The sequence below is a fragment of the Streptomyces sp. PA03-3a genome, assembly GCF_033792735.1.
Classification (GTDB): Bacteria; Actinomycetota; Actinomycetes; order Streptomycetales; family Streptomycetaceae; genus Actinacidiphila.
This window is the reverse complement of record NZ_JARAVM010000011.1, coordinates 167759-225162: the sequence shown is the minus strand read 5'-3', so window position 1 is coordinate 225162 and position 57404 is coordinate 167759. Positions and strand designations below refer to the sequence as shown.

Annotated in this window: 48 protein-coding genes, 1 pseudogene and 2 riboswitches (1 of these 51 cut by a window edge); of the genes and pseudogenes, 31 read left to right on the top strand and 18 right to left on the bottom strand. The window is 73.7% G+C overall.

Translation table 11 applies throughout. The features are described 5' to 3' along the window. Positions 1–115 precede the first annotated feature (115 nt). The 4 genes from PV342_RS16340 to PV342_RS16325 all read left to right on the top strand — a co-directional run bounded on the left by PV342_RS16340 (position 116) and on the right by PV342_RS16325 (position 7494). Complete coding sequence (locus PV342_RS16340) at positions 116–1981, top strand: serine/threonine-protein kinase (RefSeq protein ID WP_500317598.1); 1866 nt, start codon at positions 116–118, stop codon at positions 1979–1981. 81 nt (positions 1982–2062) lie between these two features. Beyond that, positions 2063–3955 (top strand): serine/threonine protein kinase, encoded by a 1893-nt coding sequence (locus PV342_RS16335; RefSeq protein ID WP_400799171.1) that lies wholly within the window; start codon positions 2063–2065, stop codon positions 3953–3955. A 153-nt stretch (positions 3956–4108) separates the two neighbouring features. Then, complete coding sequence (locus PV342_RS16330; protein WP_500317595.1) at positions 4109–5710, top strand: succinic semialdehyde dehydrogenase; 1602 nt, start codon at positions 4109–4111, stop codon at positions 5708–5710. Next, complete coding sequence (locus PV342_RS16325; protein ID WP_400799165.1) at positions 5710–7494, top strand: GMC family oxidoreductase N-terminal domain-containing protein; 1785 nt, start codon at positions 5710–5712, stop codon at positions 7492–7494. Before PV342_RS16330 ends, PV342_RS16325 begins: the two co-directional genes overlap by 1 nt. Positions 7495–8028: 534 nt before the next feature. Here PV342_RS16325 and PV342_RS16320 read toward each other — a convergent pair. After that, entirely contained in the window at positions 8029–8307 is a 279-nt protein-coding gene (locus PV342_RS16320) for a chorismate mutase (protein ID WP_386991438.1), read from the bottom strand. 278 nt (positions 8308–8585) lie between these two features. On the opposite strand from PV342_RS16320, the gene guaA reads away from it, so the two are divergent. From guaA to PV342_RS16305, 3 genes are all read left to right on the top strand, one after another. After that, positions 8586–10169, top strand: a complete 1584-nt coding sequence (guaA, locus tag PV342_RS16315) for a glutamine-hydrolyzing GMP synthase (RefSeq protein ID WP_018561198.1) — start codon at positions 8586–8588, stop codon at positions 10167–10169. An 89-nt stretch (positions 10170–10258) separates the two neighbouring features. Then, entirely contained in the window at positions 10259–11050 is a 792-nt protein-coding gene (locus PV342_RS16310; RefSeq protein ID WP_018561199.1) for a class II aldolase/adducin family protein, read from the top strand. Positions 11051–11168: 118 nt separating this feature from the next. Beyond that, entirely contained in the window at positions 11169–11687 is a 519-nt protein-coding gene (locus PV342_RS16305) for a DoxX family protein (protein ID WP_400799160.1), read from the top strand. On the opposite strand, the gene PV342_RS16300 is transcribed toward PV342_RS16305, so the two are convergent. Next, positions 11625–11888: a hypothetical protein gene (locus tag PV342_RS16300; RefSeq protein WP_400799157.1), complete on the bottom strand. Its 264-nt coding sequence runs from the start codon at positions 11886–11888 to the stop codon at positions 11625–11627. The two genes, PV342_RS16305 and PV342_RS16300, sit on opposite strands and share 63 nt — an antisense overlap. After that, positions 11885–13138: a PspC domain-containing protein gene (locus tag PV342_RS16295; protein WP_386991444.1), complete on the bottom strand. Its 1254-nt coding sequence runs from the start codon at positions 13136–13138 to the stop codon at positions 11885–11887. Before PV342_RS16295 ends, PV342_RS16300 begins: the two co-directional genes overlap by 4 nt. Positions 13139–13247: 109 nt before the next feature. Between PV342_RS16295 and PV342_RS16290 the strand changes: the two genes are divergently transcribed. Then, complete coding sequence (locus tag PV342_RS16290; protein WP_018561202.1) at positions 13248–14549, top strand: ATP-binding protein; 1302 nt, start codon at positions 13248–13250, stop codon at positions 14547–14549. Further along, the gene (locus tag PV342_RS16285; RefSeq protein ID WP_018561203.1) at positions 14546–15217 is read left to right on the top strand and encodes a LuxR C-terminal-related transcriptional regulator; all 672 of its coding nucleotides are present in this window, start codon (positions 14546–14548) and stop codon (positions 15215–15217) included. Before PV342_RS16290 ends, PV342_RS16285 begins: the two co-directional genes overlap by 4 nt. Positions 15218–15235: 18 nt before the next feature. Here the strand turns inward: PV342_RS16285 and PV342_RS16280 are convergent, their stop codons facing one another. After that, complete coding sequence (locus PV342_RS16280) at positions 15236–16303, bottom strand: C40 family peptidase (protein ID WP_500317590.1); 1068 nt, start codon at positions 16301–16303, stop codon at positions 15236–15238. 339 nt (positions 16304–16642) lie between these two features. Between PV342_RS16280 and PV342_RS16275 the strand changes: the two genes are divergently transcribed. Beyond that, positions 16643–16996 carry a hypothetical protein gene (locus tag PV342_RS16275; protein WP_400799149.1) on the top strand — a complete coding sequence of 118 codons (354 nt, stop codon included), beginning with the start codon at positions 16643–16645 and terminating at the stop codon, positions 16994–16996. A gap of 28 nt (positions 16997–17024) precedes the next feature. On the opposite strand, the gene PV342_RS16270 is transcribed toward PV342_RS16275, so the two are convergent. Next, a complete protein-coding gene (locus PV342_RS16270) occupies positions 17025–18161 on the bottom strand; it encodes a C40 family peptidase (RefSeq protein ID WP_400799146.1) in 1137 nt (378 codons plus the stop codon). Between the two features lie 8 nt (positions 18162–18169). Next, positions 18170–18327, bottom strand: a riboswitch (cyclic di-AMP (ydaO/yuaA leader). A gap of 329 nt (positions 18328–18656) precedes the next feature. Here PV342_RS16270 and pcrA point away from each other — a divergent pair. Next, positions 18657–21092, top strand: a complete 2436-nt coding sequence (gene pcrA, locus PV342_RS16265; protein WP_500317587.1) for a DNA helicase PcrA — start codon at positions 18657–18659, stop codon at positions 21090–21092. Positions 21093–21160: 68 nt separating this feature from the next. On the opposite strand, the gene PV342_RS16260 is transcribed toward pcrA, so the two are convergent. Both PV342_RS16260 and PV342_RS16255 read right to left on the bottom strand, forming a co-directional pair. Then, entirely contained in the window at positions 21161–22477 is a 1317-nt protein-coding gene (locus tag PV342_RS16260) for a M23 family metallopeptidase (RefSeq protein WP_500317585.1), read from the bottom strand. 141 nt (positions 22478–22618) lie between these two features. After that, positions 22619–23437, bottom strand: coding sequence for an esterase/lipase family protein (locus tag PV342_RS16255; protein WP_500317584.1), 819 nt, complete (start codon positions 23435–23437; stop codon positions 22619–22621). A gap of 241 nt (positions 23438–23678) precedes the next feature. On the opposite strand from PV342_RS16255, the gene icmB reads away from it, so the two are divergent. Beyond that, positions 23679–24092 (top strand): coenzyme B12-dependent isobutyryl CoA mutase small subunit, encoded by a 414-nt coding sequence (icmB, locus tag PV342_RS16250; RefSeq protein WP_018561210.1) that lies wholly within the window; start codon positions 23679–23681, stop codon positions 24090–24092. An 84-nt stretch (positions 24093–24176) separates the two neighbouring features. On the opposite strand, the gene PV342_RS16245 is transcribed toward icmB, so the two are convergent. After that, positions 24177–25715: a DUF5691 domain-containing protein gene (locus PV342_RS16245; RefSeq protein ID WP_500317583.1), complete on the bottom strand. Its 1539-nt coding sequence runs from the start codon at positions 25713–25715 to the stop codon at positions 24177–24179. Positions 25716–25770: 55 nt separating this feature from the next. Then, on the bottom strand, positions 25771–27144 hold the full coding sequence (locus PV342_RS16240) for an SWIM zinc finger family protein (protein ID WP_500317581.1): 1374 nt from the start codon (positions 27142–27144) through the stop codon (positions 25771–25773). Between the two features lie 164 nt (positions 27145–27308). Between PV342_RS16240 and PV342_RS16235 the strand changes: the two genes are divergently transcribed. From PV342_RS16235 to sucD, 5 genes are all read left to right on the top strand, one after another. After that, entirely contained in the window at positions 27309–28397 is a 1089-nt protein-coding gene (locus PV342_RS16235) for an ATP-binding protein (RefSeq protein ID WP_018561213.1), read from the top strand. After that, the gene (locus PV342_RS16230; RefSeq protein WP_500317579.1) at positions 28394–30730 is read left to right on the top strand and encodes a DUF5682 family protein; all 2337 of its coding nucleotides are present in this window, start codon (positions 28394–28396) and stop codon (positions 30728–30730) included. Before PV342_RS16235 ends, PV342_RS16230 begins: the two co-directional genes overlap by 4 nt. A gap of 80 nt (positions 30731–30810) precedes the next feature. Then, positions 30811–31932, top strand: a complete 1122-nt coding sequence (locus tag PV342_RS16225) for a VWA domain-containing protein (protein ID WP_396347091.1) — start codon at positions 30811–30813, stop codon at positions 31930–31932. Between the two features lie 343 nt (positions 31933–32275). Further along, positions 32276–33451, top strand: a complete 1176-nt coding sequence (sucC, locus tag PV342_RS16220; RefSeq protein ID WP_018561216.1) for an ADP-forming succinate--CoA ligase subunit beta — start codon at positions 32276–32278, stop codon at positions 33449–33451. Positions 33452–33469: 18 nt separating this feature from the next. Then, a complete protein-coding gene (gene sucD / locus PV342_RS16215) occupies positions 33470–34354 on the top strand; it encodes a succinate--CoA ligase subunit alpha (RefSeq protein WP_018561217.1) in 885 nt (294 codons plus the stop codon). A gap of 118 nt (positions 34355–34472) precedes the next feature. Here the strand turns inward: sucD and PV342_RS16210 are convergent, their stop codons facing one another. Next, positions 34473–35417, bottom strand: coding sequence for an RNA polymerase sigma factor (locus tag PV342_RS16210; RefSeq protein ID WP_400799128.1), 945 nt, complete (start codon positions 35415–35417; stop codon positions 34473–34475). 112 nt (positions 35418–35529) lie between these two features. On the opposite strand from PV342_RS16210, the gene PV342_RS16205 reads away from it, so the two are divergent. Then, positions 35530–36903: a cell division protein PerM gene (locus PV342_RS16205; RefSeq protein ID WP_500317577.1), complete on the top strand. Its 1374-nt coding sequence runs from the start codon at positions 35530–35532 to the stop codon at positions 36901–36903. A gap of 29 nt (positions 36904–36932) precedes the next feature. Here PV342_RS16205 and PV342_RS16200 read toward each other — a convergent pair whose 3' ends face one another. Continuing rightward, complete coding sequence (locus tag PV342_RS16200; RefSeq protein WP_329186147.1) at positions 36933–37637, bottom strand: hypothetical protein; 705 nt, start codon at positions 37635–37637, stop codon at positions 36933–36935. Positions 37638–37865: 228 nt separating this feature from the next. Here PV342_RS16200 and purN point away from each other — a divergent pair, with 228 nt between their 5' ends. Then, positions 37866–38480: a phosphoribosylglycinamide formyltransferase gene (purN, locus tag PV342_RS16195; protein WP_386991467.1), complete on the top strand. Its 615-nt coding sequence runs from the start codon at positions 37866–37868 to the stop codon at positions 38478–38480. Further along, positions 38477–40030, top strand: a complete 1554-nt coding sequence (gene purH / locus PV342_RS16190; RefSeq protein ID WP_018561221.1) for a bifunctional phosphoribosylaminoimidazolecarboxamide formyltransferase/IMP cyclohydrolase — start codon at positions 38477–38479, stop codon at positions 40028–40030. Before purN ends, purH begins: the two co-directional genes overlap by 4 nt. A 68-nt stretch (positions 40031–40098) precedes the next feature. Here purH and PV342_RS16185 read toward each other — a convergent pair whose 3' ends face one another. After that, positions 40099–40704, bottom strand: a complete 606-nt coding sequence (locus PV342_RS16185; RefSeq protein ID WP_400799116.1) for a hypothetical protein — start codon at positions 40702–40704, stop codon at positions 40099–40101. Positions 40705–40760: 56 nt separating this feature from the next. Next, positions 40761–41441 (bottom strand): RDD family protein, encoded by a 681-nt coding sequence (locus PV342_RS16180; RefSeq protein ID WP_360998694.1) that lies wholly within the window; start codon positions 41439–41441, stop codon positions 40761–40763. A gap of 102 nt (positions 41442–41543) precedes the next feature. On the opposite strand from PV342_RS16180, the gene PV342_RS16175 reads away from it, so the two are divergent. The 8 genes from PV342_RS16175 to PV342_RS16140 all read left to right on the top strand — a co-directional run bounded on the left by PV342_RS16175 (position 41544) and on the right by PV342_RS16140 (position 49406). Next, positions 41544–42398 carry a bifunctional methylenetetrahydrofolate dehydrogenase/methenyltetrahydrofolate cyclohydrolase gene (locus PV342_RS16175; RefSeq protein ID WP_400799112.1) on the top strand — a complete coding sequence of 285 codons (855 nt, stop codon included), beginning with the start codon at positions 41544–41546 and terminating at the stop codon, positions 42396–42398. Beyond that, positions 42395–42838, top strand: a complete 444-nt coding sequence (locus PV342_RS16170) for a DUF3017 domain-containing protein (protein WP_018561225.1) — start codon at positions 42395–42397, stop codon at positions 42836–42838. Before PV342_RS16175 ends, PV342_RS16170 begins: the two co-directional genes overlap by 4 nt. An 84-nt stretch (positions 42839–42922) precedes the next feature. After that, positions 42923–44140 (top strand): NADP-dependent isocitrate dehydrogenase, encoded by a 1218-nt coding sequence (locus PV342_RS16165; protein ID WP_500317574.1) that lies wholly within the window; start codon positions 42923–42925, stop codon positions 44138–44140. Between the two features lie 240 nt (positions 44141–44380). Continuing rightward, on the top strand, positions 44381–45616 hold the full coding sequence (locus PV342_RS16160) for a sensor histidine kinase (RefSeq protein WP_500317572.1): 1236 nt from the start codon (positions 44381–44383) through the stop codon (positions 45614–45616). Further along, entirely contained in the window at positions 45613–46311 is a 699-nt protein-coding gene (locus PV342_RS16155) for a response regulator (RefSeq protein WP_400799106.1), read from the top strand. The genes PV342_RS16160 and PV342_RS16155 overlap by 4 nt, the downstream gene beginning before the upstream one ends. 94 nt (positions 46312–46405) lie before the next feature. Further along, positions 46406–47254, top strand: coding sequence for a helix-turn-helix domain-containing protein (locus PV342_RS16150; protein WP_500317570.1), 849 nt, complete (start codon positions 46406–46408; stop codon positions 47252–47254). A gap of 85 nt (positions 47255–47339) precedes the next feature. Further along, positions 47340–48230 (top strand): helix-turn-helix domain-containing protein, encoded by an 891-nt coding sequence (locus tag PV342_RS16145; protein WP_500317569.1) that lies wholly within the window; start codon positions 47340–47342, stop codon positions 48228–48230. A gap of 186 nt (positions 48231–48416) precedes the next feature. Beyond that, positions 48417–49406, top strand: coding sequence for a malate dehydrogenase (locus tag PV342_RS16140; RefSeq protein ID WP_360998683.1), 990 nt, complete (start codon positions 48417–48419; stop codon positions 49404–49406). Positions 49407–49484: 78 nt separating this feature from the next. Here PV342_RS16140 and pdxR read toward each other — a convergent pair whose 3' ends face one another. Next, positions 49485–50927: a MocR-like pyridoxine biosynthesis transcription factor PdxR gene (gene pdxR, locus PV342_RS16135; protein WP_500317567.1), complete on the bottom strand. Its 1443-nt coding sequence runs from the start codon at positions 50925–50927 to the stop codon at positions 49485–49487. A 117-nt stretch (positions 50928–51044) separates the two neighbouring features. On the opposite strand from pdxR, the pseudogene PV342_RS16130 reads away from it, so the two are divergent. Next, positions 51045–51224: pseudogene (locus PV342_RS16130) on the top strand (carboxymuconolactone decarboxylase family protein); the annotation flags it as partial. A 306-nt stretch (positions 51225–51530) separates the two neighbouring features. Here PV342_RS16130 and rocD read toward each other — a convergent pair. Continuing rightward, positions 51531–52736, bottom strand: a complete 1206-nt coding sequence (rocD, locus tag PV342_RS16125; RefSeq protein WP_018561233.1) for an ornithine--oxo-acid transaminase — start codon at positions 52734–52736, stop codon at positions 51531–51533. A 131-nt stretch (positions 52737–52867) separates the two neighbouring features. Continuing rightward, a riboswitch (ZMP/ZTP riboswitch) is annotated at positions 52868–52954 on the top strand. A gap of 30 nt (positions 52955–52984) precedes the next feature. Here rocD and PV342_RS16120 point away from each other — a divergent pair. After that, complete coding sequence (locus PV342_RS16120; protein ID WP_400799089.1) at positions 52985–54427, top strand: glycine hydroxymethyltransferase; 1443 nt, start codon at positions 52985–52987, stop codon at positions 54425–54427. A gap of 50 nt (positions 54428–54477) precedes the next feature. Here the strand turns inward: PV342_RS16120 and PV342_RS16115 are convergent, their stop codons facing one another. The 3 genes from PV342_RS16115 to PV342_RS16105 are packed head-to-tail and all read right to left on the bottom strand — an operon-like array spanning position 54478 to position 56577. Next, positions 54478–55197, bottom strand: coding sequence for a hypothetical protein (locus tag PV342_RS16115; RefSeq protein ID WP_392610659.1), 720 nt, complete (start codon positions 55195–55197; stop codon positions 54478–54480). Then, entirely contained in the window at positions 55184–56020 is an 837-nt protein-coding gene (locus tag PV342_RS16110; RefSeq protein WP_500317564.1) for a hypothetical protein, read from the bottom strand. Before PV342_RS16110 ends, PV342_RS16115 begins: the two co-directional genes overlap by 14 nt. Continuing rightward, positions 56017–56577: an RNA polymerase sigma factor gene (locus PV342_RS16105; RefSeq protein ID WP_386991491.1), complete on the bottom strand. Its 561-nt coding sequence runs from the start codon at positions 56575–56577 to the stop codon at positions 56017–56019. Before PV342_RS16105 ends, PV342_RS16110 begins: the two co-directional genes overlap by 4 nt. Before the next feature lie 145 nt (positions 56578–56722). On the opposite strand from PV342_RS16105, the gene trpS reads away from it, so the two are divergent. Next, a protein-coding gene (trpS, locus tag PV342_RS16100; RefSeq protein ID WP_391577436.1) for a tryptophan--tRNA ligase crosses the window boundary here: on the top strand, positions 56723–57404 show its 5' portion. Its footprint extends 332 nt past the window's final position; the window shows 682 of its 1014 coding nt (coding positions 1–682); its start codon is at positions 56723–56725; the stop codon falls past the right edge of the window.

Here is a 57404-nt window from a genome sequence, read left to right as displayed (position 1 = left end):
GCGGGGCCGGGGTGGGACCACGGCCCCGAGTCAGGGATGATGGAGGTCTCCATCCCGCGGTCGCCGCAAGCAGGCGATGAGGGAGCTTCATCTTCAGCGACTGCAGAGGGAATTCATGGGCCAGGCGCACGACACCGACCAGCGTCTCATCGCCGACCGGTACCGACTCGGCGCCGTCCTCGGCAAGGGCGGCATGGGCACCGTCTGGCGGGCCGTCGACGAGACGCTCGGCCGTACGGTCGCCGTGAAGGAGCTGCGCTTCCCGCACAACATCGACGAGGACGAGAAGCGCCGCCTGATCACCCGTACCCTGCGCGAGGCCAAGGCGACCGCCCGGATCCGCAACACCGGCGCGGTGACCGTCTTCGACGTCGTCGAGGAGGACGACCGGCCCTGGATCGTCATGGAACTGGTCGAGGGCCGCTCGCTGTCGGACGCGATCCGCGAGGACGGGCCGCTCTCGCCCAAGCGCGCCGCCGAGGTCGGGCTGACCGTGCTGGACGTCCTGCGGGCCGCCCACAAGGAGGGCATCCTCCACCGTGACGTGAAGCCGTCCAACGTCCTGATCGCCGACGACGGCCGCGTCGTGCTCAGCGACTTCGGCATCGCCCAGATCGACGGCGACCCGTCCGTCACCTCCACCGGCATGCTGGTCGGCGCTCCCTCCTACATCTCGCCGGAGCGGGCGCGCGGCCAGAAGCCGGGGCCGCCGGCCGACCTGTGGTCGCTGGGCGCGCTGCTGTACGCCTCGGTCGAGGGCCGGCCGCCGTACGACAAGGGCTCGGCCATCGCCACGCTCACCGCGGTCATGACCGAGTCTCTGCAGACCCCGCGCAACGCGGGTCCGCTGGCCGACGCGATCCACGGGCTGCTCAACAAGGACCCGGAGCTGAGGCTCGACGACGCCGGCGTGCGCCCGCTGCTCACGAGTGTCGCCCACGCGCCGGACGTCCCCGTGGCGGAGGCCACGCGGACCATGCCGCTGCCGCCCTCGGACCCGCAGCCGACGCCGACCGACGCGCCCCCGGCCACCCGGGCCGCCGCGGCCGACCAGGCGGCGCTGCGGGCCGCCAAGGCCAAGCCGGAGCCCGAGGCCGCCCCGGCGACCACCGCCACCCCGGCGACCGCGTCCGCGCCGGTCGCGCCGGTACCGGTCGCCGCCGCCCCGGCCGCCCTCCGGCTGCCGCTCCTGGCGTCGATGGACGGGCGCCGCCGCCGCGCGGTGCTCTTCGCGGCGATCGTGGTCGTCCTCGTGCTGCTCGGGACGGGCATCGGCATCTGGGCCGGCCAGGGCGACGACGACCCGGGCGCGCGCGGGCCCGCCGGCCCGTCCGCCCCGGCGAGCGCCAAGTCCGGTGACGAAGGCGTCCAGGACGGCAAGGGAGGCGACGACAAGGGCACGGGCGGCGAGGCCAGCGACGACAAGGGCGGCGACGACTCCGGCAAGGGGAAGGACGACGACTCCGGCAAGGGGTCGGGCGGTTCCTCCTCCGGGTCCGGCGACGGCTCCGGCAGCGGGAAGAACGGCACCGGCGCCGTCCCGGCCGGCTGGACGACCTACACCGACTCCGAGGGCTTCTCGATAGCGCTGCCCAGTGGCTGGGCCGCGAACAAGGAGCGGGCCGGCAACGGCTGGATCTTCAACGCCCGCCGCAGCCCCCGGGTGCAGGTCGACTGGACCCACACCCCGGGCAGGAGCGCGGCGGACGCCTGGCGCCAGAACGAGTCCGGCGCCGCGAGCAGGTTCCCCGGCTACCAGAAGGTGGACATAAAGGACGTGGACTACCGCGGCTACCGCACCGCGGCCGACTGGGAGTTCACCTACACCTCCGGCGGGACGAAGATGCGCGCCGTCAACCGCGGCTTCGTCGTGGACGACGGACACGGCTACGCCATCCTCTTCTTCGCGCCGGACGCCGAGTGGAAGAAGACCAGGGAGATGCGCGAGGCGCTCTACAACACCTTCAAACCGGCCAAGTGACGCCGCTCGAGCACGTATCGTGAGTCATTGCGGACTGTCCGCATCCACAACGGATCGGATCTGACGCTTTGGGGAGGCGTCGTGGACGACTACGCGGGACGCGTACTGGCCGACCGCTACCGCCTGCCGCGGCCGCCCGCCGACGAGTTCGAACTGGTGGAGACCCGGGCCTGGGACACGTTCAGCAACCAGGAGGTGCTGATACGCCAGGTCCTGCTGCCCGAGGTCGTCAGCGCCGAGCCCGGGCCGCACCCCGGGGACGGCGGGGACACCGCCCACCGGGCCCTGGAGGCGGCGCGGGCCGCGGCCGCGATACCCGACCACCCCCGGCTGGTGCAGGTCTTCGACATCTTCGTCGAGGACGGCAGCGTGTGGATAGTGAGCGAACTGGTCGCCGCCCGTCCGCTGGCCGCGGTCCTCGCCGACAAGCGGCTCAGCCCGTACCGTGCCGCCGAGGTGGCCTCCGACGTGCTGACCGCGCTGCGTGTGCTGCACGCGCACGGCTGGGTCCACCGCAACGTCACCGGCCGCACCGTGCTGGTCTGCGACGACGGCCGGGCGATGCTCTCCGGCCTGGCCGTGGGCGCCGCCCAGGAGGCGCTGTGCGGGTACAACCCGGTGCCGGTGCCCGCCATGGCCGGCGGCGGCGAGGCGCCCGGCGGCGGCTGGGAGGGCCCGCACTCCGCGCTGGAGCTGGAACGCGCCCGGCAGGCGCGGCTCACCGTGATCGGCCCGGTCACGGAGCGGTGGGCCCCGGAGCAGGCCACCGAGGTCCACGAGAACTGGCAGCTCGCCCCGCCCGTCGGTCCCGCCGCCGACCTGTGGGCGCTGGGGTCGCTGCTCTTCCGCAGCGTCCAGGGGCATCCGCCGTTCCCGGAGGAGAACACCGCGGAGCTGGTCCAGCTGGTCATAGCCGAACCGCCCGCGTACGCCGAGGAGTGCGGACCGCTGCGGCCCGTCGTGGAGTCCCTGCTCCGCCAGGACCCCGAGGAGCGGCCCGACGCGGAGGAACTGCGCGGCTGGCTGCGCTCGCTCGTCCGGTCCGCGCCGGAACCGGACCTGGGGCTGAGCACGGTGCCGGTGCCCGCCGACGATCCGCACAAACTGCCCGTCGTAAGGCGCCGGGGCGAACTGGTGCGGCGCCGCAAGGCCGCCGCCGACCCCGTGCCCGCGCCTTCCGCGCACGGGCGCCACAAGCGCACCAAGGAGCGCAGGCAGCGGTCGGCGCGCGGGCCGCGCAGCCTCGGGGTCACCCTGGTCGGCCTGGTGCTGCTGCTGATGGTCGCCGCCGTGCTCTACGCCGTGCTCTTCATGCCGCGCGGCGGGGCCGGGGACGACGAGGGCGCGGCGGGCGCCACGCGGACCCTGCCCGCGCAGGTGCCCGGCGGTGACGAACGGCCGCAGTCGACGAAGCCGCGGGCCGACGGGTCGACGGCCACCAAGACCCCGCGGAGTTCGCCCCGCGCCACGAGCGCCCCGCCGCCCACGCGGTCCACTCCAGCGGACGACGGCGCCGCCACCGGCCTCGGCGGCGACTTCCGGCTGCGCACCGATCCGGAGGGCTTCCGCCTCGCCGTCCCCAACGGCTGGCAGCGCACGGGAAAGAACGCCGACGGGCAGGTCCGCTACACCGGCGGCGACTACCAGCTGCTGGTCGTGCCGGGCCGGGACACCGTCGCGGACAAGGGCAGCGATCCCATCGTCTACCAGAACGACGAGCCGGAGCTGGCGGGCTTCCGTGCCTCCGGCTGGTCCTCGGCCTCCGGGCTGCGCCGCCTCGACATGGGCGGGATCTCGGCCGCGGAAGGCGAGTTCAGCTGGAGCGACGGATCCGGGCGGCAGCTGTTCGCGCGCAACCTGGCGATGATCCGCGACGGCAGGTACCACGTCGTCCTGGTCATCGGGCCGGACGGTGAACGCGCCGACGTCAAGCGCTACTTCGAGAAGGCCGCGGAGACCTACCGCACCACCTGAGCACGGCGCCGGCCGCAGCCGAGCGGCCCCGACGCCGCTCGGGCCGGGCCGGGCAGGGGTTCGCGGCGTTCCTGCCAGCTTTTGCTGGCGTAATTGTGAAAACCGGCTACTGACGGGTATGCACGCGGTGCCACCCCGTCGTACGCTCCCGCCATGACGGACTCTCCTACTGGCGGTAACGGCAATCCGGTCGCCCCCACCGGCACCAGGACCGCCGCGGACGTGGTGACCCCGGACCTCGTGGCGCGGCTGACGCGGGGCGTCGCCGGCAGCGGCAGGACCGTGAACCACACGCCGCTGACCGGCGAGAAGCTGGCGGAGCTCCCGGAGTCGACCCCGGAAGACGTGGCGGCGGCCTACGACAGGGCGCGGGAGGCGCAGAAGGCCTGGGCGGCCACGCCAGTGCGCAGGCGTGCCGCGGTGCTGCTCCGCTTCCACGACCTCGTGCTGGCCCGCCAGTCCGAGGTGCTGGACCTGATCCAGCTGGAGACCGGCAAGGCCCGGCTGCACGCGCACGAGGAGGTGCTGGCGGTCGCCGTCGCCGCCCGGCACTACGGCGTCAAGGCCCCGTCGTACCTGAGGCCCAAGCGGCACACCGGCGCCATCCCGACGCTCACCAAGGTGCGGGAGCTGCGGCACCCGCGCGGTGTCGTCGGCCAGATCGCGCCGTGGAACTACCCCCTCGAACTCTCCGTCGGCGACGCGCTTCCCGCCTTCGTCGCGGGCAACGCCGTGGTGATGAAGCCGGACACCGAGACCGCGCTGACCGCCCTGTGGGCGCGCGAGCAGCTGATCGAGGCCGGGCTGCCCGCCGACGTCTGGCAGGTCGTCATCGGCGAGGGCCCGGTCGTCGGCCCGGCGGTCGTCGAGCACGCCGACTACGTGTCCTTCACCGGCTCCACCCGCACCGGCCGCGACGTGGCCAGGCGTGCCGCGGCCCGCCTGATCGGCGCCTCCCTCGAACTCGGCGGCAAGAACGCCCTGCTGGTGCTGGAGGACGCCGACCTCGACAAGGCGGCCGAGGGCGCGGTCCGCGCCTGCTTCTCCTCGGCGGGCCAGCTGTGCATCTCCATCGAGCGGCTCTTCGTCCACGCGTCCGTCGCCGACGCCTTCCTGGAGCGCTTCACCGCGCGCACCCGGGCCCTCAAGCTGGGCACCGCCCTCGCCTACGGCGCCGGGATGGGGTCGCTGGCCGGCGAGCGCCAGATGGAGACCGTGACCCGGCACGTGGACGAGGCGGTCGCCAAGGGCGCCACCGTCCTCACCGGCGGCAGGGCCCGGCCCGACGTCGGCCCCTACTTCTTCGAGCCGACCGTCCTGGACGGTGTCGAGCCGCCGATGTCGGTGTGCGCGGAGGAGACCTTCGGACCGGTGGTGTCCGTGTACCGCTTCACCGACGAGGACGAGGCGGTCGAGCGCGCCAACGCGACGCCCTACGGCCTCAATTCCAGCGTCTGGACCAAGGACACCCGCCGAGGCGCCCGCGTCGCCGCGCGCCTGCGCAGCGGCACCGTCAACGTCAACGAGGGCTACGCGCCGGCGTACGGCAGCGTGCAGTCCCCGATGGGCGGCATGAAGGACTCCGGCCTCGGGCGCAGGCACGGCTCGGAGGGCATCCTCAAGTACACCGAGGCGCAGACCGTGGCGACGCAGCGGCTGCTGCCGATGGCCCCGTCGCTGGGCATGGACGACTCGGCGTACGCGGCCCTCATGAGCCGCAGCCTGCGCGTGATGAAGGCGCTGAGGCTGCGCTGATGGAGGGGGAGCGGATGTCCTACGACTACGACGTGATCGTGATCGGGTCCGGCTTCGGCGGATCCGTGTCCGCACTGCGCCTGACCGAGAAGGGCTACACGGTCGGCGTCCTGGAGGCCGGGCGCCGCTGGACCCGGGAGTCGCTGCCGAAGAACTCCTGGCACATCAGGGACTACCTGTGGGCCCCGGCGCTCGGCCTGTACGGGATCCAGCGCATCCACCTGCTCGACAACGTCATGATCCTGGCCGGCGCGGGGGTCGGGGGTGGTTCGCTGAACTACGCCAACACCCTCTACGTCCCGCCGAAGGCCTTCTTCGAGGACCGCCAGTGGGGCCACATCACCGACTGGCAGGAGGAGTTGGCCCCCTACTACGACCAGGCCAAGCGCATGCTCGGCGTGCGGCTCAACCCGACGATGACCCCCTCGGACGTCCACCTCAAGGCGACCGCCGAGCGGATGGGCGTCGGCGACTCCTTCCACATGGCCCCGGTCGGCGTCTTCTTCGGCGACGGACGGGACGCCGCGGGCGACGCCGAGGCCGCGCCCGGCGCCGAGGTCCCCGACCCGTACTTCGGCGGCGCCGGCCCGTCCCGGCGGGCCTGCACGGAGTGCGGGGAATGCATGACCGGCTGCCGTCACGGCGCCAAGAACACCCTCAACGAGAACTACCTCCACCTCGCCGAGAAGGCGGGCGCCGAGATCCACGCGATGACCACCGTCACCGCCGTGTCGGAGAACCCGGAGGGCGGCTACGACGTCGCCGTCGTCCCCACCGACGCCCGCCGCAAGGCGAAGCCGCGCGTGCTGCGCGCCGGGCACGTGGTCGTCGCCGCCGGGACGTACGGCACCCAGACGCTGCTGCACCGCATGCGCGACGCGGGCCTGCTGCCGGGGCTGTCCGCCCGGCTGGGGGAGCTGACCCGCACCAACTCCGAGGCGCTGGTGGGCGCTCAGACCGACAGTCGCCGCTACCGCAGGCGCACCGGCGAGCCGCGCGTGGACTTCACACGCGGCGTGGCGATCACGTCCTCGATCCATCCGGACGAGAACACCCACATCGAGCCGGTCCGCTACGGCAAGGGCTCCAACTCGATGGGCGGCCTGTCCATCCTGCAGGTCCCGCACGGCACCCGGCTGCCGCGCGGGCTGGCCTACCTGGCGCACTGCGCGCGCCACCCGGTGCTGCTGATGCGGTCGCTGTCCAACCGCCGCTGGTCCGAGCGCACCATCATCGGGCTGGTCATGCAGTCCCTGGACAACTCGCTGACGACCTACCGCAAGCCCAGGGGCCTGGGGAAGGGACTGCTCACCGCCCGGCAGGGGCACGGCGCGCCCAACCCCTCCTTCATCCCCGAGGGCGCCGAGGCCGCGCGCCTGCTCGCGGAGGAGATCAACGGCTTCGCGGGCAGCAACGTCGGCGAGTTGATGGGCACCCCGCTCACCGCCCACTTCCTGGGCGGCTGCGCGATCGGCGAGGACGCCGAGCACGGTGTGATCGACCCGTACCACCGGCTGTTCGGGCACCCGGGCATCCATGTGGTGGACGGCGCCGCGGTCTCCGCCAACCTGGGGGTCAACCCGTCGCTCACCATCACCGCGCAGGCCGAACGGGCCATGTCGCTGTGGCCCAACAAGGGTGACGCCGACCCGCGCCCGGCCCAGGGCGAGGCCTACCGCCGCGTCGCCGCGGTCGAGCCCAGGAGCCCGGTCGTCCCCGAGGACGCCTTCGGCGCGCTGCGGCTGCCCGTGATCCCCGTCCCGCCGGTGCCGCCCAAGGGCTGACGCCGCCGGACGCACGGACGCCGTGGGGGCCGCGCCCGCAGGGGACGCGGCCCTCCCGGCCGTGTTCCGGGCTGGTTCCGGGCGCGTTCCGACCGGGCGCCGGACCGCGCGGAGAGCGCCATGTGCGGCCCGACTCACTCGATCGAGGGTCGGATACCTGCTCAAGTGCCGCGAAATGAGTAGTGTGTTCCTCGCAGAGCGGCCGGTCCCGGGCGTCCCCGGAACCGACCGCCACTTTGAGTCGTGACCGGGCTGCTGTCCCCTGCCGTCCGGTCACTATCACCGGAGCGAGGTCCCACGGCGCGACCGCATTGCTTCCACTCGCGCGGCCGTGCCTCATCGCTCCGGTGGCACCCCGCCCAGCTGCGTCTGAGCGGTGTCCACGCGTGGTCTTCGACGTCCTTGCTTCCCTGGCCCAGGGTCACCGCGCCTGGCTGGCACGGACACCGGATTCAACGAAGCCGTCCGTAGGCGGTCACGTGCCGTACGGGTGATGCCCCCCGAACGGGTCATACGGCCGGTGCCGCGGGGGCTTCAGACCCGGCCGCGGCACAGCTCCAGCAGGGTCATGGCGAGTGCCGTGCCGGGCCTGCCCAACTGCTCGCTGTAGCGGCGCAGGATGTCCATCTCGCGGGAGAGGTGCACGCGGCGGCCGCCGGAATCGATGCGGGCGCGCTGGATGCCCGCCGAGACGGCCATCCGTTCCCGCACCAGCGCGATGATCCTCGCGTCGAGGTCGTCGATCCGCTCGCGGGCGTCCGCGATGACGGCGCCGGCGTCGGTGGTCCGCGGTGCCGCGGGGGTGCTGCTCATGGGGTTCCTCCTCGGGGGCCGGGCCCCCGGGCCGCCCGGGACGGGAAACGCCAGGCGCCCCGGGCCGTGTGGCCCGGGGCGCCTGGTGACGTCTGGATGCGTTTCCTCGCTCAGACAGCACGACCATGGCAGCCGGACCAGCCGGTGCCATAGGTAAACGCGAAGCGCGTGCGGTTGAGCATGCGGCACAGTGTGCGCCCCCGGGGCGGGGAAGTAAAGCCGCGGGCCCCGGTAGAATCGGCAGGGACCCCACGTTCGACACCGCCGGAAGGCCCACCGTGGCATCAGCGACCCCAGCCGCCCCCGACACCGTCCTCGTCGTTGACTTCGGGGCGCAGTACGCCCAGCTCATCGCCCGCCGCGTCCGTGAGGCCCGGGTCTACAGCGAGATCGTGCCGAGCACGATGCCGGTCGAGGAGATGCTGGCCAAGCGGCCCGCGGCGATCATCCTGTCGGGCGGCCCGTCGTCGGTCTACGCCGAGCACGCCCCGCGGCTGGACCGCGCCCTCTTCGAGGCGGGCGTCCCGGTCTTCGGCATGTGCTACGGCTTCCAGTTGATGGCGATCACCCTCGGCGGCACCGTCGACAACACCGGGGCGCGTGAGTACGGCCGCACCCCGCTGCACGTCGGCAAGACCGGCTCCACGCTCTTCGAGGGCACCCCGGCCGAGCAGTCGGTGTGGATGTCGCACGGCGACACCTGCACCGCCGCCCCGGAGGGCTTCACCGTCTCCGCGGCCACCGACCTGGTGCCGGTGGCCGCGTTCGAGAACGACGAGAAGAAGCTCTACGGCGTCCAGTACCACCCCGAGGTGCTGCACTCCGACCACGGCCAGCAGGTGCTGGAGCACTTCCTCTACCGCGGTGCCGGCATCGCCCCGGACTGGACCACGCACAACGTGGTCGAGGAGCAGGTGGCCGCGATCCGCGCGCAGGTCGGCGACAAGCGCGCCATCTGCGGCCTGTCCGGCGGAGTGGACTCCGCGGTCGCCGCGGCCCTGGTCAACAAGGCCATCGGCGAGAAGCTGACCTGCGTCTACGTGGACCACGGCCTGATGCGCAAGGGCGAGTCCGAGCAGGTCGAGAAGGACTTCGTGGCGGCCACCGGTGTGCAGCTGAAGGTCGTCGACGCGCAGGAGCGCTTCCTGACCGCGCTCGCCGGGGTGTCCGACCCCGAGGAGAAGCGCAAGATCATCGGCCGGGAGTTCATCCGGGTCTTCGAGCAGGCCGCGAGCGAGATCGTCGCCGAGGCAGGCGCCCACGGCGAGTCGGTGGAGTTCCTGGTGCAGGGCACCCTCTACCCGGACGTCGTGGAGTCCGGTGGCGGCACCGGCACCGCCAACATCAAGTCCCACCACAACGTGGGCGGCCTCCCCGAGGACCTGCAGTTCCAGCTCGTCGAGCCGCTGCGCAAGCTCTTCAAGGACGAGGTCCGCATGGTCGGCCAGGAGCTCGGCCTGCCCGAGGAGATCGTCCAGCGCCAGCCCTTCCCGGGCCCGGGCCTGGGCATCCGCATCGTCGGCGAGGTCACCAAGGAGCGCCTGGACCTGCTGCGCGAGGCCGACGCCATCGCCCGCGAGGAGCTGACGGCCGCCGGTCTCGACCGCGACATCTGGCAGTGCCCGGTGGTGCTGCTCGCCGACGTCCGCTCGGTGGGCGTGCAGGGCGACGGCCGCACCTACGGCCACCCCATCGTGCTGCGTCCGGTCTCCAGCGAGGATGCCATGACCGCGGACTGGTCGCGGCTGCCGTACGAGGTGCTGGCCCGGATCTCGACCCGGATCACCAACGAGGTCGCCGACGTCAACCGCGTCGTGCTGGACGTCACCAGCAAGCCCCCGGGCACCATCGAGTGGGAGTAGCCCCCTGAGTGGGGCAGGCTTGGGGCGATACCGGGGAAACCTGGTATCGCCCCTGTTCATCTGCGGTACCTCGGGGTAACTTCCGCGCCATGACCGACACCGCGCCGCAGCCCGTACCGCCCGATCGGCTCCATTTCGCCCTCCCGCCCACCTTCGAGGACCCCGCGGAGGAACGCCGTCACCGCAAGGAGCGGCTGGTGGTGGCGCTGCGGGCGTTCGCGGAGCTGGGGTTCGAGGACGGGGTGTCGGGTCACATCACCGTGCGCGATCCGGAGCTGCCGGACCATTTCTGGGTGAACCCCTTCGGGGTGCCGTTCCGGCACCTGACCGTGGGCGAGCTGATCCTGGCCAACCAGCACGGCGCCGTCGTCGAGGGCCGGCACCACGTCAACCAGGCGGCCTTCACCATCCACGCCCATGTGCACACCGCACGGCCCGACGTGACGGCCGTCGTGCACAGCCACTCGACCTACGGCCGGGCGCTGGCGGCGCTGGGGGAGCGGCTGGAACCGATCACCCAGGACGCCTGCGCCTTCTACGAGGACCACGCCCTCTTCGACGCCTACACCGGGGTCGTGGTGGACGAGGCGCAGGCTCGGCGCATCGCGGTGGTCCTGGGGGCGTACAAGGCGGTGGTACTGCGCAACCACGGACTCCTGACGGTCGGCGAGACCGTGGACGCGGCGGCCTGGTGGTTCATGACGATGGAGAAGTCCTGCCAGGTGCAGCTGAGCGCGAAGGCGGCGGGCAAGCCGGTGTGGATCACGCACGAGGACGCGCTCGCCACCCGTGAGCAATTGGGACACGATCTGGTCGCCTGGATCAACTACCAGCCCACATACGAGCGGATAGCTCGCGATAATGCAGGGCTTTTTGATTGAACGACGGCCGCTTCGCCTACGTATCTCCTAGGGCGCTCCTGGAGAATCGTCCGGGAGGGGGTCCACGACGGGTGCGTGCGAGAGGGCGGACGTCATGAGCGTGACGGGTATAACGGGCATGAGCGGAACGAGGGACACGGAGCGGTACCCCAGCCAGGGTCCGTGGCGGGACACGGCCCGGCGCTACGCGCTGCTGCCGCTGCGCATCTTCCTGGGCGTGACCTTCGTCTACGCCGGGTTCGACAAGCTGATGTCCGACACCTTCTTCAACGACAGCGCACCCGGCTCGCTGGTCGCCACCCTCAACGCGGTGCGCGGCTCCGCCGCGATCCCGGGCATGATCGACCTGGCCATGGAGAACCCGCACGGCTTCGGCTACGCCATCGCCGTCGGTGAGATCGCCGTCGGCGTCGGCACGCTCGTCGGCCTCCTCAGCCGGATCGCCGCCCTGGGCGGCGCGCTGATCTCACTGAGCCTGTGGCTGACGATGAGCTGGTCCACGCAGCCGTACTACTACGGAAACGACCTCGCCTACCTCATGGCCTGGCTGCCGCTGGTCCTCGCCGGCGCCCCGCTACTCTCCATCGACGCGATGATCGCCGGACGGCGCGGCCGGGGCCGGGGCGGTCTGGCCTGAGCGCCGGGCGGTCCGCCCCCGGAGCATCCGGGCGGCGGCCGAGCCGAGTGCCGCGAGCCCCAGACCCGCACAGGTCAGGGGCACCGCGGCCGTCGGGGTCAGCGACACCTCGCCCGCGGCGTCGAGCAGGAACACCGCGGCCAGTCCCAGCAGGACCAGCCCGGTCAACAGCGCCGAGGGCGCGAACGGATGCCGTCTCACGGGAACTGCACCACCTTCACCTGTCCGACGCCCACTTCCACGTCCAGCTCCACCGTGCCCTCGGACTTCCGTCCGTCCACCGGGCCCAGGGTCACCTTCCGGTCCAGCCCGGGCTGGACGTCGATGTCCTTCTCCTTCTCGCCCGGCAACTGCACGTCGCCCACGCCCACCTGGACGTGCATCCGCAGTGTGAGGTCGTCTGGGATCCTGACCACCAGCTGCCCCGCGCCGATCTGGGCCCGCGTCGCGACGGTGCGGCCGCCCGGCTGGAGCTTCGACAGGTCGAGCGTCGCCCGGCCGGTGCCCAGCTCGTACGCGTCCTGCACCGCCGAGAGCGTGGCGGGCGTCCATGTGCGCTGCTTCCAGTCGGTGCCGACCGACCGGGGCAGTGTCGTGGAGCCCACCAGCAGCGCGGCGGTCAGCAGCACCAGGAAGACGGTGCCGCCCCCGAGCCGCCCCCACCAGGTGCTCACCAGGAAGCCCAGACCGAAGACGGCCAGCGCGGAGCCGAGGCCGATCTGCACGCTGGTGGCCAGCGGCTCGGACGACCAGGACGCGGCGAGGCCGCCCGCGGCCGCGGCCGCCGCCAGGAAGAACACGAGCACTCCGAGCCAGGCGCCCTCGCGCCGTACCGCCCGGCGCCGGTCCCGCCACTCGCGGCGGTCGCGCTCCACGTCCGAGGGGCTGTCGTCCGGACCCCACAGGTAGCCGCCCGGCCCCGGAACCGGGGGCGCGTCCTCGACCGCGGTCTCCTTCCACCACGCCGCCGTGGCGGGCTGCGGCGGCGGCTGGGTCGGCGGCGGCGCGACCGGCTGCGCGGGCGCCTCGCTGGCCTGCCGGCGGTGCACCGACCAGTACACGGCGCCGGCGAAGGCCGCCAGCAGCCCCAGCGAGAAGGCCAGGTTCCCGCCGCTGCCCAGCATCGACAGGAACAGCCCGCAGCCGACCAGCGCGACGAGCACCGCCGTCAGCGCGGTCCCCTCGACCCGTCCCGACAGCAGCCGGTGCGCCTCGCTCTCGGTCTCCCCCTCCAGCGGGACGAGCAGCCACGCCAGGCCGTAGGCCACCAGCCCGAGGCCGCCGGTGAGTGCCAGCACACCGAGCACGATCCGGAAGACCACCGGGTCGATGTCGAAGTACCGTCCCGCGCCCTCGCAGACGCCGGCGATCACCTTCCGCTCGCGGCAGCGCGCCAACCGCCGGCCCGGCGGTGACCCGGCCGCCTCCGTCTGCGTGTACTGCTCCGTCATGGCTCCATGGTGGCGGTAGGGGAGGGGTGCCGGTATCCGGAACGACCCTGACCCCGCATGGGGGCCAACCCTGATACCCACCGTGCGCGAAACGTGTGACGATCGGGACATGCCAGCCGCCGGACCACCGACCAGCCCGCCCGACGGGGCGTCGTACTTCGCGCCGCCGGACCCGGCCGGATCCCCGGTCCGCAAGCTCTACCGCAGCTCCGAGGGCCGGATGATCGGCGGTGTCGCCCGCGGGCTGGCCGGGCACCTCGGACTGCCGGTGGCATGGGTGCGGGTGGTCTTCGTCGTCCTGGCCACCATCCAGGGCCTCGGCATCCTGCTGTACGCGGTCTTCTGGTTCGTGGTGCCGCTCGGCGTCGGCGGGGTCGTCGAGGCCAAGGAGCCGCGCGACGCCCGTTCCTGGCTCGCCGGACGCAGGCCCGACCGGGGCCAGATCGTCGCGCTCATCGCGCTCGCCATCGGCCTCGGCATCCTGCTGGACAACCTCAACCTCGGCAGAGCCAACGCCTATGTGTGGCCGCTGCTGCTGATCGGGCTCGGCGTCGCCCTGGTGTGGCGGCAGGCCGACAACGCCCGCCGGGCCCGCTGGGCCGAGCTGAGCCGCCGCAAGAGGCTGCTGCCCTTCGCGCGCGGCGCCGCCGGGGTGATCCTCGTCGGCGTGGGCGTGACGGGCTTCCTCGTCGTGCAGGGCTCGGTGAGCCACCTGGGCACCATCCTGCAGGCCGCGCTCGCCGTCCTGGTCGGGGTGGCCCTGATCGCCGGACCGTACCTCGTGCGCATGACCCAGGACCTGTCCGCCGAGAGGCTGGCCCGCATCCGCGCGCAGGAGCGGGCCGAGGTCGCCGCACACGTCCACGACTCCGTGCTGCACACCCTGACCCTCATCCAGCGGCACGCCGAGGACCCGCGCGAGGTCGCGCGGCTGGCCCGCGCGCAGGAACGGGAGCTGCGGGCCTGGCTCTACCGGCCCGAGGGCAACGGCAAGGAGGACGAGCCGGCCACCCTCGCCGAGGCGGTGCGCCGGGCGGCGGCCGAGGTGGAGGACGCGCACGGCGTCCCCGTCGAGGTGGTGTGCGTGGGCGACTGCCCGCTCGACGAACGCCTGGTGGCGCAGATGCAGGCGGCCCGCGAGGCCATGGTCAACGCCGCCAAGTACGGTGGGGACGAACCCGTGCAGGTGTACGCGGAGGTCGAGGAGAGCAGGGTCTTCGTATCGGTCCGCGACCGCGGCCCCGGATTCGACCTCGAGGACGTACCGTCGGACAGGATGGGCGTCCGGGAGTCGATCATCGGCCGGATGCGGCGCAACGGCGGCGAGGCGCGGCTGCGCTCCGCACCGGGCGGGGGGACGGAAGTGGAGCTGGAGATGGACAGGGCCCAGGGACCAGGGAGGTCGTCATGAGCACGGAACGACGCGTGAGGGTCGTCCTCGTCGACGACCACCGGATGTTCCGCACCGGGGTGCAGGCCGAGATCGGCGAGACCGAGCGGACCGGGGTCGACGTGGTCGGCGAGGCCGCCGACGTGGACCAGGCGGTCTCCGTCATCACCGCGACGCGGCCCGGCGTCGTCCTGCTCGACGTCCATCTGCCGGGCGGCGGCGGGGTGGAGGTCCTCAAGCGCTGCGCCGGGCTCATGGCCGACGCCGAACACCCCGTGCGCTTCCTGGCGTTGTCGGTCTCCGACGCCGCCGAGGACGTCATCGGGGTGATCCGCGGCGGTGCCCGCGGCTATGTCACCAAGACCATCACCGGCCCGGACCTGGTCAGTTCGGTGTTCCGGGTCGCCGACGGCGACGCCGTCTTCTCGCCCCGGCTGGCCGGCTTCGTCCTCGACGCCTTCGCCTCCACCGACGCCCCGCCGGTCGACGAGGACCTGGACCGGCTGACCCAGCGCGAGCGCGAGGTGCTGCGGCTGATCGCACGCGGCTACGCGTACAAGGAAGTCGCCAAGCAGCTCTACATCTCGGTGAAGACGGTCGAGTCGCACGTCTCGGCGGTGCTGCGCAAGCTGCAGCTCAGCAACCGGCACGAACTCACCCGCTGGGCGACCGCCCGCCGGCTGGTCTGAGGCCGCGCGGCGCGGGCGTCACGCCGGCCGTGCGGCGCCCGCGAAGGGCATCTGGTCGACCGGGGCGAGCTTGACGACGTCACCGGTGCGGGGGGCGTGGATCATCATGCCGTTGCCCACGTACAGGCCGACGTGGCTGATGCCCGAGTAGAAGAACACCAGGTCGCCGGGCTCCAGTTGGGAGCGGGAGACCCGGGTGCCCGCGTTGATCTGGGTGTACGTCGTGCGCGGCAGGGACACCCCGCCCGACCGCCACGCGGCCTGCGTGAAGCCCGAGCAGTCGTACGCCGAGGGCCCGGTGGCGCCCCAGACGTAGGGCAGACCGAGGGAGTCGTAGGCGAAGGAGACGGCGCGGGCGGCCCGCGCGTTGGGGGCGGCGGCCGGCGCCAGACCGGTACGGGATTCGGTGGCGGCGCGGCCGGCACGAGCCGGGTCGGCGGAGCCGTGGCCCCCGGAGGACAGCGCCTCGGCGCGCCCGTCGGCGGTGAGACGGCCGAGCAGCTGCCGTGCGGAGGCCAGGCGCCGCTCCACGGTGCGCTTGTGGCGGGCGAGTTCGGCGCGGGTGCGGCGCAGCTCCGCCAGTTCGCCCTCGGTCTCGGTGCGCAGCTGCTCGATGTCCCGTCGCTGGGCCGACAGCGCGCGCAGCGCGGCGTTCTGGCGGCTGCTCATCCGGTCCAGCATCCCGGCGCGCTCCAGGTAGTCGCCCGGGGAGGAGGCGAGGGCCAGCTGGACGGCGGGGTCGATGCCACCGCTGCGGTACTGGGCGGTGGCGAGGGAGCCGAGGCCGTCCCGGCTGCGGTTGAGGCGCTCGGTCCTGCGGGCGAGTTCGTCCTGGAGGCGCTCGATGCGCCCGGTGGCCGTGTCCGCCTTCTCCTTCGCGCCGTTGTACCGCTCGGTGGCCTGCTCGGCCTCCTCGTACAGCCGGTCCACCCGGGCCCTGGTCTCGTCCGCGGTCAGCCGCGGCTCGGCGTGCCCGGCCTCCCCGAACACCGTCATGGAGGCCGCGCCCGCCAGGGCGAGACCGGCGGCGGTGCGCGCGGTCGTGCCTGCCCGACCGCGATCCTTGGGCCTTCTGTGCGACGTCACGCGACGCCACTCCTTCCGGGCTGTCCGTACGTCCCCCGGCGGTCCGGCGGCGGGCGGACGGGGAGCCGTCCACCGCCGGACCTTCGGCGGGGGCGGCCGTGCCGGGGACGGGGTCCGCGCGGCAGTGGGGATCGGCCACCTGGGGCAGGACGCTAAACCTGGACGCCGCGAGGGGGCTCCGCACTGTGCGGGACTGGTCCGATTCGGCCGTGGACTGCCCACGGATGACCGCTGTTCGACGGGTGACCTGGTCACTTCCGGTCCGGCCGTGACCGATGTGACGGAAGAGTGCGACCTCGGTGCCGGGCGCTGATATGAGCCTGGCTAGGGTCCTGAGCCATGGACGTACTCATCAACCTGATCGTCGGCCTGCACATCATCGGCATCGCCGCGCTGCTGGGCGGCTTCCTCACCCAGATGAAGGCCATGGGCCGCGGCGAGGCCCGTTTCGTGCCGGGCATGCTGCACGGCGCCCTCACCATGCTGGTCACCGGCGCGCTGCTGGTCGGCCTCAACCAGGCCGACGACCAGCCGGTGAACCACATCAAGATCGGTGTGAAGCTCGCGGTCCTGGTGGTGGTCCTCGGCCTGGTCTACGTCAAGCGGGACGAGGAGAAGGTGCCGGCGGCGGCCTTCGGCACCGTGGGTGCGCTGACCGCCGCCAACATCTTCATCGCGGTGCTGTGGACCTGAGCCCGGCCATGGAGGGCCGGGCGGGGGCTCAGGCCATCCGGGCGTAGCCGTAGATCGGCATCTCCGTGATCGGGGCGATCTTCACCACGCTCCCGGTGTGGGGGGCGTGGATCATCTGGCCGCCGCCGATGTAGAGGCCGACGTGGGTGATGTCCGAGTAGAAGAAGACCAGGTCGCCGGGTTGCAGCTGGTCGGCGCTCACGCGGCTGCCGAAGTCGACCTGGTCGTAGGTGACACGGGGGATCGAGACGCCCGCCGCGCCCCAGGCGGCCTGGGTCAGGCCCGAGCAGTCGTAGGAGTTCGGGCCGGTGGCGCCGTACACGTACGGCTTGCCCAACTGGGCCCGCGCGAACTCGATCGCCTTGGCCGCCTTGGCGGCGTAGGTCCCGGACGCCGGGGCCGTCGAGCCCGAGGAGCCGGCGGACGAGCCCGACTCCCTCGCCGCCGCCTCCTGCGCGGCCTTCTCCTTGGCGGCGATCTCCGCGGCCTTCTCGGCGGCCTCCTCCTGGCGCTTCTTCTCCAGCGCCGCCAGCCGCGCCTTCTCCTGGGCGGTGAGGCTGTTCAGCAACTTCTGCGCCGCGGCGAGCTTCTGCTTGACCGCGGTCTTCTCCGCGTTCAGCCGCTGCTGCGCCTCGGTCAGCTTCTGCAGGCTCTCGACGGCCTCGGAGCGCTTGGCCGCCGTCTCGGCCTGCTCGGAGCGGAAGGTCTCCAGCGCGTGCTCCTGGCGGTCGGACAGGCGGTCCATCAGGTGCGCCTGGTCCAGGAACTGCTGCGGGTCGGAGGTGAGCAGGAAGGTCGTCGTCCCGTCCAGGCCGCCGCCGCGGTACTGCGCCGCGGCGTACTCGCCGATCGTGCGGCGGGCGGAGTTGAGCGTCTCGGTCTTGCGGGCCACCTGGTCGAGCAGCGCGTCGGCGCGCGTGCGCTGCCGCTCGGTCTGCTCCTTGGCGCCGTTGTAGCGCTCGGTGGCGGCCTCCGCCTGGTGGAAGAGCTTGTCGACCTGCGCCTTCACTTCGGTGATGGAGGGCTTGTCGGGTGAGGCGGGCGCCGCGCTCGCGCTCTCGCCGAAGAGGGTGACTGTCGCCAGTGCGGCGGTCGTGAGTCCCACCGCGGCCCGGGGGCCGGGGACGGTCAGCGCGCGCGGGCGCGGCTTGCGGTGCGTCGCCAAGTCAGGCGGCTCCTTCCGTGGACCGCCTACCGGGTTAGCTGTCGGGTTCGGGCTTCGGAAGGCCGCCCTACGGTCCGTGCGGGCGCGTCGCGCCCGTACCGACCGATTCACCCCAAGGTCGTGGGTCCCCGGCTCCGGCGGTCGCCGGACTCAGCGGAGGCGGTCCGTGACGGCACGGTCGCCGCCGCGTGGAGCGGACCGCCTGATCCGGCACGGTAGTCAACTGCGGGGGTCTGTGGGAACCCTGGTGTTCGAATTGTCCGCAATCATTTCGTGACCTTCACCATTCGGGGCCGTGAAGGGCCCTGTCCCGCCCGGTCGTGACGGGCAGGGGGCCGGACCGGGCGCGGTTCCGGCCGGACGGGCCGGACCGGGCGCGGGCCGACCGCGGCGCGCGCGGCGGCCGGCCCGGGACGGCGCCCGGGGCGTCCGGAGGGTACGGGCTCGGGCAAGCGGCGCAACGTTGTCCGTCCCACGGCCTAGACTCGGGAGGCGATGAGCAGCCTCTTTGACGACAGCTTCCTGGCCGGCCTCGAACCGAGGGAGGAGGAGCCCCCGCCGCCTCCCGAGGACGGGCCCGAGACGGTTCCCGACGACCTCTTCGAGGGGCGCTTCGACGCGCCCGTGGACCGGGACGCGTACTACCGCGACGGCGCCCCCCGCCCGGCGGTGGACCCGGCCGCGCTGCTCGAAGGCCTGAACGACGAGCAGCGCGCCGCCGTCGAGCACTCCGGCTCCCCGCTGCTCATCGTCGCCGGCGCCGGCTCCGGCAAGACCCGGGTCCTCACCCACCGCATCGCGTACCTGCTGGGCGCCCGCAAGGTGCACCCCGGCCAGATCCTGGCGATCACCTTCACCAACAAGGCCGCCGGGGAGATGAAGGAGCGCGTCGAGCAGCTGGTCGGCCCGCGCGCCAATGTGATGTGGGTCTCCACCTTCCACAGCGCGTGCGTCCGCATCCTGCGCCGGGAGTCCAAGAGGCTCGGCTTCACCTCCAGCTTCTCGATCTACGACGCGGCCGACTCCAAGCGCCTGATGGCGCTGGTCTGCCGTGACCTGGACCTGGACCCCAAGCAGTTCCCGCCGAAGTCCTTCAGCGCCAAGGTCTCCAACCTCAAGAACGAGCTCATCGACGAGGAGACCTTCGCCGACCAGGCCGAGAACCCCTTCGAGAAGAAGCTCGCCGAGGCCTACGCGATGTACCAGTCGCGGCTGCGCGAGGCCAACGCGCTCGACTTCGACGACATCATCATGACCACGGTCAACCTGCTGCAGGCCTTCCCGGACGTCGCCGAGCACTACCGGCGCCGCTTCCGGCACGTCCTGGTCGACGAGTACCAGGACACCAACCACGCCCAGTACACCCTGGTGCGCGAGCTGGTCGGCACGGCCGGGGACGCGGCCGAGGGCGAGGAGCCCGCCGAGCTGTGCGTGGTCGGTGACGCCGACCAGAGCATCTACGCCTTCCGCGGCGCCACGATCCGCAACATCCTCCAGTTCGAGGAGGACTACCCGCAGGCCCGCACCATCCTGCTGGAGCAGAACTACCGCTCCACCCAGAACATCCTGACCGCGGCCAACGCCGTCATCGAGCGCAACGCCTCGCGCCGGCCGAAGAACCTGTGGACCGAGGCCGGACAGGGCCCGGTCATCACCGGTTACGTCGCCGACCAGGAGCACGACGAGGCCCAGTTCATCGCCGACGAGATCGACCGGCTCACCGACGCCGGGGACGCCCGCCCCGGTGACGTGGCGGTCTTCTACCGGACCAACGCGCAGTCCCGTGTCTTCGAAGAGGTCTTCATCCGCGTCGGCCTGCCCTACAAGGTCGTCGGCGGGGTCCGCTTCTACGAGCGCAAGGAGGTCCGGGACGTCCTGGCCTACCTGCGCGTGCTCGCCAACCCCGAGGACACCGTCCCGCTGCGCCGCATCCTGAACGTGCCCAAGCGCGGCATCGGGGAGCGCGCCGAGGCGATGGTCGACGCCCTGGCCTCGCGCGAGCGGATCTCCTTCGCCGCCGCGCTGCGCCGGGTCGACGAGGCCTTCGGCATGGCCGCCCGCTCGCTCAACGCCGTCAAGCGCTTCAACGAGCTGCTGGAGGAGCTGCGCACCGTCGTCGACTCCGGCGCCGGGCCCGCCACCGTCCTGGAGGCCGTGCTGGAGCGCACGGGCTACCTGGCCGAGCTCCAGGCCTCCACCGACCCGCAGGACGAGACCCGCATCGAGAACCTCCAGGAACTCGCGGCGGTCGCCCTGGAGTTCGAGCAGGAGCGCACCGAGGAGGAGCCCGGCACGCTCGCCGAGTTCCTGGAGCGGGTCGCGCTGGTCGCCGACTCCGACCAGATCCCGGACGACGACGAGGGCGGCGGCGTCATAACGCTGATGACCCTGCACACCGCCAAGGGCCTGGAGTTCCCGGTGGTCTTCCTGACCGGCATGGAGGACGGGGTCTTCCCGCACATGCGCGCGCTCGGCCAGACCAAGGAACTGGAGGAGGAGCGGCGGCTCGCCTACGTCGGCATCACGCGGGCGCGGCAGCGGCTGTACGTGACGCGGTCCACCATGCGCAGCGCCTGGGGCCAGCCCTCGTACAACCCGGCCTCGCGCTTCCTGGAGGAGATCCCGGAGCCGCTCATCGAGTGGAGGCGCACGGGCGCCTCCGCGGCACCCTCCGCCTCGGTGTCGGCGGCGGCCTCGATGCTGTCGCGTTCCTCCTCCAAGAGCGGCCCCTCCGGTTTCGCGACGCGGCGCACCCAGGACCGCCCGGTCATCTCGCTGGCGGTGGGGGACCGGGTCACGCACGACACGTTCGGGCTGGGAACGGTCGTCGGGGTCGACGGCAGCGGGGACAAGGCCAAGGCGGTCATCGACTTCGGCGACGAGCGGCCGAAGGTGCTGCTGCTGCGGTACGCGCCGGTGGAGAAGCTCTAGCCGGGTCCGGGTCCGGGTCCGGAGCCGGGTTGGGGCCTCGGCCCGGCCCGGCCCGGGGAGCCGGGGGTTCAGCGCGGGTCGACCCCGTGGTTCAGCAGCCACTGCAGCGGGTCGACGGCTGAGCCGCCGGCGGGACGCACCTCGAAGTGGAGGTGCGGCCCGGTGGAGTTGCCCGAATTGCCGGAATAGGCGATGACGTCGCCGGCCTTGACCGAGCCCGAGCGGATCTTGGTGCTGCTCAGATGGCAGTACCAGGTCTCGGTGCCGTCGGGGGCGGTCACTATCGCCATGTTGCCGTAGGCGCTGTTCCACTGGGTGCGCACGACGCCGTCGGTCGCGGCCATCACCGGCGTGCCGTAGTTCACCGGGAAGTCGATGCCGGTGTGGACGGACATCCAGTTCACGCCCGCCTGGCCGAAGTAGGCGCTCAGGCCGTGGTTCTTGACCGGGAGCATGAACTTGGGGCGCAGCTGCTCCTTGAGGGCCGCCTGCGCCGCCTTCTTCGCGCGCTCCTGGGCCTGGCGCTCCTTGAGGTCGATGCGCTCCTGGCTGCGGCTGGCGCGGTCGGTGAAGTCGTCGACGTCCCGGTTGACCCCGGCGAGCTGCTGGTCGAGCTTCGTGGTCGGGGCATCGACCGCATCCGGGGCGCCGTCGGCCTGGGTGCGGCTGCTGTCGGCGGCGTCCTCGGTGTTGACGGTGACGGCGGCCGCGCAGGCGACGCCCATCACCGCCACGGAAGGGACGGCGACGGTGAGCAGGGCCGAGCGCCGGGCCGGGCGGCGCCTGCGGTTCCCGCCGCCGCTTCCGCCGCGCGGGCGCGGCAGGACGGCCGCGGGGGCGTCTTCCGCGGAGTCGTGCTCCGGTTCCGGCTCGGCGGCGTCCTCGGTGCCGTCGTAGGACCCGGGCTCGTAGTGCTCGTCCTCGTAGTGCTCGGCCTCGTGGTGCTCCGGGGCGTAGGCCTCGGTCCCGTACCGCTCCTGCTGCTCGTACGCGGCGGGCTCGGGCGCGTGGCCGTGGGCGGCCTCGGGCTCCCCGTAGGCGGCGTGGACGGCCGTGTGCGCGTACTGCGTGTAGTCGTAGGCCGCCGTCGGCTGCGGCTGCGAGGGGTCCAGGTACCAGGTGCCGGTGACCGTGCCGGTGTGGTCGCCGTAGTCGGCGGTCTGCCCCGAGGGCCAGTGGCCGGTCGCCGTGGTGCCGGCGGTGGTGTCGTACGAGACGGTGGCGTAGGAGCCCGTGTCGTAGGCCGGGTAACCCTGGCAGGAGCCGAAGAGGGGATCGTCATTCGCGTGAGCGGCGCCCGTGGGCGCGTACGAGGCGTCGGAGTGGCCCTCGTACCCATAGCCGCTGTACTCGGGGGCGTACCCCGCCGGATGACGGTCGTTCACCGCTTCTCTTTCGCCTCGGCAGCAGGAGAATTAGCGGCGACTGTATCCCCCAGCGGGCGACGCCCACAATCTTCGGCGGGATTCAGGGGTCCCCGATGCCTTGTGTTCGATTGCCTTTCGATGCTTATGGGGGCAAGGCCGTCAGGCGGCGTCCACGGCTCCCGCCGCCAGTTCCTCTCCCAGCAGCGCCTGCCGGATGCCCGCGGCGATGGCGGCGTGGACCGGCATGGTCAGATGCCCGACCCCCGCGACATGGACGTTGCGGGCGATGAGGTCCGGGTGGTCGAGCCGGGCGGCCTCGACGGGGCTCATGAGTTCGTCCAGATCGCTCCAGAACGCCACGAAGCGGGAGCGGCAGCCGGGCGCCGGCTTGGCCAGCTCCTCGATGAGGTCGGAGTTGGGCCGCATCTGGCGGACGATCGGGTGCGGGTTCAGCAGCGGCGCGGCCCGGGTCCCGGCGTGCGGGGTGCCCAGGGTGACCACGGTGCGTACCCGTGTGTCGCCGCCCAGGCGCTGGGCGTAGTAGCGCGCGATGAGTCCGCCGAGGCTGTGACCCACGATGTCCACCTGGTGGTGCCCCGTCTGCTCGCAGATCTGTTCGACGTGGCGTCCGAGGAGGGCCGCCGCCGTACGGATGTCGCAGGTCAGCGGCGAGTAGTTGAGCGCCTGCACATGCGGCCAGCCGTGCCGCCGCAGCGACCGGCGGAGCATCGCGAACACCGAACGGTTGTCCACGAAGCCGTGCAGCAGGAGCACCGGGGGGTGGCTCCGGCCCGCGGTGGGGAGCCGGGGCGGGTCCTCGGAGTCACCGGCCGCCGGCTGCGGCCCGCGTTCCTGGAAGATTCCGGTCGGGTAGAGGAAGACATGACCGGTCAGGATGGCGATCTCGATCGCCGCGGCTCGTACGTAGGCCGCCTGGCGTACCAAGCGGTCTCCGACACCGAAAGACAGGACGCCCATGGCCTACCTCCCGTGGGCACACGAAGACGGCCCTGTCCCCCGTGCGCCGAGAACGCGACGGCCCGCGTCGCCTGCTGAACGAAGGACGACCACGGGCCGAACGCGTTTCTAACGTGAACGTGTCCCATGTGTGATTTCCCCCTCGGGGCCCTTCGTGAAACTGTCCGCACGGGGGATGCTGGCGATAACGTTCGTTCACACAAGTGCCCGCTGAGCGCAGCAATCGTGTATGGAGGCAGTGATGGGAGTGTCCGGACCGATCCGTGTGGTGGTCGCCAAGCCGGGGCTGGACGGTCACGACCGCGGGGCCAAGGTCATCGCGCGGGCGCTGCGGGACGCCGGCATGGAGGTCATCTACACCGGCCTCCACCAGACGCCCGAGCAGATCGTGGACACCGCGATCCAGGAGGACGCCGACGCCATCGGCCTGTCGATCCTCTCCGGAGCCCACATGACGCTCTTCGCCAAGGTGATCGAGCTGCTCCGCGACCGTGAGGCCGAGGACATCAAGGTCTTCGGCGGCGGGATCATCCCGGAGGACGACATCGCCCCGCTGCGCGAACTGGGCGTGGCCGCGATCTTCACCCCGGGTACGCCGACCACCGACGTCATCACCTGGGTGAACGACAACATCCGCCATCCGGCCGAAGCCTGACCGTCGCGGACGGTGGTGCGGGCGTCCCCCGCACCGCCGCCGGCGGGCTTCACGGCGGCGGACGGCGGCGCGACGGCCGCCTGATCAGGCCAGCTCCGCGAGCATCGTGGCCCGCAGCCGCAGGGTGCCGACCAGTCGCTGGAAGGCCTCCGCCCAGTACGCTCCGGCGCCCGGCGAGGTGTCGGCGGACTCCGCGGGCACCGCGGCCAGCGGGGCCGCCCGGTCGGCCTCAGCCGGGTCCATGCAGCGCTCGGCCAGGCCCATCACCCCGCTGAAGCTCCACGGGTAGCTGCCCGCGTCACGCGCGATGTCCAGGGCGTCCACCACCGCCGCCCCCAGCGGCCCGGCCCAGGGCACGGCGCAGACCGCCAGCATCTGGAACGCCTCCGACAGTCCGTGCGCCGCGATGAACCGGGCCACCCACTCCGCCCGCTCCGGGGCCGGGAGGATCGACAGCAGCTTCGCCGGGTCCCCGACCGGGCTGACCGCCGTCGCGGGAGCCGGGGCGGGGCCCAGCAGGGCGCGCGCCCAGGCGGCGTCCCCCTGGCGCACGGCCGCCCGGCACCAGGCCGCGTGCAGATCCGCCTGCCAGTCGTCGGCGACGGGCAGCGCGATGACCTCCTCCGGGGTCCGGCCCCCGAAGCGCTCCCGCCAGGTGACGAGCGGCGCAGCATCCACCACCTGGCCGAACCACCACGCCCGCTCCCCGCGCCCGGCCGGGGGTATCGCCACCACACCGTCGCGTTCCATGGCCGCGTCGCACTCGTAGGGCGCCTCCACGCCGATACGTCCCACCGTCGGGTCCCACGCGACGCACGTCCTGGCCCGTGCGGCCATCCGGGCGGCGAGGGCGGAGCCGGGGAGGGCCGACAGCAGCTCCGCGGCGGTGGCCCGCACATTGCGACTGCGGTCGGTGAGGGCCTGCTCCAGGAACGGTTCGTCCTGCGGCGACAGGCCCTCGCGGAGCGAGTCCAGGAACATCAGCCGGTCCTCGGCGCGCTCGGCGGCCCATCCCGAGCGCAGCAGCTCCAGCGCCCGGCGCGGGTCGCGGGCCCGCAGCCGGCCCAGCAGCGCCACCCGTTCGGCGAAGAGCCCCTCCTCCCACAGCGTCCGCACGGCGCCCGGGTCGCCGGTGTCCGGGACGACACCGGGTGCCCCGGCGCGCAGCGCGAAACGCCAGTCCGCGTTCAGCTCCGCCAGCCACAGCCCGCGCGGTCCCGCCAGGGCCAGGGCGTCGGGCCGCAGGTCGGTGCGCGCGCGGGCGGCGTCCAGCAGCGCGGGCAGCAGTTCCGGCGGGGCGGACCAGCCGCGGGCAACGGCCTCGGCGAGCCACTGGGGCAGCAGCTCGGCGAGGTTGGGGGCGGCGCCGCGCCGGCTGCCGCCGCCGCCGGCCGAGCGGTCCGCCAGCAGCAGGGACAGGCGCCGTCGCGCCGCCTCGGGCAGCGGTGGCCGCGGGTCGTGGGGTGCCGTGGCCGGCCGCGCCCCCGCCGTGGCCGTCCGCACCCCGGCGCGGCGCCGCACGACGGCGAGCGCGGCGGCGTCCAGCAGCTCCTCGGGTGTGCCGCCCCTGCGGCCGGTGCCGAGGAGCGCGGTGCCGACCAGTTCGGCCCAGGTCGTCGTCATCGGTCCCCCTTCAGTCGTCATCTCCACGCGGCCGCCCGCGGGGATCCCGCCGGGATCACCCCGTCAGCGGCACCGGCACCGGCTCCGCGGCCGTGCCGGCCCAGGCCGTGCACGGACGGAAGCCCTGGTGCCCCAGCTCGCCGAACACCGTCACCGGGTGGCCGCCGGAGACCGCCGCGAGGCGCCACAGCCCCGCTCCGGCACCGGAGCCGCCCGCCGCGACCGGGACGGCGTCGCTCCCGTCCGCGTCCGCCACCTGCCAGCCCGCCCCGCCGGGTATCGGCACGACACCGGCGAGCACGACCGGCCAGGCGTCCAGCCATGGATCGCCGGCCGCGGCCTGCCCGTACGTGTCGAGCGCCGCCGCCACCGGTACGCCCGGCGGCACGCGGCCCGGCAGGGGCGCGCCGTGCCGCGGCCCGAGCACCGCCCGCAGTGGGTGGGCCGCCGGATGGAAGGCCAGCTCCGCGTCGAGGCCGAGGCCGACCGGCAGCGCGGGCTCCGGCGCCCTGCCCGCCGCCCCGAAGGACAGCAGCAGCGCGGCACGGCCGGTGGCCTCCCCGTACAGCCAGGTCCTGCGGGTGGTGAGACGGTCGTCGGCCGTGTCCTGCCGCGCCAGGACCAGCCATCGGTCGCGCACCGTGGGCCCGGCGAGGAGTTCCGCCGAGTCGACGGTGAAGCCGACCCGGGACCGGACGGTGGCCGCCAGCGGCGCGGGGAGAGCCTCCTGCCGCAGGCAGCCCCTGGCCAGCAGGTGCAGCAGCGCCGTCTCCTCCAGCAGCCGCGACGGCCAGTCGCCCCCCGCCCCCGCGAGCGCGCCCAGCTCGCGCACCCGCGTGGCGAGACCTGGGGCCTGGGCGTCGACCATGCGCGCCGCCGTCTCCTCCCACGGCCGGTACCCCTCGCGGTCCGCGCCCGCCAGGCCTCCCCGCAGCAGGTCCGCCAGCCGCCGCTCCAGCTCCGTCGCCCCGGCGGCCACCCGCTCCGCCCGGCGCTCGGCCCGCCTGCGCGCCGCCTCCCGGTCACCGCCGGACGGCCCGCGCCCGCCGCGCTCCGTCCGTTCCCCCCGCGCGCGGCGCGAGTCCAGCCATGCGGTGACCCAGTCGGGCCGGCCGCCCCCGTGCGCGGCCGGCCCCACCTCGCCCCCGGCCCACAGGAGAAGCAGCGCGAGCACGTGCGCGCACGGGGACGTGCGGCCGGGGCAGCTGCACCCGAAGGCGGGCCCCGCCGTGTCGGCCACCGCCCGGTACGGGGAGCTGCCGCCGCCCGCGCACGACCCCCACACAGCGGTGCCCGAACTCCCCGTCCCGGACCATCGGGCAGCCGTCGCCAGGCCCTTCCCGGCCTCGCGTGACGACGTGTCGGACGCGAGTGCCAGGACCTGGTCGGCCGTCCACCGCTCCGCCCGCCGTCCATCCGTCCCGTTCATGGCCACGACGCTACGGGCAGGCACTGACAAACCGCCCTGAGCTGCGGCTTCCTGACGCGCGAACGGGATTGTCAGTGGGGTGCGCGATGGTGGGAACGCGGACGCCCCGAGGGGGCTGACGGGGCGTCCGCGCCATCGGCTCCATGGGAGAACAGGGGAGAACCATGTCCGTGGACACCGCACTCCGGCCGCATGCCGAAGACGCGTTCGCCCATGAGCTCAAGGCTCTCGCGGCGGCCGACGACCGGCCGCGCCCGGCCCGGTGGAACCTGTCGCCGTGGGCGGTCGCCACGTACCTGCTCGGCGGCGAGCTGCCCGACGGCACGGTCGTCACCCCCAAGTACGTGGGTCCGCGGCGGATCGTGGAGGTCGCGGTCAGCACGCTCGCGACCGACCGGGCGCTGCTGCTGCTCGGCGTCCCGGGCACCGCCAAGACCTGGGTCTCCGAGCACCTCGCCGCCGCCGTCAGCGGTGACTCCACGCTGCTCGTGCAGGGCACCGCGGGCACCCCGGAGGAGGCCGTCCGCTACGGGTGGAACTACGCCCGGCTGCTCACCGGCGGCCCGAGCCGGGAGGCACTGGTCCCGAGCCCGGTCATGCGCGCGATGGCCGAGGGGCGCATCGCCCGCGTGGAGGAGCTGACCCGCATCCCCGCGGACGTCCAGGACACCCTCATCACCATCCTCTCCGAGAAGACCCTGCCGATACCGGAGCTGGGCACCGAGACCCAGGCGGTGCGCGGGTTCAACGTGATCGCGACGGCCAACGACCGCGACCGCGGCGTCAACGACCTGTCGAGCGCGCTGCGCCGGCGCTTCAACACGGTCGTGCTGCCGCTGCCCGCGACCGTGGAGGAGGAGGTCGACATCGTCAGCCGCCGTGTTCGCCAGCTGGGGCGCTCGCTGGAGCTGCCCGCCGCCCCGGAGGGCGCGGACGAGATCCGGCGGGTGGTCACCGTCTTCCGCGAACTGCGCGGCGGGGTCACCGCCGACGGGCGCACGAAGGTGAAGTCCCCCTCCGGCACCCTCTCCACAGCCGAGGCGATCTCCGTGGTGACGAACGGACTCGCCCTGGCGGCGCACTTCGGCGACGGTGTACTGCGCGCCGGGGACATCGCCGCGGGGATCCTCGGGGCGGTGGTGCGCGACCCGTCCGCCGACCGCGTGGTCTGGCAGGAGTACCTGGAGACGGTGGTCCGCGAGCGGGAGGGCTGGAAGGACTTCTACCGTGCCTGCCGTGAGGTGACGCCGTGACCGCCGCGGACGGGGTGGCACTGCTGGGGGTGCGGCACCACGGCCCGGGGTCGGCCCGCGCCGTGCGGGCCGCGCTCGACCGGCTGGAGCCGCGGATCGTGCTCGTCGAGGGCCCGCCGGAGGCCGACGCGGTGCTGGGGCTCGCCGCCGATCCCGGGATGCGGCCGCCCGTCGCGCTGCTCGCCCACGTGGTGGACGAGCCGTCCCGGGCCGGCTTCTGGCCGTTCGCCGAGTTCTCCCCCGAATGGGCGGCGATCCGCTGGGCGGCCGGACACGCGGTGCCGGTGCGGTTCATCGACCTTCCCGCCGCGCACTCGCTCCTGCTGCGCGACGAGAGTGAGGCTCCGCACGGACCAGGGGCACGAGGGGAAGGAGAGGAAGGAGAAGAAGGGGAGGGGGGAGAAGAGGAAGCCGGAGCGGCGGACGCGCGCATCGACCCGCTCGCCGTGCTGGCGCGGACGGCCGGCCACGACGATCCGGAGCGCTGGTGGGAGGACGCCGTCGAGCACCGCGGCGGGGACGGCGAGGGGGACGGCGACCCGCTGGCCGCGTTCGGGGCGCTCGCCGAGGCCATGGGTGTGCTGCGCGAGACCTACGGAGACGGGGGACACCGGGGGGACGCGGTGCGCGAGGCCCACATGCGGCTGCGGATACGGGAGGCGCGCCGCGCGCACGAGCGGGTGGCGGTGGTGTGCGGGGCCTGGCACGTGCCCGCCCTCGCCCGTACGGGCGGTGTCACAGCCGACCGGGCCCTGCTCAAGGGCCTGCCCAAGGCGAAGGTGGAGGTCACCTGGGTGCCCTGGACGCACCGCAGGCTCTCCCGGGCCGGTGGCTACGGGTCCGGCATCGACTCGCCCGGCTGGTACCGCCATCTGTTCACCTCGCCCGACCGGCCCGTCGCCCGGTGGATGACCAAGGTCGCCGGCCTGCTGCGCGAGGAGGACCTCCCGGTCTCCTCCGCGCACGTCATCGAGGCGGTACGGCTCGCCGACACCCTCGCGGGCCTGCGCGGCCGCCCGCTGCCCGGGCTCGGCGAGACCACGGACGCGGTACGGGCGGTGATGTGCGACGGATCGGACGTTCCGCTGGCGCTGATCCGGGACCGGCTGGTGGTGGGGGACGTGCTGGGCGAGGTCCCGCGGGGCGCGCCCGCGGTGCCCCTCGCCCGCGACCTGGCACGCGAGCAGCGCAGGCTGCGGATGAAGCCGGAGGCGGCGGAGAAGGAGGTGGACCTGGACCTGCGCAAGGACACCGACGCCGCACGCAGCCGGCTGCTGCACCGGCTGGGGATGCTCGGGATCGACTGGGGGCGGCCGAGCCGGTCCCGCACGGCCGCCACCGGTACCTTCCGGGAGAGCTGGCGGCTGCGCTGGGAGCCGGAACTCGCGGTGGCGGTCGCGGAGGCAGGGGTGTGGGGCACCACGGTGGAGTCCGCGGCGGGCGCCCGGGCCGAGGACGCGGCGGTGAACGCGCGGGCGCTCGCCGAGCTGACGGGCCTCGCGGAACGCTGCCTGCTCGCCGGGCTGCCGGACGCCCTGCCGACGGTGATGCGGGTGCTCGCCGACCGGGCGGCGCTCGACACGGACGTCGCGCACCTCGCGCAGGCACTGCCCGCGCTGGTGCGCTCGCTGCGCTACGGGGACGTTCGGGGCACGGACGCGGGGGCGCTGCGCGAGGTCGCCGGGGGACTCGCGGAGCGCGTCTGCGTCGGGCTCCCGCCCGCCTGTGCGGGGCTCGACGCGGACGGCGCCGCCGAGATGCGCGGTCATGTCGTGGAGGTGCAGCAGGCCCTGGTCCTGCTCGGCGACGACGCGCTGCGCGACCGCTGGGCCGGCGTGCTGCGGAAGGTGGCCGTGCGGGACCGCGGCATACCGGGGCTGCTGCGCGGCAGCGCCGCACGGCTGCTCCTCGACGACGCCCGCCTGGAACCCGGCGAGGTGGCCCGGCTGATGGGACTCGCACTGTCGTACGGTACGGCGCCCCAGGAGGCGGCCGCCTGGGTCGAGGGCTTCCTCGCCGGGGGCGGCATGCTGCTGGTCCACGACGAGCGGCTGTTCGCGCTGGTCGACGGCTGGCTGACCGCGGTGCCCGCGGCGGCCTTCGACGACGTGCTCCCGTTGCTGCGGCGCACCTTCGGCGGCTTCGACCCGGGGGTGCGGCGCACGGTGGGGGAGCTCGTGCGGCGCGGCCCGGGAGGCGGGGGCGCGGGTGGCGCCGCGGGGGAGGGCCTGCCGGGCTTCGCCCCGCGGCTCGACGAGGAGCGGGCGGAGGCGGCGCTGTCCACCGTGCGGCTGCTGCTGGGTCCCGGCGGAGCGGACGGGGGTCACGCGTGAAGGACACCGACGAGGGCACGGGTACGGGCGAGCGCCCGGGCAAGGGTGCGGACGCCGACGAGCGGCTGCGCCGCTGGCGGATGGTGCTCGGCGGCGGGCCCGCCGACGGCACAGGGCGGCGCCTCACGGGCCGGGACGCCGCGATGGACCAGTCGCTGGAGGCGGTGTACGGCGCCGCGCCGCGCGGCGACGGCGGGGCACCACCCCCGCGGAGCGGCGGCCTGGGCGGCTCGGCGCCGCAGGTCGCGCGCTGGCTGGGGGACATCCGCAGGTACTTCCCCGGCAGCGTCGTGCAGGTGATGCAGCGCGACGCCGTCGACCGGCTCGGGCTGTCCGCGCTGCTGCTGGAACCGGAGATGCTGGAGGCGGTGGAGCCCGACGTCCACCTGGTCGGCACGCTGCTCTCGCTGAACAAGGCGATGCCCGCGACGACGAAGGAGACGGCGCGTGCCGTCGTCCGCAAGGTCGTGGAGGACCTGGAGCGGCGTCTGGCGACCCGGACCCGGGCCGCCCTCACCGGCGCGCTGGACCGTTCGGCCCGGGTGGACCGCCCCCGGCACCGGGACATCGACTGGGACCGCACGATCCGTGCCAACCTCCGCCACTACCTGCCCGAGCACGGCACGGTCGTGCCCGAGCGGCTGATAGGCCACGGCCGCGCCTCGAAGGCGGTGCGGAAGGACGTCGTGCTCTGCATCGACCAGTCGGGCTCGATGGCGGCGTCCGTGGTCTACGCGTCCGTCTTCGGCGCCGTGCTCGCCTCCCTGCGCAGCCTCGACACCCGGCTCGTCGTCTTCGACACGGCGGTCGCCGACCTGACGGAACATCTGGACGACCCCGTCGACGTGCTGTTCGGCACCAGCCTCGGCGGCGGCACCGACATCAACCGGGCGCTGGCCTACTGCCAGTCGCTCGTCAGCCGGCCCGCCGAGACCGTCGTCGTCCTCGTCAGCGACCTGTACGAGGGCGGCATCCGCGACGAGATGCTCAAGCGGGTCGCCGCGATGAAGGCGTCCGGCGTGCAGTTCGTGGCGCTGCTGGCGCTGTCGGACGAGGGCGCGCCCTCCTACGACCGCGAGCACGCGGCGGCGCTCGCGGCACTGGGGGTGCCCGCGTTCGCCTGCACCCCGGACCTCTTCCCCGAGGTGATGGCGGCCGCCGTCGAGAAGCGGCCGCTGCCCGTGCCCGAGGCCGGCGGGTGACCCCGGGCCGGGCGGACGGCAGCGGCTCGGTCACGCTCGGTGAGCGTTCCCCTCCGGCCGGACGCCGCCGGGACGGCCGTCCGCAGGGCGCCGGCGGCGCTTGCGCTGTCAAGGGAAGCCCCCCGTTCGGCTGGTCTGTGACCGTTCTCACCGCTCCCGCGCCACCTCCGATTTACCCGTGCCGCCCGTGCGGCGATAACCTGCGAGACGGACATGCCGCGTGCTCGGCCGCCGTGTGCGCCCCCCGTACGACCGTTCGTAGGGTTCGTTACGAAGACGTCAGCGACGACCGCCCCCGGCACGCACGCAGACAACGAACCGCGATTACCAAGGACGGACGCGCGTGGACCTGTTCGAGTACCAGGCGAGGGACCTCTTCGCCAAGCACGGTGTACCGGTGCTGGCCGGTGAAGTCATCGACACGCCTGAGGCGGCGCGCGAGGTCGCGGAGCGACTCGGTGGCAAGGCTGTCGTCAAGGCCCAGGTGAAGACCGGCGGCCGCGGCAAGGCCGGCGGCGTGAAGGTGGCGTCGGACCCCGAGGACGCGGTCGCCAAGGCCGGTCAGATCCTCGGCATGGACATCAAGGGCCACACGGTCCACAAGGTGATGCTGGCCGAGCTGGCCCCGGAGATCGCCTCCGAGTACTACGTCTCCTTCCTCCTCGACCGCGCCAACCGGACCTTCCTGGCGATCGCGTCCGTCGAGGGCGGTATGGAGATCGAGGAGGTCGCGGCCACCAACCCCGCGGCCGTCGCCAAGATCCCGGTGGACGCCATCGAGGGCGTGACCCCGGCCAAGGCCCGCGAGATCGTCGAGGCGGCCGCCTTCCCGGCCGACGTCGCCGACCAGGTCACCGAGATCCTGCAGACCCTGTGGAAGACCTTCCTCTCCGAGGACGCGCTCCTGGTCGAGGTCAACCCGCTCGCCAAGGTCGCCGACGGCCGCGTCATCGCGCTCGACGGCAAGGTCTCCCTGGACGAGAACGCCGACTTCCGCCAGCCGGAGCACGAGGCGCTGGTCGACCACGCCGCCGCCAACCCGCTGGAGGCCGCGGCCAAGGCCAAGGGCCTCAACTACGTCAAGCTCGACGGCGAGGTCGGCATCATCGGCAACGGCGCGGGTCTCGTCATGAGCACCCTGGACGTCGTCGCCTACGCCGGTGAGGGCCACGGCAACGTCAAGCCCGCCAACTTCCTCGACATCGGTGGTGGCGCCTCCGCCGAGGTCATGGCCAACGGTCTCGAGATCATCCTGGGCGACGCGGACGTCAAGTCCGTCTTCGTCAACGTCTTCGGCGGCATCACCGCCTGCGACGCGGTCGCCAACGGCATCGTCCAGGCCCTGGAGCTGCTGAAGTCCAAGGGCGAAGAGGTCACCAAGCCGCTCGTCGTCCGCCTGGACGGCAACAACGCCGAGCTGGGCCGGCAGATCCTCACCGACGCCAACCACCCGCTGGTGGAGCAGGTCGACACCATGGACGGCGCCGCCGAGCGCGCCGCCGAGCTGGCTGCGAAGTAAGGGACAGGTCACCACATCATGGCTATCTTCCTGACCAAGGAGAGCAAGGTCATCGTCCAGGGGATGACCGGTTCCGAGGGCACCAAGCACACCCGGCGCATGCTCGCCTCGGGTACCAACATCGTCGGCGGCGTGAACCCGCGCAAGGCCGGCACCAGCGTGGACTTCGACGGCACCGAGGTGCCGGTGTTCGGCTCGGTCGCCGAGGCGATGGAGAAGACCGGTGCCGACGTCACCGTCATCTTCGTCCCGCCGAAGTTCGCGAAGGACGCGGTCATCGAGGCCATCGACGCCGGCATCGGCCTCGCGGTCGTGATCACCGAGGGCATCGCCGTCCACGACACCGCCGCCTTCTGGGCGTACGCGGGCAGCAAGGGCAACAAGACCCGGATCATCGGTCCCAACTGCCCCGGTCTGATCACCCCCGGACAGTCCAACGCGGGCATCATCCCGGCCGACATCACCACCTCCGGCCGCATCGGCCTGGTGTCGAAGTCCGGCACGCTGACCTACCAGATGATGTACGAGCTCAGCGACATCGGCTTCTCCTCCGCGGTCGGTATCGGTGGTGACCCGATCATCGGCACCACCCACATCGACGCGCTGAAGGCGTTCCAGGACGACCCCGACACCGACCTGATCGTCATGATCGGCGAGATCGGCGGCGACGCCGAGGAGCGTGCCGCGGCCTTCATCGCCGAGCACGTCACCAAGCCGGTCGTCGGCTACGTCGCGGGCTTCACCGCGCCCGAGGGCAAGACCATGGGCCACGCCGGCGCCATCGTCTCCGGCTCCTCCGGCACCGCCCAGGCGAAGAAGGAGGCCCTCGAGGCCGCAGGCGTCAAGGTGGGCAAGACCCCGTCGGAGACGGCCCGCCTCGCGCGCGCCATCCTCCAGGGCTGATCCCCGCCTCCGTACGGAGGCAGGCACGCGGGCCCGCTCCCCTCGGGGAGCGGGCCCGCGGGCGTGTGCGGGGACCGGCGGCCGGGCGGTGACGCACCCGGACGGGGCGCGGCACCGCTCAGGGAGCGGGGGCGGAGGTGCGCTGTCCGGCCGGGTGGCGGTCGGCCGCGACCCGGTCGGACAGCGGCCCGAAGACCAGCCCGACCGCGGTCACCAGCGCGATCAGCAGCGTCGCCCCCACGGCGCCCACCGTGCGGATGCGCAGCCACTGCTCGCTCAGCTCGCGCACCATGGCCGCCGGGAACTCGGGCTGCGGCTGCTCGTCCAGCAGGTCGCCGAGGCGGACCGCCGCCGCCTCGCCGAGGACCTCGCGTCCGCGGACGATGCGCCGCCTGGTCATGGAGGTGGTCGCCAGGCTCTCCGCCGCGGTGCGCCGCAGGCTCAGCCCCAGGCCGTCGTGGAGCAGCACGGCGTGCCGGGTGCCGCGCGGCAGCCGCTGGAACGGGCTGCGCTCCCGTGGCGGTGTGCGGAACCAGGGCAGCAGCTGCTGCCAGGGCGCGAGGGCGTGGTGGTGCGCCTCCGCGCGGATCCACCCGGCCGGGTCGGGGTCGACGGCGACCTCGGGCCACCGCTGCCAGGCCAGGTCGAAGGCGCGGTGCACGGCGTGCCGGGCCAGCGGCATGCTCCCGGTGAGCAGTTCGACCTGGCGGAGCAGGGCGGGGGCGTTGCGGGTGTACAGCCCGTCGAAGGCGGCCTGGGCGGCCTCGGCGATCCGTACGGCCTCGACCGCCGGGTCCTGCGCCGGCGCCTCCGGGAGTGCCTGCCCGCCGCGCGGGGCGGGCGCGGACCCGGACGCCGGGTCGGCCGGGCGGGAGCCGGGGCCGGGGTCGCGGGGGGCGCCGGCCACCGCGGGCTCCGGCCGCTCCGCGGGCGCGGCGGACTCCCCCCGACCGGCCGCTCGTGCGGCCCGGGGGTCCTGCGCGGCGTCGCCGTCCTTCGCGGACTGGTGGCGCCTTCGCTTCTTGACGGCCTTCGCGGCCTTCGTGGTGGGTGTGCGGCTCATGCGATCGACCACTCGGATCGAATGAAGAAACGCATAACGCCATATTCCGCGACACGACGGGCATTCGCATGCTGCCACGTCGAAAGGGGGTGTTCTTGGCAGCATGAGATCCGTGAGTGCCGCAAGCGCCCTGAGTCACGCCGTGCGCCGGATCCGGGCCGCCCACGCGACCCTGCGCACCTCCGAATCGGCCCCCGCCTTCACCGGCGGCGTGGTCGCTGCGGGCCTGGGCCTGGGCGGCTTCGCCATGCTCGTGCTCTTCCTGTGGGTCGTCTCCCCGTTCCCGGACAGCGGACTGGACGGCGCCCTGCACGTCGCCGCGGACTGCTGGCTGCTCGCCCACGGGGGCGACCTCGTGCGCACCGAGACCCTCTCCGGGGCCGCCGCCCCCATCGGCGTCACGCCGCTGCTGCTCATGGCGTTCCCGGTCTGGCTGCTGTACCGGGCCGGGGCGGACGCCGTCGTGCCCGCCTCGGACGGCAAGGTCGCGCGGTCCGCCGTCGCCTGGCTGATCGGCGGATACCTCGCGGTGGGCGCCGGGGTGGTCGTCTACACCTCGTACGGGCCGGTGCGCAGCGACGCCCTCGCCGCGGCGCTGCACCTGCCCGTCGTCGCCGCCCTCGCGGCGGGTGCCGGGGCCTGGGCGGAGCGGGGGCGGCCGCGGATCCCGCTGCCCGGCCGGCTGTCCCGGGTGACCGCGGCGGTGACGGTGCCGGTGCGCGAGGTCGTGGCCGTGCTGCGTTCGGCGGCGGCGGGCGTCTGCGTCCTCGTCGCGGGCGGCGCGGCGCTCACGGTGGTGACCCTGGCGCTGCATCCCGGCGCCGCGGGGGCGTCCTTCACACGGCTCAGCGAGGCGCTGTCCGGGCGCCTGGCGGTGCTGGCGGTGGCGGTCGCGCTGATCCCGAACGCCGCCGTGTGGGGAGCGGCCTATGCGCTGGGCCCCGGTTTCGCGCTCGGCACCGAGGCCGTGGTGCGTCCGGCCGGGGTGGTGGGGGAGCCGGTGCTGCCGGACTTCCCGCTGCTCGCGGCGCTGCCCCAGGCCGGCCCGGGGACGTCGCTGACCTGGGCGGCACTGGTCGTGCCGGTGCTCGCCGGGGTCGCGGTGGGGTGGCTCGCCGTCGATCGCCGGGAGCCGTGCGGCCTCGGGCGCACCGCGGCCCACGCGGCCCTGGGCGGGCTGGCGTGCGGGATCGCCATGGCACTGCTCACCGGGTTCGCGGCGGGGCCGTTGGGCACCGGGGCGCTGGAGGAATTCGGGCCGTCATGGTGGCTCGTCGGGGGCATGGCGGCCGGATGGACGGCGACCGCCGGCACGCCGACGGCCCTGCTGGTGCGCTGGGTGCGGGTCCGCCGCGCGTCCGCCGGGACGGAGAGCGGGCGGGCGGAGGCCCCTGAGGCGGAGAGCCCGAGGACCGAGACCCCGAAGGCGGAGGCCCCGGAGTCGGAGGGCCGCGCGACGGCCGACGCCGCCCCGTCGGAGGCCTGAGCCTCCGCCCGGGGCGGCGCGGCGATGCGTCAGGGCGTGTTCAGGACGTCGCGGAGCGGGGTCGGCAGCAGCTTCTCGCACGCGTCGCGCGACGAGGAGGTGAGCGCGTCACGGGTGCAGGCGTAGTAGTCCTTGTAGACCACCTGGGTCGTGAAGGTCACCGCCACGACGCAGAGGGCGAGCCCGCCCATGATCAGACCGCCGAGGGCGGCCGGGCGCTGCGGCTTGCTGCGGGGGTCGGTGGGCCGCGGCGGCGTCGGGGCGGCCCCGCCCTCGGCCAGCAGGGCGGCCGCCTCGGCGCGGGCCTTGGCCCGCTCCTCGGGCTTCATCCGCAGCGCGTTGACGCTCCAGTACAGCGCGAGTGCGCCGAGCAGCAGCCCCACGTACGTCCACCCGAGGAAGAGGGCGAAGAAGAGCCCCCACATGCCGCAGATCATGGCGTAGCGGGCACGCCGCTGGGCGGGGTCGGTGGGGTCGAAGCGGGGCCCGTCCGGGCGCCGCCCGCCGTAACCGCCACCGGGGCGGTCGCCGTAGCCACCGTCCTCCCGGCCCGGCTGCCGGTCGCTCCACTGGCCGCCCCACGCCGGGGGCGGCGGGGGCGGAGTGGGCGTGGGCGGCTCGTCCCCGGAGTCGGAGGGCTGCTCCGGCCGGCGTGGCTGCCAGGGCTGCTCGGGCGCGTTCTCCGGCGGCGGGGCGAACGGGTTGTCCTGCTCGTGGCCTCGGCCACCGCTCATGTTTGCCTGGGTCATCCCCTTGCCGTCGACTCCTCGTGTTGTCGGACGCGTGACTTCGCCGTTCTCACCCCAGACGCTACCGCCCGCGCGCTCCCCCGTCCCGTGGGGGCGGGTGGGTGTGCCGGTATCGTTGCTGACGGTCGACGGCCTCGTAGAGTTCCCCGGAATTCCGGCGATCTTCGAGTCGTACGATCCTCCAAAGCGCCGGATCCCGAGAGATGACCCGCAGTGGCCACAGTCTTTCCGCCCCTTTCCCGTCCCGCCCGACTCGTCGTGCTCGTCTCCGGTTCGGGTACGAACCTGCAGGCGCTGCTCGACGCGGGACTGCACGTCGTCGCCGTCGGCGCGGACCGGTCCGGCATCGCCGGACTGGAGCGCGCCGAGCGCGCCGGGGTGCCGACGTTCGTCTGCCGGGTCGGCGACCACGGCGACCGCGAGGCGTGGGACGCCGCACTGACCGCCGCGGTGGCCGGGTACGAGCCGGACCTGGTCGTCTCCGCGGGGTTCATGAAGATCGTGGGCAAGGAGTTCCTCGCCCGGTTCGGCGGCCGCTTCGTCAACACGCACCCGGCGCTGCTGCCGGGTTTCCCGGGCGCCCACGGGGTGCGCGACGCCCTCGCCTACGGCGTGAAGGTCACCGGCTGCACCGTCCACTTCGTCGACGACGGCGTCGACACCGGCCCGATCATCGCCCAGGGCGTGGTCGAGGTCCGGCAGGACGACACGGAGGAAGCGCTCCACGAGCGCATCAAGGAAGTCGAGCGCACGCTGCTCGTCGACGTCGTGGGGCGGTTGTCCCGCGACGGCTATCGCATTGAGGGACGAAAGGTTCTGTTGCCGTGAGTACCAAGCGGGAGATCCGTCGCGCACTGGTCAGCGTCTACGACAAGACCGGTCTGGAGGAGCTGGCCCGCGGCCTGCACGAGGCGGGCGTCCAGCTGGTCTCCACCGGCTCGACGGCCGGGCGGATCGCCGCCGCCGGAGTGCCGGTCACCAAGGTGGAGGAGCTGACCGGCTTCCCCGAGTGCCTGGACGGCCGGGTCAAGACCCTGCACCCGAAGGTGCACGCCGGCATCCTCGCCGACCTGCGGCTGGAGGACCACCGCCGGCAGCTGGAGGAGCTGGGCGTCGAGCCCTTCGACCTGGTCGTGGTCAACCTCTACCCCTTCCGCGAGACGGTCGCCTCCGGCGCCTCGGAGGACGAGTGTGTCGAGCAGATCGACATCGGCGGCCCCTCGATGGTCCGCGCCGCCGCCAAGAACCACCCGTCCGTGGCGGTCGTGACCAGCCCCGAGCGGTACGCGGACGTGCTCGCCGCCGTCCGTGAGGGCGGCTTCGACCTCGGCACCCGCAAGCGCCTGGCGGCTGAGGCGTTCCAGCACACCGCGGCGTACGACGTCGCGGTCGCGAGCTGGTTCGCGAGCTCGTACGCGCCCGCCGACGACAGCCCCTTCCCGGACTTCATGGGCGCCACCTACGAGCGCAAGAACGTGCTGCGCTATGGCGAGAACCCGCACCAGGCCGCCGCGCTGTACACCGACGGCGGGACGGGCCTGGCCAACGCCGAGCAGTTGCACGGCAAGGAGATGTCCTACAACAACTACGTGGACACCGAGGCCGCGCGCCGGGCGGCGTACGACCACGAGGAGCCCTGCGTCGCGATCATCAAGCACGCCAACCCGTGCGGCATCGCGGTGGGCGACGACGTCGCCGAGGCGCACCGCAAGGCGCACGCCTGTGACCCGCTGTCGGCCTTCGGCGGCGTGATCGCCGTCAACCGGCCGGTGACGGTGGCCATGGCCGAGCAGGTCGCCGAGATCTTCACCGAGGTCATCGTGGCGCCGGACTTCGAGGAGGGCGCGGTCGAGGTCCTCGCCCGCAAGAAGAACATCCGCGTGCTGCGCTGCCCCGAGGCGCCCGAGGCGCGGACGGAGTTCCGTCCCGTCGAAGGCGGGCTGCTGCTGCAGGAGAAGGACCGCCTCCAGGCCGCCGGCGACGACCCGGCCACCTGGACGCTGGCCACCGGCGAGCCGCTGACCGCCGACGAACTGGCCGACCTGGCGTTCGCCTGGCGGGCCTGCCGGGCCGTGAAGTCCAACGCCATCCTGCTGGCCAAGGGCGGCGCCACGGTCGGCGTCGGCATGGGCCAGGTCAACCGGGTCGACTCCGCCAAGCTCGCCGTACAGCGGGCCGGCGAGGAGCGCGCGACGGGCTCCTACGCCGCCTCCGACGCCTTCTTCCCGTTCCCCGACGGGCTGGAGGTGCTCACCGGCGCGGGCGTCAAGGCCGTGGTGCAGCCCGGTGGTTCGGTGCGCGACGAGGCCGTGGTCGAGGCCGCCCGCAAGGCCGGCGTGACCATGTACCTCACCGGTACGCGGCACTTCTTCCACTGACCGGCCCGAGTGCCGGAACGCCGAAGGCCCCCGCTCGCGCGGGGGCCTTCGGCATGCGGGCGGACCGCTCAGTACTGCGGGCGCTTGAACCAGGCCGCCGTCTCGGCCTTGGCGGCGAAGACGATCAGCAGCACGCTGAGCGCGAGCGGCGCGAGCAGCACGAAGGCGCCGCTGAACATGGTGGCGACGCTGCTCAGCGCGACCAGCACGCCGATCACGATGGACCCGATCCGGGTGCCGTTGCCGCCGGTCCTGTACTTGGCGCCCATGCCGATCGACAGGACGGCGAAGGCGAGGAAGAGCACCCCCATGACGTAGACCAGGCCGATGGGCATGGCCAGTTCGTCGGTGTCGTCGATGCTCTTGAGCGCCGCGGCCCCGAGCAGGAGCAGCAGACCGCCCAGGATCTGCATCCCGCCGAGCACGAAGAGCATCGCCCGGGCCGCCCGCGCCGACGACGGCATGACCTCCGGCCCGCCCGGGTGCGCCGCGAACGGCGTTCCGGGCTGCGGCTGCTGCGGCTGCTGCGGGTATCCGTACGGCGGCTGCCCCTGTGGACGGGGCTGCGCCGGGTAGCCGTAGCCCGGCTGGGCCGGGGGCTGTTGCGGGTATCCGTAGGGCTGCTGCGGCGGTTGCCGGCCGTAGGGATCGCCGGGACCGGGCGGATAGCTCACTTCTGACTTCCTTCGCGCGGACGGGACCGGGGACGTGGGCTCATTCTCGCCCGGGGCTACTGGACCTTGACGACGACCGTGTTGAGGATCTTGTCGGCGAAGGTCTGCTTCTTGTCGTCCCACAGCGGCCACAGGTAGCCGATGTAGCAGGCGGCGCCGTCCAGGCCGTGGCAGAGCCGGCGGACGAAGGCCATGCCGAAGCCGAGCGGACGGCCGTCCAACTCCCGCAGCACACTGATGCCGAGGGCCTTCTTGCCCGGGGTCTGGCCGGTCTTGCCCTCGCGGTAGCAGAGGAACAGGCCGCCGAGCACGGACAGCACGAAGCCGAGGCCGATCAAAGCGAGTGCGCCGCCGGGCATCGCGGGCGGGTCGCAGGGGCCGGCGGTCGCGTTGCAGCGGTCCGCCTCGTCGATCAGCGCGGCGATGAACTGCCCGTAGCCGATGCCGATGAGGATCATCGGCACGAGACCGGTGACGAGGAAGTCGATCAGCGTCGCGCCCACGCGCGCGCCCCAGCTCGCGAACGGCGGCATGCCCGGGACGGGACCGGCGGGACCTCCCGGGTAGCCATAGCCGTACGGGCCCTGGGCCTGCGGCGGAACGGCGCCGTAGGGCGGTTGGGGCTGGGTCGGGTAGCCGTAGCCGGGCTGGGCCGGAGGCTGCTGCTGGGGGTAGCCGTAGGGCTGCTGCGGGGGCTGCTGGCCGTAGGGGTTGCCGGGACCGGGCGGGTAGCTCACTGTGGCTTCTTTCGCGCGGATGGGACTGGGGACGGGCCACATCGTCGTGGGCGGCGTCATCCGCTGTCCAGCGTTGGTGTGCGGACCTGAGAAGATGGAGGTATGACCGCCCAGATTCTCGATGGCAAGGCCACTGCCGCCGCGATCAAGTCCGAACTGTCGACCCGCGTCCAGGTGCTCAAGGAGCGGGGTGTCACCCCGGGGCTGGGCACGCTGCTGGTCGGCGACGACCCGGGCAGCCGCTGGTACGTCGCGGGCAAGCACCGCGACTGCGCGGAGGTCGGTATCGCCTCCATCCAGCGCGAGCTGCCGGAGACCGCCACCCAGGAGGAGATCGAGGCTGTCGTCCGCGAACTGAACGACAACCCCGAGTGCACCGGCTACATCGTCCAGCTCCCGCTTCCCAAGGGGATCGACACCAACCGCGTCCTGGAGCTGATGGACCCGGCCAAGGACGCCGACGGACTGCACCCGACGAACCTCGGGCGGCTGGTGCTGGGCGAGCGCGGCCCGCTGCCCTGCACCCCCAACGGCATCGTGGAGCTGCTGCGGCGGCACGGCGTCGAGATCAACGGCGCGCACGTCGCCGTGGTCGGCCGCGGGGTCACCGTCGGCCGCTCGATCGGGCTGCTGCTGACCCGCAAGTCGGAGAACGCCACCGTCACCCTCTGCCACACCGGCACCCGTGACCTGTCCGCCCAGTTGCGCCAGGCCGACATCATCGTGGCCGCCGCGGGCGTGCCGCACCTGGTGAAGCCGCAGGACGTGCGGCCGGGCGCCGCCGTGCTGGACGTCGGTGTCAGCCGCGACGAGAACGGCAAGATCGTCGGCGACGTGCACCCGGGCGTGACCGAGGTCGCCGGCTGGATCTCGCCCAACCCCGGCGGCGTCGGCCCGATGACCAGGGCCATGCTGCTGGCGAACGTCGTGGAGGCCGCGGAGGGCCGGTACGCATGACCGGCACGGGCCCCCGTACGGATGCTGCGCCGCCGGAGGAGAACGGCGACTCCGGCCGCAGCCGCCGCTTCCAGGTGCTGACCCGCGGTACCGCGCGCCCCGAGGGCGGCGGCCGGGCCATGGGCGCCCACGCGCCCGCTCCGGCCCGTCAGTGGCCGATCCTCGTGGTCTGCGGATCGGTGCTGCTCGGCCTGGTGCTGGTGGCGGCGGACGTCACCCGCGCCGGCCTGGTGCTGGTCGGCTCGGCGCTGCTGCTGGGCTCGGTGATGCGCCGGCTGCTGCCCTCGGTGGGCATGCTGGCTGTCCGCAGCCGCTTCACCGACATGATCACCTACGGTGTGCTGGGGGCCCTGATCGTCCTGCTGGCGCTGATGGCGCAGCCGCACCCGGTGCTCGAGATCCCCTTCCTGGAGGACGTCGTCCGTTTCTCCGTGCGTTGATCCGGTTACGCTGTGTGGCGAGTGTCCTGACGTACGACGTGTACCCCGGGCACACGTCACGGCGTGAGAGGGAGAACGACTCCCATGACCAAGATCAAGGCAAGGAACCCGGTCGTCGAGCTCGACGGCGACGAGATGGCGCGGATCATCTGGCGGTTCATCAGGGACGAGCTCGTCCTGCCCTACCTCGACATCGGACTGGTCCGCTTCGACCTGGGCATCGAGCACCGGGACGCCACCCACGACCGGGTGACGGCCGAGGCGGCGGAAGCGGTCGCGCTGCACGGCGTCGGCGTCAAGTGCGCCACCGTCACCCCGGACGAGGCGCGGGTCGCGGAGTTCGGCCTCAAGGGGATGTACCGCTCCCCGAACGCCACCATCCGCGACCGCCTCGGCGGCGGGATCTTCCGCGAACCCGTCGTCCTGCGGAACGTGCCGCGGGCCGTGCCCGGCGGGACCCGGCCCGTGGTGATCGCGCGGCACGCCTTCGGCGACCAGTACCGGGCCACCGAGCTGCGGATCCCGGGGGCGGGCACCCTCGCCCTGAGCTTCACCCCGGCCGACGGCTCCGATCCGGTCGACCTGGAGGTCCACCACTTCCCGGGCCCGGGCGTGGCGCTCGGCATGGTCAACCTGGACGAGTCGATCCGGGAGTTCGCGCGCGCCGCCTTCCGCTACGGGCTGGCGCGCGGGCTCCCCGTCCACCTGTCCACGAAGAACACGGTGCTCAGGAAGTACGACGGCCGCTTCAAGGACCTCTTCCAGGAGGTCTTCGACACCGAGTTCCGGCGCCAGTTCGAGGCGTCGGGCCTGGGCCACGAGCACCGCCAGGTCGACGACATGGCGGCCTCGGCCATGAAGGGCGCCGGCGGCTACGTCTGGGCGTGCAAGAACTACGACGGCGACATCCTGTCCGGGGTCCTCACCCGCGGCGTCGGCTCGGCGGGGCTGATGACCTCGCTCCTGATGACCTCCGACGGCAGGACCGTGGTGTCGGAGGCGGCGCACGGCACGGTCACCCGCCACTACCGCAGGCACCAGGCGGGCCGGCCGACCTCGACCAACCCCATCGCCATGGTCTTCGCGTGGAGCCGCGGCCTGGCCCACCGCGCCCGGCTGGACGACACCCCCGAGCTCGCCCGGTTCGCCGGGACGCTGGAGAGCGCCTGCCTGGAGGTCGTCGAGGCCGGCCAGCTGACCCAGGACCTGGCCGTGCTGGCCGGCCCGGAGCAGCCGTGGCTGACGACCGAGCAGTTCCTGGCCGCCGTCGACGAGAACCTGCGCAAGCGCATGTCCGGCTGAGGCCGGACGTCCGGCGCCGCGCGGCACCCTCTACGACCCGGTGCCCCGTCCTCCCCCCGTCGGAGGGCGGGGCACCGTCGTGTTGGGGCGCCCCCCTCTGGCCCCCGGCCACGACGCTACGGCCGGCGGGGCCGGCAGGTCGTCCCGTGCCGGTTTGACCTTTCGTAAGAGGACGTACAACTTCCGCGGTACGGCGGGGGACTGACGCCCGCCCGCACGGCCGGGGCCTACGCTGCGCCCGTGGGGAACAAGGGGCTGGTCGACGTCCTGCTGGCGGTGGGCTTCACCGCCGCCAGCATGCTGCTGGGGCACGAACGGCCGCCCGACGACTGGATACGCCTCGACCTGTTCGGCTACGCGCTGACCGCCCTGGTCAACCTGCCCATCATGGTGCGCCGCTGGGCGCCGGTCGGCGTCTGCGTCTTCGTCTGCGCCGCCTGGGTCCTCTACGTCGCCGCCGGGTACTGGCCGGTCGTCAACTCGATGGCGCCGCTGCTCGCGCTGTACACCGTCGCGGCCCTGCGCCCGGTGCGCACCGCGCTGGCCTGTGCGGCGCTGCTGGGCGCGGTCTGGGTGTACGCCGGGCTGACCGCGGCGCAGGGCTCGATGGCCACGGTGGCCGCGCAGGCCGTGGTGTTCCCGCTGGTGATGTGCCGTTTCGGGCGCTCCGCCCGGGTGTCGGCCAAGCGCGAGGAGCGGCTGGCCCGGCTCACCGAGCAGCTGCGGACCGAGCAGCAGGACCGGGCCCGGGAGGCGGTGGCGGAGGAGCAGGCGCGGATAGCCCGCGAGCTGCACGACGTCGTCGCCCACCACATGTCGGTGATCTCGGTGCAGGCGGGCATGGCCGCGTACGTGTTCCACACCTCCCCGCAGACCGCCCGCGGCGCGCTCGACACCATCTCCGACACCACCCGCGAGGCGCTCCAGGAGATGCGCCGCATGCTCAAGGTGCTCCGCGCCGGGCCGGGGGAGCCGCAGGAGGGCTGGGCCTCGTACGATCCCATGCCCTCGGTGACCCGGCTCGGCGAGATGATCGAGCGGGTGCGGGCCGCGGGGCTCGCCGTCGAACTGCGGATCGAGGGCGAGCCCCGGCCCGTCGCCCCCGGCGTCGGACTGTGCGCGTACCGGGTCGTGCAGGAGGCGCTGACCAACGTGCTCAAGCACGCCCCCCTCGCCCGGGCCCGGGTCCTGGTCGGCTACGAGCCGCACCACCTGACGGTGACGGTCACCGACGACGGCCTCGGCACCACCGGCACCACCGGCACGGACGACGGCTCCGGGGCGCCACCGGGCCGATCCGATCCGGCCACAATCGGCCGGGGAACGGGCCACGGGTTGATCGGCATGCGGGAGCGCGCCAGGCTCTACGGCGGGACGGTGGACATCGGCCCGCTCGGCGAGGGTTTCGAGGTACGGCTCGTGCTCCCCACGTCCGCGCGGGGGACGGAGCGGCGAGGGGACGCATCGGACGCATGACCAGGGTGCTCGTCGTCGACGACCAGTTCCTGATCCGGGCCGGCCTCGCCGCGCTGCTGCAGGCGGCCCCCGGCATCGAGGTGGTCGGGGAGGCCGGCGACGGCGAGGAGGCCGTGGAGCGTGCGGCGCTGACCGCGCCCGACGTGATCCTGATGGACATCCGGATGCCGGGGATCAGCGGGGTCGTCGCCACCGAGCGGATCCTGGCCGCCGCGGCGGACCCGCCGCCCCGGATCCTCGTCCTCACCACCTTCGACCTGGACGAGTACGTCTACACCGCGCTGCGCGCCGGGGCCTCGGGCTTCCTGCTCAAGGACGCGGGACCCGACCGGCTGATCGCCGCCGTCCACGCCGTCGCCGGAGGGGACACCCTCTTCGCGCCGAGCGTCACCCGGCGGCTGATCGAGGCGTACGCACCGCCGCGCCCCGGCGTCCCGCGTCCCGGTGTCCCGCCCGCTGGCGCGGACCGCGCCCCGCCCGCCGAACTCGCGGCGCTGACCGCGCGGGAGGTGGAGGTGCTGCGGCTGATCGCCCGAGGCCTGTCGAACCCGGAGATCGCCGACCTGCTCTTCATCAGCGAGGCCACCGTCAAGACCCACCTGAACCGCACCATGGCCAAGCTCGACCTCGGCAGCCGCGCGCAGGCCGTGGTCCTCGCCTACGAGACCGGACTCGTCACCCCGCGCGGCGCGTGAGGATTCTCCGGATTCCATGCATCGAGCGTATGTGCGTCGCTACCGTGGGTTGATCGACGGAGCCGGGGGGTGCGTGGTGGCACGTTGGGAGCCATTGCCCGAGACATTGGACGGTGCCGCGCGCCGTCTGGCCGTGCATCTGCGCCGGATGAAGGACCGCAGCGGGCTGAGCGTCCCGGCGCTCGCCGCGCGCACGGCGAGCAGCGCGGGCGCCTGGGAGCGGTACCTCAACGGCGTGAGGATCCCGCCGCGGGACGCCGTCGAGGTGCTGGGGCAGCTCAGCGGTGCCGACTACGACCGGCTGATGGCCCTGTGGGAGCTGGCCGACCGCGGGGTCGCCGAGACCATGAAGGGCTTTCCGTACGCCGATCCGCTCGATCCGCTGGCCCCCGTCGAGGGGATGCCCCGGCACGCCCTGCGACGGCGCCGCAAGGCCCTGCTGGCGGCTGCGGGCGGGCTGGTGCTCGGCGGGGTGTTCGCGCTGCTCGTGGCGACCGGGGTGGCCACGGACGGGACCGGGCGCGCCCAGGCACCCTCGGTGGCCCGCCCCACGGCCGGCGCGCCGGTCGGCCCGGCGCCCTCCGCCTCCGGCTCGGCGGGCCCCGCCGTCACCTCCTGGCCCGGCTCGGCTCCCGCGGCGCAGGCGAAGGACGCGGCGGCCTCCCGTACCGCGGCCGCGATGTCCCCGGACGGCGGCACGCCCACGGCGCAGGTGGCGCAGAGCGGCGCGGTGTCCTCCGCCCCGGGGCGCGGCCCGCACACGGCGGCACCCGGCACGGGCGGACCGACGACGACGGCGCCCGCCGGCGGCGCACCCACGACCAAGGCACCGCCGCCCGCCACGAGCGCCCCGGCGGCGCCCGCGCCCTCCGCGTCCCCGAGCCGCAGCCCCGGCAAGGGGCTCTGCCTGGGCCTGATCATCCTGGGCATCTGCATCGGATGACGGCCGCAACCGGACGGGCCGCCCGAAGCATCCTCATCGGTAGCCTTCCGGTACAGAACGGCAACAGCAAGAGGGGGAACGGGAGATGGCCCGCTGGCGGCCCCTGGCCGACGACCTGGACCCGCGGGTACGGGAGTTCACCGAGGCGCTGCGGCGCCAGGTCGACCGCGGCGGCCTGAGTGTCGCGGCGCTCGCCGAGGCGACCGGGTACAGCAGGAGTTCGTGGGAGCGGTACCTGGGCGGCCGGCTGCTGCCGCCCCGTTACGCCGTGGTCGCGCTCGCCGGGGCGACAGGTGCCGACCCGGCGCACCTCACCACGATGTGGGAGGTCACCGAGCGGGTCTGGAGCCGCGCCGAGGGCCGCCACGACGTGACGATGGAGGCGGTGCGGATCGCCGAGGCCCGTGCCGCGCTCGGGGGGTTCGGCCCGGCCCCGGCGGCGCCCTCCCCGGCGCCCGCCTCCCCGGCGGTACGGCGCCGTCCGGTCGTGCTCTTCGTGGCGGGAGTCGTGGCCGTCGTGCTGGCGGTGGTCGGCGCCACCGCCCTGACCGGCGGCGGCGACGGCGACGGCGACGACCGCGCCCGGCCCGGCCCGTCCCGTACCGCCCGGGCGGCCGCTCTGCCCGCGGGCGTGAAGTGCACCGGCCAGGAGTGCACCGGCAAGGACCCCGAAGGAATGGGCTGCGGAGGCGGCAACGCCCGTACGGCCGCGGCGGCCTGGGTGGGCGGCGCGTACGTCGAGATGCGCTACAGCCGGGTCTGCGCGGCCGTCTGGGCCCGCATCTCGGCCGGGGCCCCTGGCGACACGGTCAGCGTCACGGAGGCGGGCGGGGCCCGCCGCTCGCAGCGCAGCCGCATCGGCCGGGACCCCGAGGCCTACACCTCGATGCTCGCCGTCCGCGCCCCCGGCGCGGCCCGCGCCTGCGCCACCCTCACCACGGGTTCCCACGGCTGCGCAGCGCCTCCGCCCGGCTGACGACCGCCGCACACGCCGGCCGCCCGGGCGGGCGCGGTGACCGGGGCCACACCGAGTGTGGCTCCCGGCGCGACGGCACGGGTATAGCCTGGCGTGGGTCTCTTGACGCCGAGAGATCCCCGTTCCGGGGCATGGGACGCTGCCGGGGCGGCAAGGGATCCAGCAGGAGAAGGCCAGGAGAAGGCAATGACTCGCACTCCCGTCAACGTCACCGTAACCGGAGCCGCCGGCCAGATCGGCTACGCGCTGCTCTTCCGCATCGCCTCCGGCCACCTGCTCGGCCCCGATGTCCCGGTGAAGCTGCGGCTGCTGGAGATCACCCCGGCGCTGAAGGCCGCCGAGGGCACCGCGATGGAGCTGGACGACTGCGCGTTCCCGCTGCTCAAGGGCATCGACATCAGCGACGACCCGAACGTCGCCTTCGACGGCGCCAACGTGGGCCTGCTCGTCGGCGCCCGTCCCCGCACCGCCGGCATGGAGCGCGGCGACCTGCTGGAGGCCAACGGCGGCATCTTCGGCCCGCAGGGCAAGGCCATCAACGACCACGCCGCGGACGACATCCGCGTCCTCGTCGTCGGCAACCCGGCGAACACCAACGCGCTCATCGCGCAGTCCTCGGCCCCGGACGTCCCGGCCGACCGCTTCACCGCGATGACCCGCCTGGACCACAACCGGGCCATCTCGCAGCTGTCGAAGAAGACCGGCGTGCCGGTGAGCGAGATCCGCCGCCTCACCATCTGGGGCAACCACTCCGCAACCCAGTACCCGGACATCTTCCACGCCGAGGTCGCCGGCAAGAACGCCGCCGAGACCGTGGGCGACGAGAAGTGGCTGGCCGAGGAGTTCATCCCGACCGTCGCCAAGCGCGGCGCCGCGATCATCGCGGCCCGTGGCGCCTCCTCCGCGGCGTCGGCGGCCAACGCCGCCATCGACCACGTCTTCACCTGGACCAACGGCACCGCCGAGGGCGACTGGACCTCCGCCGGCGTCGTCTCCGACGGCTCCTACGGCGTGCCGGAGGGCCTCATCTCCTCCTTCCCGGTGACCGCGAAGGACGGCCGGTTCGAGATCGTCCAGGGCCTGGACGTCAACGAGTTCTCCCGTGCACGCATCGACGCGTCGGTGGCGGAGCTCGAGGAGGAGCGCGAGGCGGTCCGCGGCCTCGGCCTCATCTGATCCCGGGACACCGAGTCCCCCGAGCGGCCCTCCGCCGCGCCCCGCACGGGCGCGGCGGGGGGCCGTTTCGCGTGCGCCTCACGCCGTGTGCGCGGCGAGCAGCGCGCAGAGCACGTCCAGCGCGCCGGCGAAGGCGTGCTCGGGCGGGGCGCCGTAGCCGACGACGATCGCGTCGTCCTCCGTGCCGCCGAAGTCGGCGACGGACTGCAGGGCGAGGCCGTGCTCCCGCGCCCGTGCGACCAGCGCGCCGGCCGACGTGCCCGGCGGCAGCCGCAGGACGGCGTGGAGGCCGGCGGCGATGCCCGAGACCCGCACGGCGGGGGCGCGGGCGGCGAGCGCGGTGACGAGGCGGTCGCGGCGGCGCCGGTAGTGCAGCCGCATGCGGCGCACATGGCGGTCGTAGCCGCCGGAGACGATCAGCTCGGCGAGGGTCAGCTGGTCGAGCACGGGGGACTGGTGGTCGGCGAGGAGCTTCTCGGCGAGCACGGGCTCCACGAGTGCGGGCGGCAGCGCGAGCCAGGCCAGCCGCAGCCCGGGGGCGAGGCTCTTGCTGGCGGTTCCGGCGTAGACGACGTGCTCGGGCGCCAGGCCCTGCAGGGCGCCGACCGGCTGCCGGTCGTAACGGAACTCCCCGTCGTAGTCGTCCTCGACGACCAGGCCGCCGGTGTCGCGGGCCCAGGCCACGGCCGCCGTGCGACGCGCGGGGGAGAGCGGTGCGCCGTACGGGAACTGGTGCGCGGGTGTGAGCATTACGGCGTCGACGCGGGTGTCGAGGACGGAGACCTGCGCGCCGTCGTCGTCGACGGTCAGCGGGATGGTGGTGAGCCCGGCCATCCGCAGGATGCGCAGGGTGTGCGGGTAGCCGAGCGCCTCGACGGCGACGCGGTGGGACCCCCTGCTCCGCAGGGCCCGGCCGATCAGCCCGGCGGCCTGGACGAAGCCCGTGCACACCACGACGCACTCCGGGGCGGTGCGCACCCCGCGCACCCGGCCCAGGTACGCCGCCAGGGCCTCGCGCAGTTCGGGGCGGCCGCGCGGGTCGGTGTAGCCGAGGGCGTCGTTGGGCGCGGCCGCCAGGGCGCGGCGCGCGGCGGCGGACCACGCGGCGCGGGGGAACGAGCCGAGGTCGGGCGAGCCGGGCCGCAGGTCGTACGGGAAGTGCTCCCGGTGCCACGGCGGCTCGGCCGGCGGCTCCGGGGCGCGGGCGGGGTCCGTGGCGCCGTTCGGGCGCTGCGCGGTGGGCGGCCCGGTCGGGCGCCAGCCGTCTCCGACCCGCGTGCCGGAGCCCTGGCGGGCCGTCAGCCAGCCCTCGGCCACCAGTTGTCCGTAGGCGTCGGCGACGGTGTTGCGGGCGACGCCCAGGTCCTTGGCGAGCGTCCGGGAGGACGGCAGCCGGGTGCCGGGGGCGAGCCTGCCGTCGCGCACGGCCCCGCGCAGCGCGTCCTCCAGCCCGGCGCGCGCACCGGTGCCGCCGGCGAGGTCCAGATGGAGGTCGACTCCTGAAATGGCCCACTCGTTCACCCTCCAAGTGGACCATGGGTTGAGGCCACCTTGAACCTCGGTTGAGTAACATGTCGACGATCACCACGGCCGCCGGCGCTCCGTCCGGCCTCGGCCCGGACGACCTGGTCCCCGCGCATGCCCCCCGCATGCTGCTCGGGAAGGCGCCCCCGACTTCTACAAGGCGATGACCGCCCTGGACGCCGCGGCGGCCGCCGGCCTCGACCCCATGGTCAGGAGCTGGTCAAGGCCCGTGTCTCGCAGCTCAACGGCTGCGCCTACTGCGTGGACCAGCACCTGCACGACGCCCGCAGGCCAGGGCTGACCGAGCAGAAGCCGCACGCGCTCACCGTGTGGCGCGAGACCCCGTTCTTCACCGTGCGCGAGGTGCCGCGCCGCCCTGACGGAGGCGGCGACCCGGCGCGGTCAGGGCGGTGTCCCGGACGAGGTCTACGACGAGGCCGCCCGGGTCTTCGACGAGGACGAGCTGCCCCGGCTGATGGCCATGTGCGTGACCATCAACGCCTGGAACCGCATGGGCGTGACGACGCGGCTGTCCCCGGCGGCGCCCCGACGGCGTCTGACCGCCGGGGCGCCCCTCGTCCGGGCCCCTATCCCCGGGGCTCAGGCCGACAGCACGGCCCGCAGCTGGTCCAGGCCCCAGTCCAGATCCTCCTTGGAGATGACCAGCGGCGGCGCGAGCCGGATCGTGGAGCCGTGGGTGTCCTTGACCAGGACACCCCGCTCCAGGAGCCGTTCGGAGATCTGCCGGCCGGTGCCGTGTTCCGGGGCGATGTCCACCCCCGCCCACAGACCGCGTCCGCGGACCTGCGTGACGGCCCCGCTGCCGGTCAGCAGCGCCAGCTCGTGGTGCAGGTGGTCGCCGAGTTCGCAGGCCCGCTGCTGGTACTCGCCGGAGCGCAGCATCGCGAGGACCTCCAGCGCCACCGCGCAGGCCAGCGGGTTGCCGCCGAAGGTCGAGCCGTGCTCACCGGGCCGGTAGACCCCGAGCACCTCCGACGAGGACACGACCGCCGAGACCGGGACGACGCCCCCGCCGAGCGCCTTGCCCAGCACGTACATGTCCGGGACGACGCCCTCGTGCTCCGACGCGAAGGTCCGGCCCGTCCGGCCCAGCCCCGACTGGATCTCGTCGGCGATGAAGAGGATGCCGCGCTCCTCGGTCAGCCGGCGCACGCCCGCCCAGTAGCCGGCCGGCGGTACGAGCACCCCCGCCTCGCCCTGGATGGGCTCCATCAGCACGGCCACGGTGCGGTCGTCCAGGGCCGCCTCCAGCGCCGCCAGGTCGCCGTACGGGACGACCTCGAAGCCGGGGGTGTACGGGCCGAAGTCCGCGCGGGCCTCGGGGTCGGTGGAGAAGCTGATGATGGTCGTCGTCCGCCCGTGGAAGTTGTCCGCGGCGACGACGATCTTCGCCTGGCCGTCCGGCACGCCCTTGACCCGGTAGCCCCACTTGCGGGCCGTCTTCACCGCCGTCTCGACGGCCTCCGCGCCGGTGTTCATCGGCAGCACCATCTCCATGCCGCACAGCTCGGCCAGCTCCGTGCAGAAGCGCGCGAAGCGGTCGTGGTGGAACGCCCGCGAGGTGAGCGTCACGCGGTCGAGCTGGGCCTTGGCGGCCTCGATGAGACGGGCGTTGCGGTGCCCGAAGTTCAGCGCCGAGTAGCCGGCGAGCATGTCGAGGTACCGGCGGCCCTCGACGTCCGTCACCCAGGCGCCTTCGGCGGAGGCGACGACAACCGGGAGGGGGTGGTAGTTGTGGGCGCTGTGCGCCTCGGCGGCGGCGATGTGCTCGGCGGCGGTCGACACGTGAGTGCTCCGTTCGTGGTACGTCGGGAGTTGTGGCGCTGGGGCCCGGTGGGGCCCCTTTCTATCGTCGCTCGTCCCGGATGCGAAGAAACCTCGTGCCGGGCGGCGCCCCGACCGGCGTTGCTAGGCTGGCCACGGGTCGTGACTGGCGCGCTGGGATGGGACTGACCATCGGGGAGCGGCCCGTGAACTGTGTGCCGTGCGCCTGGGCCGTCCCGTGTGCCGTGCCGTGCAGCAGGAGGTCTGACATGCCGAGTGGTTCCACCGAATCCACCGCCTTCCGCAGTGCCATCGAGGTCATCAGGGGTGTCGAGCCGCGCGTGGCCGACGCCATCGGCCAGGAGCTCGAGGACCAGCGCGACTCGCTCAAGCTCATCGCCAGCGAGAACTACGCCTCCCCGGCGGTGCTGCTGGCCATGGGCAACTGGTTCAGCGACAAGTACGCCGAGGGCACCGTCGGCCGCCGCTTCTACGCCGGCTGCCGCAACGTCGACACCGTCGAGGCGCTCGCGGCCGAGCACGCGCGCGAGGTGTTCGGCGCCCAGCACGCCTACGTGCAGCCGCACTCCGGCATCGACGCCAACCTCGTCGCCTTCTGGGCCGTGCTCGCCGCCCGGGTCGAGGCGCCCGCGCTGGAGCGGGCCGGGGCCCGCCAGGTCAACGACCTGAGCGAGAAGGACTGGGCGCGGCTGCGCCACGAGCTCGGCGACCAGCGGATGCTCGGCATGTCGCTGGACGCGGGCGGGCACCTCACCCACGGCTTCCGGCCCAACATCTCCGGCAAGATGTTCGACCAGCGCAGCTACGGAACCGACCCCGCCACGGGTCTGCTGGACTACGAGGCACTGCGCAAGACCGCCCGCGAGTTCCGGCCGCTCGTCATCGTGGCGGGCTACTCGGCCTACCCGCGGCTGGTGAACTTCCGGATCATGCGGGAGATCGCCGACGAGGTCGGCGCCACGCTGATGGTCGACATGGCGCACTTCGCGGGCCTGGTCGCCGGCAAGGTCCTCACCGGCGACTTCGACCCCGTGCCGCACGCGCAGATCGTCACCACCACCACACACAAGTCGCTGCGCGGCCCGCGTGGCGGGATGGTCCTGTGCGACTCCTCGCTCGCCGAGCAGGTCGACCGCGGCTGCCCCATGGTGCTCGGCGGCCCGCTGCCGCATGTCATGGCCGCCAAGGCGGTGGCCCTGGCGGAGGCCCGCCGCCCGGACTTCCACGGCTACGCGCAGCGCATCGTCGACAACTCCCGGGCCCTGGCCGAGGGGCTGCTGCGCCGTGGCGCCACGCTGGTGACCGGTGGCACGGACAACCACCTCGTCCTGATCGACGTCGAGTCCTCCTACGGGCTCACCGGCCGGCAGGCCGAGGCGGCGCTCCTGGACTCGGGCGTCGTCACCAACCGCAACTCCATCCCCCAGGACCCCAACGGAGCCTGGTACACCTCCGGCATCCGCATCGGCACCCCGGCGCTGACCACGCGCGGTCTCGGCACGGGGGAGATGGACGAGATCGCCGGACTGATCGACCGGGTGCTCACGGCCACGACGGCGGGCGTCACCTCGGCCGGCAAGCCGTCCAAGGCGCAGCACGTGCTGGACGCCAAGGTCGCCGACGAGATCGCGCAGCGCGCGACGGACCTGCTGGCCGGCTTCCCGCTCTACCCCGGGATCGACCTCGGCTGATCCGCCGCCCGCACGGGGTGCGTGCCGCAGCGGCGCGCACCCCCGCCGCGTCAGGCGTCGACGAGCTCCTGGCGGGGGCCCTCCTCGGGCGTGCGTCCGGATATCCGGCGCAGGACGAGAAAGGTGCCGGCGCCCCCGACGAGCAACCCGGCGCCGAGCCCGGGCAGGGAGAGCCACCAGCCGTCCGCGCCACCGCCGTCACCGGCCGCCGCGGCCCGCGCGGCATCCGAGGCCCGCGGTGCGGCCGCCGCGGTCTCCTCGGCGACGGTCGCGTCGTCCGGGCCGAGCGGATAGTCGGGAGCGCTCATGCCGAGGCCCTTGTCGGACTCCATCAGGCCCAGCCGCCCCAGGAGGGCACGGAGCTCGTCGGTGCGAGCCGCCCTGCGCCACACGCCCTGCTCCGGCAGACCCTTCTCCGTCGCCGAGCGGCTGTGGACCCAGGCACCGCCGGGGCCGTCCGGATACACGAAGTCCACCTTCCAGACCGACACGTCGTGGACCAGCCAGGTGAGGGTGACCTCGCGGTGCCGGTCGTTCATCACGTCCGACAGCGACTTCGGCGCCTCCTCCTTCGGCTCGTTCCCGATGGACTGCTCCAGTTCCCGGTAGTCGGGTGAACTGGCGTAGACGCCCGCGGCCTTGCCGCTGCCCGGAGCGACCAGCATCACGCTGGTCGGCCCACCCGCCGCGGCCGGCCCCGATCCGCCGATCACCGCGGCGAGCGCCGTCACGGTGACTCCGGCCCAGGTGACGAACCTATCGATCCGCATCCCGTCTCCCCCTCTCGCTCGGTCCTGCCCCTGTTACACCGACCGGGCCCGCGAGGTTCCCGTCCGTGGGAGGAGACAGGCCCTGACGCCGCCGGGCGGAGTCCGCGACGGCGAGGGCGCGCGCCAGGTCCGGCACGCCCTCCAGGCGCAGCGTCGTCCCCCCGCGCTGCCAGACCAGGGTCGGCCCGGCGGTCCGGGGGGCCTCGCGGCGGGTACGGCCGTCGGGGTCGACCAACTGCACGTAGTGGGGCTCCGCGAACCACACCCCGTAGTCGGTCCCGGTGCCCAGCTCGACCCACTCGGCCGCCCCGCCGACCTTCTTGAGGAAGACCATGTCGATCGTGGCCCGGAACTGGTCGAGCCGTACCGTGTGCCCGTCCACCCGCCAGCTCATCGACAGCACCCGGCCCCCGTCGACGGCCGCCACCCCGTCCGGCTCGCCCAGCGCCTGCGGCACATACGCCCCGTCCAGCGGCGCGTCGCCCCGCACCGGCGGCGGGGCGCCCGTGCCGGGGCGGGCGGAAGGGTCACGGTGCACGACGACGCCGCCGAAGCCGAACCAGTCCGCGACCGCGGCCCGTACCGGCGGCGTCAGCACGAGCACCACCAGCAGCCCGCACAGCACCGCCGTCAGGGCCCGCCACCGTGCCGCGGCCCACGCCCGCGCCCGGCTGCGGCGGCCCGGCACGGGGACGGCCGGGGCCGGCGCCGCCTCGGCCAGCAGCCGGGCCAGCACCTGCTCGGCGACGGAGTCGGGCGACGGCGCCGGGATCTCCAGCCACCGGCCCGCCTCGCGCAGCTCCTCCGGGAGCCCGTCCGTCATGGGCGCCGCCCCCCGTCGTCGCACCGGCCGGCCGGCACCGGCTCGCCGAGCCCCGCCCGCAACCGGGCCAGGGCCCGGTGCAGCCGGGACTTCACCGTGCCACGCGGCCAGCCGAGCACCGTCGCCGTCTCCTCCTCGTCCAGGTCCAGCAGATAGCGGCAGGTGACCACCAGCCGGTGCGGTTCACTCAGCGTCCCCACCGCGGCCAGCAGCTCCGTCCGGCGCTCCCGCGACACCGCCAGCGACTCCGGGTCGTCCGCCGCGGGGGGCAGGGCCTCCAGCACGGCGTTGCGCTCCACAGCCGACCGCAGACGGCGCGCCGCCCGCCCGGCGTTCCTCGCCTCGTTGGCGACGATCCGCAGCAGCCACGGACGGAAGGCCGCCCCGTCCCGGAAGGTCGCGAGCGCGCGGTACGCCTTGACGAACGAGACCTGCACCACGTCCTCGGCGTCGGCGCCCGCGCCGAGCAGCACGGCGGTGCGGTGCGCGACGTCCGCGTGCAGGCGCACCAGCTCCGCGTACGCCTCCCGCTCACCGGCGCGTACGCGCGCGATCACCGCCGCCTCCCCCTCCGTGGCGGACCCCCCTCCCGTCGCCCGGTGCCGCCCGCGTGCGGCTCCCGTCGCCCCTTCTACACCGCCGGCCGCCCCCGGGTTCCCACCGCGGCCATGGAATCCGCGCGGACCTGAGAGAATGAGTGCCATGGCTCTCGATCGTCCCCGTGTGCTCTCCGGTATCCAGCCCACCGCAGGTTCGTTCCACCTGGGCAACTACCTGGGCGCGGTCCGCCAGTGGGTGGCGCTGCAGGAGTCCCACGACGCCTTCTACATGGTCGTCGACCTCCACGCGATCACCGTGCCGCAGGACCCGGCCGAGCTGCGCGCCAACACCCGGCTCGCCGCCGCCCAGCTGCTGGCCGCGGGGCTCGACCCGGAGCGCTGCACCCTGTTCGTCCAGAGCCATGTCCCCGAACACGCGCAGCTCGGCTGGGTGTTCAACTGCCTCACCGGCTTCGGCGAGGCGTCCCGCATGACGCAGTTCAAGGACAAGTCCGCCAAGCAGGGCGCCGACCGGGCCACCGTCGGCCTGTTCACGTACCCGATCCTGCAGGTCGCGGACATCCTGCTGTACCAGGCGAACGCCGTCCCCGTCGGCGAGGACCAGCGCCAGCACATCGAGCTCACCCGCGATCTCGCGGAGCGCTTCAACGGCCGCTTCGGCGACACCTTCACCGTCCCCGACGCCTACATCGTCAAGGAGACGGCGAAGATCTACGACCTGCAGGAACCGCTGTCGAAGATGAGCAAGTCGGCGGCGTCCCCGAAGGGTCTGGTCAACCTCCTGGACGAGCCCAAGGCCTCGGCGAAGAAGATCAAGAGCGCGG

Coding starts and splice junctions, on each gene's coding strand:
- PV342_RS16340 (WP_500317598.1), top strand. CDS start 116: ATGGGCCAGGCGCACGACACCGACCAGCGTCTCATCGCCGACCGGTAC.
- PV342_RS16330 (WP_500317595.1), top strand. CDS start 4,109: ATGACGGACTCTCCTACTGGCGGTAACGGCAATCCGGTCGCCCCCACC.
- PV342_RS16325 (WP_400799165.1), top strand. CDS start 5,710: ATGGAGGGGGAGCGGATGTCCTACGACTACGACGTGATCGTGATCGGG.
- PV342_RS16320 (WP_386991438.1), bottom strand. CDS start 8,307: ATGAGCAGCACCCCCGCGGCACCGCGGACCACCGACGCCGGCGCCGTC.
- PV342_RS16310 (WP_018561199.1), top strand. CDS start 10,259: ATGACCGACACCGCGCCGCAGCCCGTACCGCCCGATCGGCTCCATTTC.
- PV342_RS16305 (WP_400799160.1), top strand. CDS start 11,169: ATGAGCGGAACGAGGGACACGGAGCGGTACCCCAGCCAGGGTCCGTGG.
- PV342_RS16295 (WP_386991444.1), bottom strand. CDS start 13,138: ATGACGGAGCAGTACACGCAGACGGAGGCGGCCGGGTCACCGCCGGGC.
- PV342_RS16290 (WP_018561202.1), top strand. CDS start 13,248: ATGCCAGCCGCCGGACCACCGACCAGCCCGCCCGACGGGGCGTCGTAC.
- PV342_RS16285 (WP_018561203.1), top strand. CDS start 14,546: ATGAGCACGGAACGACGCGTGAGGGTCGTCCTCGTCGACGACCACCGG.
- PV342_RS16275 (WP_400799149.1), top strand. CDS start 16,643: ATGGACGTACTCATCAACCTGATCGTCGGCCTGCACATCATCGGCATC.
- pcrA (WP_500317587.1), top strand. CDS start 18,657: ATGAGCAGCCTCTTTGACGACAGCTTCCTGGCCGGCCTCGAACCGAGG.
- PV342_RS16255 (WP_500317584.1), bottom strand. CDS start 23,437: ATGGGCGTCCTGTCTTTCGGTGTCGGAGACCGCTTGGTACGCCAGGCG.
- icmB (WP_018561210.1), top strand. CDS start 23,679: ATGGGAGTGTCCGGACCGATCCGTGTGGTGGTCGCCAAGCCGGGGCTG.
- PV342_RS16245 (WP_500317583.1), bottom strand. CDS start 25,715: ATGACGACGACCTGGGCCGAACTGGTCGGCACCGCGCTCCTCGGCACC.
- PV342_RS16240 (WP_500317581.1), bottom strand. CDS start 27,144: ATGAACGGGACGGATGGACGGCGGGCGGAGCGGTGGACGGCCGACCAG.
- PV342_RS16235 (WP_018561213.1), top strand. CDS start 27,309: ATGTCCGTGGACACCGCACTCCGGCCGCATGCCGAAGACGCGTTCGCC.
- PV342_RS16225 (WP_396347091.1), top strand. CDS start 30,811: ATGGTGCTCGGCGGCGGGCCCGCCGACGGCACAGGGCGGCGCCTCACG.
- sucD (WP_018561217.1), top strand. CDS start 33,470: ATGGCTATCTTCCTGACCAAGGAGAGCAAGGTCATCGTCCAGGGGATG.
- PV342_RS16210 (WP_400799128.1), bottom strand. CDS start 35,417: ATGAGCCGCACACCCACCACGAAGGCCGCGAAGGCCGTCAAGAAGCGA.
- PV342_RS16200 (WP_329186147.1), bottom strand. CDS start 37,637: ATGAGCGGTGGCCGAGGCCACGAGCAGGACAACCCGTTCGCCCCGCCG.
- PV342_RS16175 (WP_400799112.1), top strand. CDS start 41,544: ATGACCGCCCAGATTCTCGATGGCAAGGCCACTGCCGCCGCGATCAAG.
- PV342_RS16170 (WP_018561225.1), top strand. CDS start 42,395: ATGACCGGCACGGGCCCCCGTACGGATGCTGCGCCGCCGGAGGAGAAC.
- PV342_RS16165 (WP_500317574.1), top strand. CDS start 42,923: ATGACCAAGATCAAGGCAAGGAACCCGGTCGTCGAGCTCGACGGCGAC.
- PV342_RS16155 (WP_400799106.1), top strand. CDS start 45,613: ATGACCAGGGTGCTCGTCGTCGACGACCAGTTCCTGATCCGGGCCGGC.
- PV342_RS16145 (WP_500317569.1), top strand. CDS start 47,340: ATGGCCCGCTGGCGGCCCCTGGCCGACGACCTGGACCCGCGGGTACGG.
- PV342_RS16140 (WP_360998683.1), top strand. CDS start 48,417: ATGACTCGCACTCCCGTCAACGTCACCGTAACCGGAGCCGCCGGCCAG.
- PV342_RS16120 (WP_400799089.1), top strand. CDS start 52,985: ATGCCGAGTGGTTCCACCGAATCCACCGCCTTCCGCAGTGCCATCGAG.
- PV342_RS16115 (WP_392610659.1), bottom strand. CDS start 55,197: ATGCGGATCGATAGGTTCGTCACCTGGGCCGGAGTCACCGTGACGGCG.
- PV342_RS16110 (WP_500317564.1), bottom strand. CDS start 56,020: ATGACGGACGGGCTCCCGGAGGAGCTGCGCGAGGCGGGCCGGTGGCTG.